The organism is Paraburkholderia sp. GAS348, from assembly GCF_050434205.1.
Classification (GTDB): domain Bacteria; phylum Pseudomonadota; class Gammaproteobacteria; order Burkholderiales; family Burkholderiaceae; genus Paraburkholderia.
On sequence record NZ_JBNPVT010000023.1, the window covers coordinates 1 to 57,671 of the forward strand.

Annotated in this window: 45 protein-coding genes and 1 pseudogene (1 of these 46 running past the window's edge); 28 read left to right on the top strand and 18 right to left on the bottom strand. The window is 62.5% G+C overall.

Going from position 1 to position 57,671, the window contains the following annotated elements; translation table 11 throughout:
* From P3T22_RS27350 to P3T22_RS27360, 3 genes and pseudogenes are all read right to left on the bottom strand, one after another.
* Positions 1 to 151, bottom strand: a pseudogene (locus P3T22_RS27350) (2-methylcitrate synthase); the annotation flags it as partial.
* Positions 152 to 314: 163 nt separating this feature from the next.
* Positions 315 to 1,328 (bottom strand): HpcH/HpaI aldolase/citrate lyase family protein, encoded by a 1,014-nt coding sequence (locus P3T22_RS27355; RefSeq protein WP_429326651.1) that lies wholly within the window; start codon positions 1,326 to 1,328, stop codon positions 315 to 317.
* 229 nt (positions 1,329 to 1,557) lie between these two features.
* The gene (locus P3T22_RS27360; RefSeq protein ID WP_063498404.1) at positions 1,558 to 2,541 is read right to left on the bottom strand and encodes a malate dehydrogenase; all 984 of its coding nucleotides are present in this window, start codon (positions 2,539 to 2,541) and stop codon (positions 1,558 to 1,560) included.
* Positions 2,542 to 3,056: 515 nt separating this feature from the next.
* On the opposite strand from P3T22_RS27360, the gene P3T22_RS27365 reads away from it, so the two are divergent.
* The 7 genes from P3T22_RS27365 (at position 3,057) to gltA (ending at position 9,032) form a co-directional block, all read left to right on the top strand.
* Positions 3,057 to 3,857: a GntR family transcriptional regulator gene (locus P3T22_RS27365; RefSeq protein WP_063500623.1), complete on the top strand. Its 801-nt coding sequence runs from the start codon at positions 3,057 to 3,059 to the stop codon at positions 3,855 to 3,857.
* Positions 3,858 to 3,980: 123 nt separating this feature from the next.
* Entirely contained in the window at positions 3,981 to 4,397 is a 417-nt protein-coding gene (sdhC, locus tag P3T22_RS27370) for a succinate dehydrogenase, cytochrome b556 subunit (protein ID WP_063498405.1), read from the top strand.
* Between the two features lie 3 nt (positions 4,398 to 4,400).
* The gene (sdhD, locus tag P3T22_RS27375) at positions 4,401 to 4,769 is read left to right on the top strand and encodes a succinate dehydrogenase, hydrophobic membrane anchor protein (RefSeq protein ID WP_063498406.1); all 369 of its coding nucleotides are present in this window, start codon (positions 4,401 to 4,403) and stop codon (positions 4,767 to 4,769) included.
* Between the two features lie 4 nt (positions 4,770 to 4,773).
* The gene (gene sdhA / locus P3T22_RS27380) at positions 4,774 to 6,549 is read left to right on the top strand and encodes a succinate dehydrogenase flavoprotein subunit (RefSeq protein WP_063498407.1); all 1,776 of its coding nucleotides are present in this window, start codon (positions 4,774 to 4,776) and stop codon (positions 6,547 to 6,549) included.
* A 24-nt stretch (positions 6,550 to 6,573) separates the two neighbouring features.
* A complete protein-coding gene (locus P3T22_RS27385; protein ID WP_054034792.1) occupies positions 6,574 to 7,278 on the top strand; it encodes a succinate dehydrogenase iron-sulfur subunit in 705 nt (234 codons plus the stop codon).
* An 84-nt stretch (positions 7,279 to 7,362) separates the two neighbouring features.
* Complete coding sequence (locus P3T22_RS27390) at positions 7,363 to 7,638, top strand: succinate dehydrogenase assembly factor 2 (RefSeq protein ID WP_063498408.1); 276 nt, start codon at positions 7,363 to 7,365, stop codon at positions 7,636 to 7,638.
* Positions 7,639 to 7,730: 92 nt separating this feature from the next.
* Positions 7,731 to 9,032 (top strand): citrate synthase, encoded by a 1,302-nt coding sequence (gene gltA, locus P3T22_RS27395; RefSeq protein ID WP_063498409.1) that lies wholly within the window; start codon positions 7,731 to 7,733, stop codon positions 9,030 to 9,032.
* A gap of 406 nt (positions 9,033 to 9,438) precedes the next feature.
* On the opposite strand, the gene P3T22_RS27400 is transcribed toward gltA, so the two are convergent.
* Positions 9,439 to 9,693 carry a hypothetical protein gene (locus P3T22_RS27400; RefSeq protein ID WP_429326652.1) on the bottom strand — a complete coding sequence of 85 codons (255 nt, stop codon included), beginning with the start codon at positions 9,691 to 9,693 and terminating at the stop codon, positions 9,439 to 9,441.
* Positions 9,694 to 9,812: 119 nt separating this feature from the next.
* Here P3T22_RS27400 and leuC point away from each other — a divergent pair, with 119 nt between their 5' ends.
* From leuC to P3T22_RS27485, 17 genes are all read left to right on the top strand, one after another.
* Complete coding sequence (gene leuC / locus P3T22_RS27405; RefSeq protein WP_063498411.1) at positions 9,813 to 11,222, top strand: 3-isopropylmalate dehydratase large subunit; 1,410 nt, start codon at positions 9,813 to 9,815, stop codon at positions 11,220 to 11,222.
* Positions 11,223 to 11,228: 6 nt separating this feature from the next.
* Positions 11,229 to 11,387 (top strand): entericidin A/B family lipoprotein, encoded by a 159-nt coding sequence (locus P3T22_RS27410; protein WP_028196115.1) that lies wholly within the window; start codon positions 11,229 to 11,231, stop codon positions 11,385 to 11,387.
* Between the two features lie 86 nt (positions 11,388 to 11,473).
* A complete protein-coding gene (gene leuD / locus P3T22_RS27415) occupies positions 11,474 to 12,127 on the top strand; it encodes a 3-isopropylmalate dehydratase small subunit (RefSeq protein WP_063498412.1) in 654 nt (217 codons plus the stop codon).
* 78 nt (positions 12,128 to 12,205) lie between these two features.
* A complete protein-coding gene (leuB, locus tag P3T22_RS27420) occupies positions 12,206 to 13,273 on the top strand; it encodes a 3-isopropylmalate dehydrogenase (protein WP_429326653.1) in 1,068 nt (355 codons plus the stop codon).
* Between the two features lie 383 nt (positions 13,274 to 13,656).
* A complete protein-coding gene (gene asd, locus P3T22_RS27425; protein WP_429326654.1) occupies positions 13,657 to 14,778 on the top strand; it encodes an aspartate-semialdehyde dehydrogenase in 1,122 nt (373 codons plus the stop codon).
* A 139-nt stretch (positions 14,779 to 14,917) separates the two neighbouring features.
* Positions 14,918 to 17,368 (top strand): FimV/HubP family polar landmark protein, encoded by a 2,451-nt coding sequence (locus P3T22_RS27430; RefSeq protein WP_429326655.1) that lies wholly within the window; start codon positions 14,918 to 14,920, stop codon positions 17,366 to 17,368.
* Positions 17,365 to 18,177, top strand: coding sequence for a tRNA pseudouridine(38-40) synthase TruA (gene truA / locus P3T22_RS27435; protein WP_063498415.1), 813 nt, complete (start codon positions 17,365 to 17,367; stop codon positions 18,175 to 18,177). Before P3T22_RS27430 ends, truA begins: the two co-directional genes overlap by 4 nt.
* Complete coding sequence (locus P3T22_RS27440; protein ID WP_063498416.1) at positions 18,174 to 18,887, top strand: phosphoribosylanthranilate isomerase; 714 nt, start codon at positions 18,174 to 18,176, stop codon at positions 18,885 to 18,887. The genes truA and P3T22_RS27440 overlap by 4 nt, the downstream gene beginning before the upstream one ends.
* A 60-nt stretch (positions 18,888 to 18,947) precedes the next feature.
* Positions 18,948 to 20,141 carry a tryptophan synthase subunit beta gene (trpB, locus tag P3T22_RS27445; RefSeq protein WP_429326656.1) on the top strand — a complete coding sequence of 398 codons (1,194 nt, stop codon included), beginning with the start codon at positions 18,948 to 18,950 and terminating at the stop codon, positions 20,139 to 20,141.
* Positions 20,142 to 20,152: 11 nt separating this feature from the next.
* Positions 20,153 to 21,070, top strand: a complete 918-nt coding sequence (locus P3T22_RS27450; protein ID WP_063498418.1) for a DNA-methyltransferase — start codon at positions 20,153 to 20,155, stop codon at positions 21,068 to 21,070.
* A 33-nt stretch (positions 21,071 to 21,103) separates the two neighbouring features.
* Complete coding sequence (trpA, locus tag P3T22_RS27455) at positions 21,104 to 21,916, top strand: tryptophan synthase subunit alpha (protein ID WP_429326657.1); 813 nt, start codon at positions 21,104 to 21,106, stop codon at positions 21,914 to 21,916.
* Between the two features lie 80 nt (positions 21,917 to 21,996).
* Entirely contained in the window at positions 21,997 to 22,869 is an 873-nt protein-coding gene (gene accD, locus P3T22_RS27460) for an acetyl-CoA carboxylase, carboxyltransferase subunit beta (RefSeq protein WP_063498420.1), read from the top strand.
* 149 nt (positions 22,870 to 23,018) lie between these two features.
* Complete coding sequence (folC, locus tag P3T22_RS27465; RefSeq protein ID WP_063498421.1) at positions 23,019 to 24,329, top strand: bifunctional tetrahydrofolate synthase/dihydrofolate synthase; 1,311 nt, start codon at positions 23,019 to 23,021, stop codon at positions 24,327 to 24,329.
* Between the two features lie 29 nt (positions 24,330 to 24,358).
* Positions 24,359 to 25,282: an SPOR domain-containing protein gene (locus P3T22_RS27470; RefSeq protein ID WP_063498422.1), complete on the top strand. Its 924-nt coding sequence runs from the start codon at positions 24,359 to 24,361 to the stop codon at positions 25,280 to 25,282.
* 7 nt (positions 25,283 to 25,289) lie between these two features.
* Positions 25,290 to 25,784, top strand: coding sequence for a CvpA family protein (locus P3T22_RS27475; RefSeq protein WP_063498423.1), 495 nt, complete (start codon positions 25,290 to 25,292; stop codon positions 25,782 to 25,784).
* Between the two features lie 146 nt (positions 25,785 to 25,930).
* A complete protein-coding gene (purF, locus tag P3T22_RS27480; RefSeq protein WP_063498424.1) occupies positions 25,931 to 27,478 on the top strand; it encodes an amidophosphoribosyltransferase in 1,548 nt (515 codons plus the stop codon).
* Positions 27,479 to 27,771: 293 nt separating this feature from the next.
* Positions 27,772 to 28,962 (top strand): O-succinylhomoserine sulfhydrylase, encoded by a 1,191-nt coding sequence (locus P3T22_RS27485; protein ID WP_429326658.1) that lies wholly within the window; start codon positions 27,772 to 27,774, stop codon positions 28,960 to 28,962.
* A 51-nt stretch (positions 28,963 to 29,013) separates the two neighbouring features.
* Here P3T22_RS27485 and P3T22_RS27490 read toward each other — a convergent pair whose 3' ends face one another.
* The 6 genes from P3T22_RS27490 to P3T22_RS27515 form a co-directional block, all read right to left on the bottom strand.
* A complete protein-coding gene (locus P3T22_RS27490; protein WP_429326659.1) occupies positions 29,014 to 30,483 on the bottom strand; it encodes an MFS transporter in 1,470 nt (489 codons plus the stop codon).
* Between the two features lie 11 nt (positions 30,484 to 30,494).
* Complete coding sequence (locus P3T22_RS27495; RefSeq protein WP_429326660.1) at positions 30,495 to 31,007, bottom strand: hypothetical protein; 513 nt, start codon at positions 31,005 to 31,007, stop codon at positions 30,495 to 30,497.
* 48 nt (positions 31,008 to 31,055) lie between these two features.
* Positions 31,056 to 32,291 carry a hypothetical protein gene (locus P3T22_RS27500; protein WP_429326661.1) on the bottom strand — a complete coding sequence of 412 codons (1,236 nt, stop codon included), beginning with the start codon at positions 32,289 to 32,291 and terminating at the stop codon, positions 31,056 to 31,058.
* 125 nt (positions 32,292 to 32,416) lie between these two features.
* Positions 32,417 to 32,599: a hypothetical protein gene (locus tag P3T22_RS27505; protein ID WP_429326662.1), complete on the bottom strand. Its 183-nt coding sequence runs from the start codon at positions 32,597 to 32,599 to the stop codon at positions 32,417 to 32,419.
* Between the two features lie 371 nt (positions 32,600 to 32,970).
* A complete protein-coding gene (locus P3T22_RS27510) occupies positions 32,971 to 33,762 on the bottom strand; it encodes an AraC family transcriptional regulator (protein WP_063498430.1) in 792 nt (263 codons plus the stop codon).
* A gap of 44 nt (positions 33,763 to 33,806) precedes the next feature.
* Positions 33,807 to 34,148, bottom strand: a complete 342-nt coding sequence (locus tag P3T22_RS27515; RefSeq protein WP_027803023.1) for an FKBP-type peptidyl-prolyl cis-trans isomerase — start codon at positions 34,146 to 34,148, stop codon at positions 33,807 to 33,809.
* A 189-nt stretch (positions 34,149 to 34,337) separates the two neighbouring features.
* Here P3T22_RS27515 and P3T22_RS27520 point away from each other — a divergent pair, with 189 nt between their 5' ends.
* Positions 34,338 to 35,144 (top strand): sensor histidine kinase, encoded by an 807-nt coding sequence (locus P3T22_RS27520; RefSeq protein WP_429326663.1) that lies wholly within the window; start codon positions 34,338 to 34,340, stop codon positions 35,142 to 35,144.
* Between the two features lie 94 nt (positions 35,145 to 35,238).
* Positions 35,239 to 36,582, top strand: coding sequence for a hemolysin family protein (locus tag P3T22_RS27525; protein ID WP_063498431.1), 1,344 nt, complete (start codon positions 35,239 to 35,241; stop codon positions 36,580 to 36,582).
* A gap of 94 nt (positions 36,583 to 36,676) precedes the next feature.
* Here P3T22_RS27525 and treY read toward each other — a convergent pair whose 3' ends face one another.
* From treY to P3T22_RS27565, 8 genes are all read right to left on the bottom strand, one after another.
* On the bottom strand, positions 36,677 to 39,538 hold the full coding sequence (gene treY, locus P3T22_RS27530; protein ID WP_429326664.1) for a malto-oligosyltrehalose synthase: 2,862 nt from the start codon (positions 39,536 to 39,538) through the stop codon (positions 36,677 to 36,679).
* Positions 39,535 to 41,739: a 4-alpha-glucanotransferase gene (gene malQ, locus P3T22_RS27535; RefSeq protein ID WP_429326665.1), complete on the bottom strand. Its 2,205-nt coding sequence runs from the start codon at positions 41,737 to 41,739 to the stop codon at positions 39,535 to 39,537. The genes treY and malQ overlap by 4 nt, the downstream gene beginning before the upstream one ends.
* Complete coding sequence (gene treZ / locus P3T22_RS27540) at positions 41,736 to 43,664, bottom strand: malto-oligosyltrehalose trehalohydrolase (protein ID WP_429326666.1); 1,929 nt, start codon at positions 43,662 to 43,664, stop codon at positions 41,736 to 41,738. The genes malQ and treZ overlap by 4 nt, the downstream gene beginning before the upstream one ends.
* A gap of 30 nt (positions 43,665 to 43,694) precedes the next feature.
* Positions 43,695 to 45,914, bottom strand: a complete 2,220-nt coding sequence (gene glgX, locus P3T22_RS27545) for a glycogen debranching protein GlgX (RefSeq protein WP_429326667.1) — start codon at positions 45,912 to 45,914, stop codon at positions 43,695 to 43,697.
* Positions 45,915 to 46,012: 98 nt separating this feature from the next.
* Positions 46,013 to 48,223, bottom strand: coding sequence for a 1,4-alpha-glucan branching protein GlgB (gene glgB, locus P3T22_RS27550; protein WP_429326668.1), 2,211 nt, complete (start codon positions 48,221 to 48,223; stop codon positions 46,013 to 46,015).
* On the bottom strand, positions 48,216 to 51,677 hold the full coding sequence (gene treS / locus P3T22_RS27555) for a maltose alpha-D-glucosyltransferase (protein WP_429326669.1): 3,462 nt from the start codon (positions 51,675 to 51,677) through the stop codon (positions 48,216 to 48,218). The genes glgB and treS overlap by 8 nt, the downstream gene beginning before the upstream one ends.
* Entirely contained in the window at positions 51,674 to 55,117 is a 3,444-nt protein-coding gene (locus P3T22_RS27560; RefSeq protein WP_429326670.1) for a maltotransferase domain-containing protein, read from the bottom strand. The genes treS and P3T22_RS27560 overlap by 4 nt, the downstream gene beginning before the upstream one ends.
* Positions 55,118 to 55,582: 465 nt before the next feature.
* Complete coding sequence (locus P3T22_RS27565; protein WP_063498438.1) at positions 55,583 to 56,245, bottom strand: DUF1345 domain-containing protein; 663 nt, start codon at positions 56,243 to 56,245, stop codon at positions 55,583 to 55,585.
* A 366-nt stretch (positions 56,246 to 56,611) separates the two neighbouring features.
* On the opposite strand from P3T22_RS27565, the gene P3T22_RS27570 reads away from it, so the two are divergent.
* Positions 56,612 to 57,271 (top strand): sugar dehydrogenase complex small subunit, encoded by a 660-nt coding sequence (locus P3T22_RS27570; RefSeq protein ID WP_063498439.1) that lies wholly within the window; start codon positions 56,612 to 56,614, stop codon positions 57,269 to 57,271.
* Positions 57,272 to 57,534: 263 nt separating this feature from the next.
* Positions 57,535 to 57,671, top strand: the 5' end (the start) of a protein-coding gene (locus tag P3T22_RS27575) for a GMC family oxidoreductase (protein WP_063498440.1). 1,465 nt of this gene lie beyond the right edge of the window; only the first 137 of its 1,602 coding nucleotides appear in the window; its start codon is at positions 57,535 to 57,537; the stop codon falls past the right edge of the window.

The window sequence follows — 57,671 nt, forward strand, 5'->3', positions numbered from 1 at the left end:
GGTAGTGCAGATCGTTGCCGGTCTTGCCGACCGTGCAAAGCGCGGTATTGCCAGCCGTCACGCCGGACAGCGCCACGGATTTCTTCGGTTTGAAGCCGCTTTTAGGATCGTTCTCGCCTTGTGCACCGGCGGTTTGCGTCGTCTCGCTCATCTCCCGCAATCTCCTTTGTGCCTGCTCGTTGCTTCTGGTTGAACCGCGCATTCGACGTCTGTTCCCCGCTGCGTGAAACGCTGCTGTGATTCGCTTGCACGGCTCCACGCGAGGGTGCCGTTCAGCGCCGCCACGCCGGCGGCTGCGTTGACCATCATGCTCATCATGCAGCTTGCCCGTTAGTGCCCACTTTCGTGAAGAGCGGCGCGGCGTCTTGCGGGACGGCGCGGCCAGTGGATTGAGCGCGACGCAGCACCGACCAGTAATAGCGATAGCTCGCCCGGTCGTGCAGCGTGTCGTGATGGCGCGTCGGTCCCCATTGCGCGGACTGCGCGGCCAGCAGAATTTCGGTAGCGGTGACGATTTCTTCGTCGCGCGCTGCAAACGCGGCCACGATCGCCTCGATCTGCGCCGGGTGGATGCTCCACATGCGCGTGTAGCCGAACTCGTTGCGGGCGCGGGCGGCGTCGTTCGCGACCACATTCATGTCGCGCACTTCTGTGCTGACGTTATGCGACGGCACCTTGCCATACGCATGGCAGGCCGCCGAAATCTCAAGCTTCGCGCGCCGTACGAGCGGGTGATCGAACTGACCGGGCGAGCGCATGGCGGTATCGGGAATCGCGCCATCGTGTGCGGAAACGAAGTCCATCAGGCCGAAGCTCAGCGCCTCGACGCCGGGGAGCGCCGCCAGATCGAACACGCGCGTCAGCGCGCCATGCGTTTCGACCAGCAATTGCACCGGCACCGGCTGCGCAATGCCGAGCTCGCAACGCGTCGCTTCGATGAACGCGACCATTTCGGCGGCGTCGGGGACGTTGCGGATCTTTGGGAGGGTGATGTAAGCAGGCGCTCGCTTTGCCGCGCGCAGAAGGAGGCGGACGTCGTCACGCCAGTGCGCGTGATCGAAGTCGTGAATCCGCACGCCGACGCGGCCGAAGCGGTCATGCTCGCTGCCAAGCAGCGACGCGACCAGCTCCGCATGTTCGGCTTCCCGACCGACCTGTGCGCCGTCTTCACAATCAAGCGTGATGTCGAACACCGGGCCAAGTTGCTGCTGCAATGCGAGTGATTTCAGCATCAGCTTCTCGCTGCCGGCGTAGTGATCGCAGGCAGGCAGCACAGCGGGCGGCACTTCGCCGTCAAACAGCACTTCGGCGGGTGTGAGGGCGCGCATCTTCGGCGTCAAGGGCGTGGGTGGTCGTTAGGGAAATCTGATGCGGATGCGCTCTGTTCGGCCATGGTCAGGCAGCCGCGCAAAACGCGTTCGAATCAGATGCGGATACTGGCACGACAAATTGCAGAGTGAACTGCAAAATGGAGCGCCGTATCTGCATTCGCACGTAAAAAACCGGAACCCGCTGCGATAAAGCTACGGAGTTCCGGTTCGTCTGCATCAAAGGTGCTTAGCCGAGCAGGTGTTGAACGCCGTCGCGTTCTTCCAGCAGCTCGTTCAGCGTGCCGTCCATCTTTTCGCGCGAGAACGCGTCGATTGCCAGACCTTCAACACGCTTGTACTCGCCGTTTTCGCACGTAACCGGCACACCGTAGATGATGTCTTCCGGAATGCCATACGAACCGTCCGACGGGATACCCATGGTGACCCACTTGCCGTTCGTGCCGAGCACCCAGTCACGCACGTGGTCGATCGCCGCGTTCGCTGCCGACGCTGCCGACGACAGGCCGCGTGCCTCGATGATCGCCGCACCGCGCTTGCCGACGGTCGGGATGAACGTGTTGCGGTTCCACTCTTCGTCGTTGATCAGCTTGGTCAGGTCCTGACCTTCTGCTGTTGCAACGCGGAAATCCGGGTACATGGTCGGCGAGTGGTTGCCCCACACAGCCAGTTTTTCGATCGAAGCGACCGGCTTGCCCGACTTGGCCGCCAGTTGCGACAGCGCGCGGTTGTGGTCGAGGCGCAGCATGGCGGTGAAGTTCTTCTTCGGCAGATCCGGCGCCGACTTCATCGCGATGTATGCGTTGGTGTTGGCCGGGTTGCCGACCACCAGCACCTTCACGTCGCGGCTGGCGACTTCGTTCAGCGCCTTGCCCTGAACCGTGAAGATTTCGGCGTTTGCCGACAGCAAATCCTTACGCTCCATGCCTTTCGAACGCGGACGTGCGCCGACCAGCAGGGCAACGTCTGCATCCTTGAATGCAACCTTCGGGTCGTCAGTGATCACGACACCCGACAGCAGCGGGAATGCGCAATCATCCAGTTCCATCACGACGCCTTTGACGGCGCCTTGCGCTTGCGGCAGGTCGAGCAGTTGCAGGATAACCGGCTGATCCTTACCGAGCAGGTCGCCATTGGCGATGCGGAACAGTAGGGAGTAAGCGATTTGACCTGCGGCGCCGGTGACGGCAACGCGCTTTGCGGGCTTAGCCATTGAGAAATCTCCAGGACGATGCGTTAGACGCTAGGGAAAACGCCATTCTATATGCGCCTTCAACGAAGCGTTGTGAAACACGGCGGAATTCACTGTTCGCGTACAGCCTCGGAATGTGCCGAGGCTGTACGGCGCGCTACGGCAAGACCGCCATGCCGGAAACCTGTACTGCTCTGCTTGAGAGAGCGGGGAGCGAGGCATGTTGGCGCCGGGTAGCCGCTGCACGGTGCGGGCTCCTGCAAACAGCGCGTTTCGGCAAGCGTCTGGCCAACGAATGGCGGCGAATCGAAACCTGGACTGCGTGGGAACAGCATGGTGCAGAGTGGCTGCCGGTGCGCTGCGGCGCTGCATTGCGTAGTGCAAAACAGTCGCCGGAAAACCCGCAAACCCTTGCTCGACAAGGAGTGTAGGAGCCGTTAGGCGCAAAGTCAACATTATCTTATGTCTTATATAAGACATATCTATTGCGGGGGAAACCCTAGACGCGGGCGGGCCCTTTATGATGAAATATGCGGATGACTTCGAACCAGGCGAACACCGCGAATCCGACCGGCCAGGTGGCCGCGGGCGAAGGTGTATCCGCTGCCATGCCCGCCACGTCGCCCACTTTCAGTCCTTTGTATCAGCAGATCAAGGGCTTGATTACGCAGAGCCTCGAAACCGGCGAGTGGAAACCTGGCGAGATCATTCCTAGTGAAGTCGAATTGGCGGCAAGATACAAGGTCAGTCAGGGAACAGTGCGCAAAGCGATCGACGAGCTTGCCGCCGACAACCTGCTGGTGCGCCGCCAGGGCAAGGGTACTTTTGTTGCAACGCACAACGAAGACCGCGCCCAATTTCGCTTCCTCAGATTGCTGGCCGATGACGGCGCGGAGCACCCGCACGTCAGCCGCCTGCTTGAATGCCGGCGCTTGCGCGCTTCGGCTGACATCGCCCGGCAACTCGATCTGAAGCCTGCCGATCCGGTGGTGCTGATCAAGCGCTTGCTGCAGTTCGACGGCGAAGTCACCGTACTCGACGAAATCTGGCTGCCCGGCGCGGTGTTCCGCGGACTCACGCTCGAGCGGCTGTCGGAGTATAAAGGTCCCCTCTACGCGATGTTCGAGACTGAATTCGGCACCCGCATGATTCGCGCAACGGAGAAGATCCGCGCGGTCGCGGCTGAGCCTTCAGTGGCTGACCTGTTGCATGTGCCGGCGGGTTTTCCACTTCTCTCGGTGGAGCGCGTCTCCTATACATATGGAGACCGGCCGGTTGAGGTGCGCCGTGGTTGGTATGTCACAACCGGGTATTACTATCAGAACGATTTGAGCTGAGTCGGATGAAGAAGGCGCCTTTATCGCGCACGCTGTAAAGGACCTGTGGTGGTTTTCGCTGCAGCGCGATATAAAAAGGCGCTAAAATTGCGGATTAGTGTGACTACATAGTAGGGGTCTAGCATGGCTGAAACCGTAAAAAAACCGAGGCCGGAATTCCGGAACATCGGTATCGGGCAGATTTTGACGGCATACCGTCTTCCGCTAGCGGGGCGAGTGTCGATCTTGCACCGCTTGAGCGGTGGTCTGCTTTTTGTTTTTCTTCCGTTCCTGCTGTACCTCTTTGATCAGAGCCTGACTTCCGAACTGAGTTTCGAAGTCTTCAAAGGTTTCCTTTCCAACATCATCGTCAAGCTCATCACGCTCGTTCTCGCGTGGGCCTTTCTGTTTCACTTCTGCGCCGGCATCCGTCACCTGGTGATGGACACCAACCACAGCGCGGTCACCAAGGAAAAGGGCAAGCAAACGTCGATCGTCGTTCTGGTCGTCTCGTCGCTTCTGACGATTGCTTTTGCGCTCAAACTCTTCGGAGCATTCTAAAAAATGGCAGCTAACAACCGAATCGGTCCGAAGCGTCTCGTCGTCGGCGCGCACTACGGTCTGCGCGACTGGCTCGCCCAGCGCATTACCGCCTGCATCATGGCGGTCTACACGGTGATCCTGCTCGCGTGGTTCTTCGGCGCGCGCGATTTCTCATATGACGGCTGGGCGTCGATCTTTGCGACGCAATGGATGAAGCTCGCCACGTTTGTCACGCTGCTGTCGCTGTTCTATCACGCGTGGGTGGGTATCCGCGACATCTGGATGGACTATGTGAAGCCCGTTGGCATGCGTCTGTTTCTTCAAGCGCTGACGATCGTCTGGCTGCTCGCCTGTGCGGGCTACGCTGCGCAGATTCTCTGGAGAGTGTAAAAGAATGGCTGCAATCAAAAATTCTCTGCCGCGTCGCAAGTTTGACGTGGTTATCGTCGGCGCAGGCGGCTCGGGGATGCGCGCTTCGCTGCAACTCGCGCGTGCCGGTCTGTCGGTTTGCGTGCTGTCCAAGGTGTTCCCGACGCGTTCGCACACGGTGGCTGCCCAAGGCGGCATCGGCGCATCGCTCGGCAACATGAGCGAAGACAACTGGCACTACCACTTCTACGACACGATCAAGGGTTCCGACTGGCTCGGCGACCAGGACGCGATCGAGTTCATGTGCCGTGAAGCACCGAATGCCGTGTACGAGCTCGAACACTTCGGCATGCCGTTCGACCGCAACGCTGATGGCACGATTTACCAACGCCCGTTCGGCGGCCACACCGCCAACTATGGCGAAAAGCCGGTGCAACGCGCTTGCGCGGCGGCTGACCGTACCGGTCACGCGCTGCTGCACACGCTGTATCAGCAAAACGTGGCTGCCAAGACGCAGTTCTTCGTCGAATGGATGGCGCTGGACCTGATCCGCGACGCCGACGGCGATGTGCTCGGCGTGACCGCGCTGGAAATGGAAACCGGCGACGTTTATATCCTCGAAGGCAAGACCACGCTGTTCGCTACGGGCGGCGCGGGCCGGATCTTCGCGGCATCCACGAACGCGTTCATCAACACCGGTGACGGCCTGGGCATGGCTGCGCGTTCGGGTATCGCACTGCAAGACATGGAATTCTGGCAATTCCACCCCACCGGCGTAGCCGGCGCGGGCGTGCTGATTACCGAAGGCGTGCGCGGCGAAGGCGGCATTCTGCGTAACTCGAACGGCGAGCGTTTCATGGAACGCTACGCGCCGACGCTGAAAGACCTGGCGCCGCGCGACTTCGTCTCGCGTTCGATGGACCAGGAAATCAAGGAAGGCCGTGGTGTGGGTCCGAACAAGGATCACGTGCTGCTCGACCTGTCGCACATTGGCGCCGAGACGATCATGAAGCGTCTGCCCTCGATCCGCGAAATCGCCATGAAGTTCGCGAACGTCGACTGTATTAAAGAGCCGATTCCGGTTGTGCCGACCATCCACTATCAGATGGGTGGTATCCCGACGAACATCAACGGCCAGGTCGTTGGCACGTCGCGGGATCACAAGGAAGTCGTCAACGGTTTCTACGCAGTGGGCGAATGCTCGTGCGTGTCGGTGCACGGCGCAAACCGTCTCGGCACGAACTCGCTGCTCGACCTGGTAGTGTTCGGCCGTGCGGCCGGCAACCACATCGTCAAGCACGTGAAGGACATCAAGGAGCACAAGCCGCTGCCGGCCGACGCGGGCGATTTCTCGCTGGCTCGTCTGAACAAGCTGGACAAATCCACGTCGGGCGAATACTCGCAAACCGTTGCGGCCGACATCCGTTCCACGATGCAGGCGCACGCCGGCGTGTTCCGCACGTCGAAGCTGCTGGCCGAAGGCGTCGAGCGGATTCGCGAAGTAGCTGCACGTGTGGACAACATCTACCTGAAAGACAAGTCGAAGGTGTTCAACACGGCACGTATTGAAGCGTTGGAAGTGGAGAACCTGATCGAAGTGGCACGCGCCACGATGGTTTCCGCCGAAGCGCGCAAGGAAAGCCGCGGCGCGCACGCGCAAGACGACTTCGAACATCGCGACGACGAAAACTGGCTGCGCCATACGCTGTGGTTTAGCGAAGGCGATCGCCTCGACTACAAGCCGGTTCAGATGCAACCGCTGACGGTCGAATCGGTACCGCCGAAAGCGCGTACCTTCTAAGGCACAAGTCAAAGGAATTCAGAAATGGCTAAGCGTACATTTGAAATTTACCGCTACGATCCGGATAAGGACGCGGCGCCGCGCATGCAAACGTACGAGATCGAAATCGACTCGCACGAACGGATGCTGCTCGACGCGCTGCTCAAGCTGAAGGCGATGGACGAAACCTTGTCGTTCCGCCGTTCGTGCCGCGAAGGCGTGTGCGGTTCGGACGCAATGAACATCAATGGCAAGAATGGTCTGGCCTGCTTGCAGAACATGAACGACCTGCCGCAAAAGATCGTGCTGCGTCCGTTGCCGGGCCTGCCCGTCGTGCGCGACCTGATCTGCGACTTCACGCAGTTCTTCAATCAGTATCACTCGATCAAGCCGTACCTGATCAACGATACGCCGCCGCCGGAAAAGGAACGTCTGCAGTCGCCGGAAGAACGCGACGAACTCGACGGCCTGTACGAATGTATCCTGTGCGCTAGCTGCTCCACGTCGTGCCCGAGCTTCTGGTGGAATCCGGACAAGTTCGTCGGCCCGGCTGGCCTGTTGCAAGCCTATCGTTTCATCGCGGACAGCCGTGACGAAGCGACGGGTGAGCGCCTCGACAACCTGGAAGATCCGTACCGTCTGTTCCGTTGCCATACCATCATGAATTGCGTCGACGTCTGCCCGAAGGGCCTGAACCCGACCAAGGCGATTGGCAAGATCAAGGAATTGATGGTTCGCCGCGCTGTTTGATATGAACCACCCCGCGCTCCCTATCGTTCGCTGCCCCCAAGGGGGGCGGTCAGTGCGCTTGGGAGCGGCCCGGCGCGTACTGACATGAACAACGAAACATCGCATCAGTCCGACCCTCTCCGCCGCGCGCGTCTTCGCTGGCGCGCGCGGCGGGGCCTGCTGGAAAACGATCTGATCTTTGAACGTTTTTTCGGCCGATATGAGCATGACCTCAGCGATGCCGATGTAGGCGCTCTCACGCGCCTGCTCGAGCTGAGCGATAACGACCTGATGGACTTGCTGCTCGCGCGCAAGGAACCGGAAGGCGACCTTGCCGACCCGGATGTGATCCGGGTGCTGGCGCTGTTGCGCAACGCTTGAGCGCCGCGAACTTTTTGGGCGCCGCTTGTCCGTTGTTCCCAGGCGTGCAAATTATCGAAACCCTGTTTCCATACTTCGATTGAGGATGTGCTATGACCCCGTCAGATGTTAAAGCCACGCTATCGTTCAGCGACAATTCGCCGAGCGTTGAAATGCCGATTTACAAGGGCACTCTCGGCCCGGACGTGATCGACATCCGCAAACTGTACGGCCAGACTGGCAAGTTCACGTACGACCCGGGCTTTATGTCGACGGCGGCGTGCAATTCGGCGATCACGTACATCGACGGTGACAAGGGCGAGCTGCTGTATCGCGGCTACCCGATCGACAACCTCGCGCAAAACGCCGACTTCCTCGAAACCTGCTATCTGCTGCTGAAGGGCGAACTGCCGAACGCGCAGCAGAAAGACGAGTTCGTGAACACCGTCACGAAGCACACGATGGTGCATGAGCAAATGCACTTCTTCTTCCGTGGCTTCCGTCGCGACGCGCACCCGATGGCGATTCTGGTCGCTGCAGTCGGCGCGCTGTCGGCGTTCTACCACGACTCGCTCGACATCAACAATCCGCGTCACCGTGAAGTGTCGGCCATTCGCATGATCGCGAAGCTGCCTACGCTCGTCGCGATGGCGTACAAGTACAGCATCGGCCAGCCGTTTGCGTACCCGAAGAACGACCTGTCGTACAGCGCGAACTTCATGCACATGATGTTCTCGAACCCGTGCGAAGAGTACAAGGTCAACGACGTGCTGGTGCGCGCGCTGGACCGTATCCTGATCCTGCACGCAGACCACGAACAGAATGCATCGACCTCGACGGTTCGTCTGGCGGGTTCGTCGGGCGCGAACCCGTTCGCGTGTATCGCGGCCGGTATCGCTTGCCTGTGGGGCCCGGCGCACGGTGGTGCGAACGAAGCCGCACTGAACATGCTGGAAGAAATCGGCTCGGTCGACAACATTCCTGAGTTCATCAAGCAGGTGAAGGACAAGAACTCGGGCGTGAAGCTGATGGGCTTTGGTCACCGCGTCTACAAGAACTACGATCCGCGTGCGAAGCTGATGCGCGAAACCTGCCACGAAGTGCTGGAAGAGCTGGGCCTGCACGACGACCCGCTGTTCAAGCTGGCCATGGCACTGGAAAAGATCGCGCTGGAAGACGAATACTTCGTGTCGCGCAAGCTGTACCCGAATGTCGACTTCTACTCGGGCATCGTGCAGCGCGCGCTGGGCATCCCGACCTCGATGTTCACGTGTATCTTCGCGATGGCACGTACGGTCGGCTGGATTGCACAGTGGAACGAAATGATCGCCGATCCGGAACAGAAGATTGGCCGTCCGCGTCAGCTGTTCGTCGGCGATACGCCGCGTGAAGCGAAGCCGATCGCGCAACGTTGATCGGGTTTGAGTCTGCGTGGTTCGCAGTGTGGTGATTGCTGCGAGCCAGTGCGGAATCAGCTGATAAGAAACGCCCCAACGGGTTCACTGTTGGGGCGTTTTGTCTTGCGGCGTTAGATCTCGAGCGCCAGGCGTTGAGGACGAAGCCCGCAAGCTGCGAACTAAGTGTTGTCTTGTGTCTCGTGGAAATATGCCCAGCTGAGCGCCCGGTCTTGCATTCCTGCTGGCAGTGACGCCATGAACTCGCGCGCGCGCGTGAGAACGTCTGACTCGAGGAGTTGAGTAATCGTTGGCGTGCGTGCGACCGTTGCGCAATAACGCATTGAACCAAGGCCGTTGAAGTCGACCGTGGCCGAAGATTTTTTTACGCTGAGGTGCTGCCGTCGCACTGGCGAAAATTTGTCGTTCAGGCGCAGTTCAACGTTTTTTTTGTATTCCAACAAGTTTTTTGTTCGAAATCCCTCTTTCTCGCAAATTTTTTTACCAGCTCGCGGTTGCTCTCGGAGAAGGCCAAACACACCGCGAATACAAAGGCTTGGCGAAGTTGAATCGCTTGTTCGCGGGTGCCAACGGTCAGAAATTCCCGGGCGAAGAGTCGCGTTTCACGCTTCGCATTGCTCCATTTATTCTTGCCGGGTAACACCCATACAGGTATCGTCACTACCACCCAACTCCCTGTTTTTTATCGGTTTTCTCCGTGATTGAAGGACCCCGGGCGGGATTCTGCGTGGCATAATCGACCGACACAGTCAGCCCGCAGTCATTACTACCCCGCATACCATGGCACAGACTCTCTACGACAAATTGTGGAACACACACGTGGTCCATACGGAAGAAGACGGCACGACGATTCTCTATATCGACCGTCACCTGCTGCACGAAGTCACCAGCCCTCAAGCGTTCGAAGGCCTGAAACTGGCTGAGCGTCCGGTGTGGCGTATCAGCGCGAATCTGGCGGTGTCGGATCACAACGTCCCCACCACGGATCGCAGCCACGGCATTGCCGATCCAGTCTCCAAGCTGCAAGTCGACACGCTCGACTCGAACTGCGACGCCTACGGCATCACGCAGTTCAAGATGAACGACCTGCGCCAGGGCATCGTGCACATCATCGGGCCGGAACAGGGCGCTACGCTGCCGGGCATGACCATCGTCTGCGGCGACTCGCACACGTCCACGCACGGCGCGTTCGGCGCGCTGGCGCACGGCATCGGCACGTCGGAAGTCGAACACGTGCTGGCTACGCAAACGCTCTTGCAGAAGAAGAGCGAGAACATGCTGGTGAAGGTCGAAGGTCCGTTGCCGCGCGGTTGTACCGCGAAAGACATCGTGCTCGCGATCATCGGCAAGATCGGCACGGCGGGCGGCACCGGCTACGCGATCGAATTCGGCGGTTCGACGATTCGCGCGCTGTCCATGGAAGGCCGCATGACGGTTTGCAACATGGCGATCGAAGCAGGCGCGCGCGCCGGCATGGTCGCCGTGGACGACACCACTATCGAATATTTGAAAGGCCGTCCCTTCTCGCCGTCAGGCGTCGAGTGGGATCACGCGGTCGAGTACTGGAAGCAGTTCAAGTCGGACGAAGGCGCGCAATTCGACCGCGTGGTCGAGTTGAACGCCGCGGAAATCGTGCCGCAAGTCACGTGGGGCACGTCGCCGGAAATGGTCACGGCCGTAGACGGCCGCGTGCCGGATCCGGAACGCGAAAAAGACCCGGTCAAGCGCGATGCAATGGAACGCGCGCTGAAGTACATGGCGCTCGAACCGAATGCACCGATCGAATCCATCAAGCCGGATAAAATATTCATCGGGTCGTGCACCAACGCGCGCATTGAAGACATTCGCGCTGCGGCATACGTCGTGAAGAAGCTTGGCCGCCGCGTCGCACCGAACATCCGTCTGGCCATGGTCGTGCCGGGTTCGGGTCTGGTGAAGGCGCAAGCGGAACGCGAAGGCCTCGACAAGGTCTTTACCGATGCCGGTTTCGAATGGCGTGAGCCCGGTTGCTCGATGTGTCTCGCCATGAACGCCGACCGGTTGGATCCGGGCGAGCGTTGCGCGTCCACGTCGAATCGTAATTTCGAAGGTCGTCAGGGCGCCGGTGGCCGTACCCACCTCGTGAGCCCCGCGATGGCTGCCGCCGCGGCTATCGAAGGGCATTTCGTCGATATTCGCAAGCTTGGATAAATACGCATGATGAAGAACATGAATCGCACCACTCTATTGCGCCGCTTCGCACTCGGGACCCTGGCCGGGCTATTGCTCGGTCTGGCCGGCTGCAATACGGTGCACGGATTCGGCGAGGACATGTCGCACCTCGGCAATTCGATCAGCAATCACGCTGACAAATGAGCGGTTTTTGATTTTTGCCGGCGATGCGGCGAGCGGCTTTCCGGCCGCCACGCGCATCGCCCGGTCTTGAAACAGGCGCAAGCGTCATGGATAAATTCATCGTACACACCGGCGTCGTGGCGCCGCTCGATCGCGAGAACGTCGACACGGACGCGATTATTCCGAAGCAATTTCTGAAGTCGATCAAGCGCACGGGCTTCGGTCCGAACGCGTTCGACGAATGGCGTTACCTCGACCACGGCGAGCCGGGCCAGGACAACTCGAAGCGTCCGCTGAATCCGGATTTCGTGCTGAATCAGCCGCGCTATCAGGGCGCGTCGGTGCTGTTGGCGCGCAAGAACTTCGGTTGCGGCAGCTCGCGTGAGCATGCACCGTGGGCGCTGCAGCAATATGGCTTCCGCGCGATCATTGCGTCGAGCTTCGCTGATATCTTCTACAACAACTGCTTCAAGAACGGCCTGCTGCCGATCGTGCTGACCGAACAGCAAGTCGATCACCTGTTCAACGAAACCTACGCGTTCAACGGCTTCAAGCTGACCATCGACCTTGAGGCGCAAGTCGTGCGCACGTCGGACGGCGGCGCTGAGTATCCGTTTGAAGTCGCGGGCTTCCGCAAGTACTGCCTGCTGAATGGCTTCGACGATATCGGCCTCACCCTGCGTCACGCTGACAAGATTCGCCAGTTCGAAGCCGAGCGGATCGCGAAGCAGCCGTGGTTGAATCACCGCATCGTCGGGTAAGGGCTTACAGGCCCACGAGCCCGGTGGCTCGTTGATTCACGCTCAAAAGTCTCGAAGAAAATCATCAAGGAAATTCGCATGAAGATCGCAGTCTTGCCGGGCGATGGCATCGGTCCCGAAATCGTCAAGGAAGCCGTGAAGGTCCTGAACGTGCTCGGCGAAAAGTTCGAACTGGAACAAGCGCCGGTTGGCGGCGCGGGCTACGAAGCAAAGGGCCATCCGCTGCCCGATTCGACGCTGGCGCTGGCGAAAGAAGCCGATGCGATCCTGTTCGGTGCTGTTGGCGACTGGAAGTACGACTCGCTCGAACGCGCACTGCGCCCGGAGCAGGCCATTCTCGGTCTGCGCAAGCACCTGCAATTGTTCGCGAACTTCCGCCCGGCAATCTGCTATCCGCAACTGACGGGCGCTTCGTCGTTAAAGGAAGAAATCGTTTCGGGTCTCGACATCCTGATCGTTCGCGAACTGAACGGCGACATCTACTTCGGCGCGCCGCGCGGCGTGCGTTCGTCGCCGGATGGGCTGTTCGAAGGCGCGAAGGAAGGCTTCGACACGATGCGTTATTCGGAACCCGAAGTGCGCCGTATTGCGCATGTCGCGTTTCAGGCTGCGCAAAAGCGCCAGAAGAAGCTGACGAGCGTGGACAAGGCCAATGTGCTCGAAACGTCGCAGTTCTGGCGCGACGTGATGATCGACGTCTCGAAGGAATACGCGGACGTCGAGCTGTCGCACATGTACGTGGACAACGCGGCGATGCAGCTGGTGAAGGCGCCGAAGTCGTTCGACGTGATCGTGACCGGCAACATGTTCGGCGACATTCTCTCCGACGAAGCCGCCATGCTGACGGGTTCGATCGGCATGCTGCCGTCGGCCTCGCTCGACAAGAACAACAAGGGCTTGTACGAGCCGTCGCACGGTTCGGCGCCGGATATCGCCGGCAAGGGCGTGGCGAATCCGCTGGCCACGATCCTGTCGGCCGCGATGATGCTGCGCTATTCGCTGAACAAGGCGGAACAGGCGGATCGCATTGAAAGCGCGGTAAAGAAGGTGCTGGAACAAGGCTTCCGCACGGGCGACATTCTGACGCCGGGTTGCAAGCAGGTCGGTACCGTGGCGATGGGCGACGCAGTGGTCGCCGCGCTGTAAGGCGCTTGGAAGTCGGTAATCGTGCAGGTGGCAGTTAGGTCGCCAAGCAGTCGTCAAAGCGGCCTTTAAAACGCGAATTGGCCTTCAAACAGGCCGATTCGCGCGTAATACGGGCGACAAGCGGCGGATCTTGACGTCGCCGGATTCCGGTTTTCGTGTATATTGTAGCGATGGTGCACACAGCTCAAATCTCCTCGATTTCGAAACTGCACGGCAAAACGGCCCGTGTGGTTGAGCTCGCCATTACCACCAAAACGCTCGTTAAAGCGATTACCCCGAAAACGATCACGAAACGCTGATCGTCCGTCGTGCCCGCCCATCTTCCCCGCGCGGTCACTGCGGGCAAAGATGCGGGGAAGTTTCCACTCGAAGGGTATGAAGTCATGAACGTAGGTCTCGTAGGTTGGCGCGGTATGGTCGGCAGCGTCCTGATGCAACGCATGCAGCAGGAAGGTGATTTCGACTTGATCGAACCGGTGTTTTTCAGCACCAGCAACGCGGGCGGTAACGCGCCGTCGTTCGCCAAAAACGAGACCAAGCTCAAAGATGCGGCAAGCATCGAAGACTTGAAGAAGTGCGAAGCGATCATCTCCTGCCAAGGCGGCGATTACACGAACGAAGTGTTCCCGAAGCTGCGCGCAGCGGGCTGGAACGGCTACTGGATCGACGCGGCTTCGTCGCTGCGTATGAAAGACGACGCGGTCATCATTCTCGATCCGGTCAACCTCGACGTGATCAAGAATGCGCTGGTCAAGGGCCAGAAGAATTTCATCGGCGGCAACTGCACGGTCAGCCTGATGCTGATGGCGCTGGGCGGCCTGTTCCGCGAAAACCTCGTCGACTGGATGACGGCCATGACGTATCAGGCCGCTTCGGGCGCGGGCGCGCAAAACATGCGCGAACTGCTGCAGCAAATGGGCACGCTGTACGGCGCGGCCAAGGAAGACCTGGCTGATCCGTCGTCGGCGATTCTCGACATCGACCGTCGCGTGCTGAGCGCGATGAACAGCGACCGTATGCCGACCGATAACTTCGGCGTGCCGCTCGCCGGCTCGCTGATTCCGTGGATCGACAAGGATCTCGGCAACGGCATGTCGAAAGAAGAGTGGAAGGGCGGCGCGGAAACCAACAAGATCCTCGGCAAGCCGGCCATGGGCACGCCGGGTTCGATCCCGGTAGATGGCCTCTGCGTGCGGATCGGCGCAATGCGCTGCCACTCGCAGGCGCTGACCATCAAGCTGAACAAGGACGTGCCGCTGGACGAAGTGAACAGCATCCTCGCGTCGGGCAACGACTGGGTCAAGGTCGTGCCGAACGAGCGCGAAGCGTCGATGCGCGATCTGTCTCCGGCAGTGGTGACGGGCACGTTGACCGTGCCGGTCGGCCGTGTGCGCAAACTGGCGATGGGCGGCGAATATCTGTCGGCCTTCACGGTCGGCGATCAGCTGCTGTGGGGCGCGGCAGAACCGCTGCGTCGCATGCTTCGCATTGTGCTCGACAAGTAAAGTAAACTACGCGCTCACGACGCGTAGAAAACTCAAGAAGCGTCGCGCTTGTGCGGCGCTTTTTTCATTGTGTGCTCCGAATATCTTGTCTCTTTCCAACCGCAAAAAAGGGCTGCGCGCTGATGCGCCAGGAGTCCCGATGAACCTTCGACTCTCTTCCCTTCGGGCTATGTCTATGCATCAAGGTACGAGCCGGCTGACGGCCGCGGCCGCTTTGGCGCTCGCGCTGTCCGGCGTCGGCGTGGGTAGCGCAGTGGCAGCGCCGGGCGACGCCGCGAGCGCGCCGGAGGGTGCCTCCGTTTCGCACGCCGCCGGCAGTCAATATACGGTGAAGTCCGGGCAATCGTTGAACGACGTGGCGATTGCCGTCACGCAATCGCACGACCGGGGGACGCTCGCACGCGCTTCGCGCGCGCTGTTCGATGCGAATCCGAATGCCTTCATGAATCATGACCCGAGCCGGATGCGTGTAGGCGCGCTGTTGACGGTCCCGGCGCTGGATGCGTCGGGCGCTCTGGCGGCTTCGGCGCCGGGTGCGGGGTCTGCGTCAGCTGCACTATCGGCCGCTACGGCTGCGCCTGCTGCCACGCCGAGTGCGGCGGCGGCCGGTGCTGCTGTCGGTGCCGCAAGCGGTGCGGCGCAGGTGAATGCCGCTGCAGCGAGCGCGGCAAGTGCCGCGGCTCGCGCTGCAGCGCCGGCCACGTCTGCGGTTTCAGGGGCGGCTAGCTCAACGGCTGAAGCAAGCTCGGCGACGCCAGGTAGCTCGACAGCGGCAGGCGCGGTCCCGGCGGCGCCCGTAGCGGGCTCACAGGCCGCAGGCGCGTTGCCGGACAGTGGCGCGCATGTCTGGTCAGGCGCGATCCAGCCCTCGGCCAGCGAGACTGCCGAAGGCGCGTCGGCGGTCGCCACAGCACAGCCGGCATCGCAACCGCGCGCGCAGGTGTCCAGCTTGCAGCAATTGCTTGCGCTGAAAAACCGCGTGCTGATGGAGTTGCAGAAACATGGCATCGGCGGTTCGCCGGCCGCGACTGTCAAGCCTTCGACGAACGGTGTGCAGCCGGCTGCCGGCGTTTCGTCTGCGGCGGCCGTTTCTGGTCACGGCGGCGCCGCGATTTCCGCGTCGAACGACGCCGGCATCTCGCAGACGAATTTGAGCGTGGCGGCGGCGATCGGCGCGGCATTGGTCGTGCTGCTGGCGGCTTTGCGTATGCGCCGCAGGAAGCGCGCCGCTGTTGCCGCGGCTGAAGGTTCGTTGGCGGCGGACGCAGCCGCGGCTGCCGGTCGCGCGGCTGGGCCGCAGGACATCCCTTTCACAGGCGAAGAGATTCCGGCGCGCGAAGCGCCGGCCGTGAGCGACGAAGTGGCCGCGCCGCACAGGGCGGCACTGGCGGAGCGCGAAACCGCGGAGCGCGCAGCAGCCGAAGGCGCTGCATCAGCGCGCGCTGTGTCAGAAAACGCAGCAGCGCCGCAAGTTGCTGCCGAGCGTGTGCAAGCAGAACCTTCAACGGTAGACGAAGCAGCGCCGGAGTCCACGGCTGCGGAACCCGCCGCCGAACGCACTGTGGAACAACGCGAAGCCGCCGAGCATCCGCCGCACACGGCCCTGCCCGTACTCGACCTCGACGCGCCCCAACACGCCTCGCACGAAGGTCACGCGCCGGCATCTTTCGAACCTGCGCAACCGATCGCGGACACCCTAACGGCTACCCAACCCGAGTTCGCGTCGGAACCTCTTCCCGCCGCTCATCACGAAAACTTCGACGGAGCCACCACGGCGGCGAGCCTTGCAGCCGCCGCGGAACTCGGGGCCGACGCGTTGCCGCTGACGTCGCTTGAACCGGTCGATGAGACCCTCCAGCAAGAGGTGCCGCCGCACCGTCTGCAATGGGACGACGAACCGGAGCCGATCGCGGCTGCCGAACCGCCGGCGCAGCAAGACACAACCCACGTTGAACCGGCGCATCAGCCGTCCGATGAGCTGCAGCCACAACCGGAATCACATCAGCAAGCCGACACCGCTATGCCAGATGCCGCATCGGAATTCGAGCTGCCCCCGGTCGCGCCAACTCAGCCCGCGCTGTCCGTTCCGACCGAGTTCCCGCGCGACGCCGTCGATGCATTCAGCAGTCTCAACATGCCCTTGCCGCCGCGCATCGAATCGACCGACGCAGACGCGGCCGTGAGCGCACCCGCGTCGTTGTCGACACAGCCGGTCGCGTCCGCGGAAACCGCCGCGCAGCAAGCCGTGGCGTCGCACGATCCGGATGACGCTGCGCACATCGCCGATGAAATTTCCGCCGGCACCGCGGGCCATGCAGCCGTCGCGGGCCTGGGCGCGGCCGGCTTCGGCGCGCTGAAGCTCGATTTCGACCTCGAGCTGCCGCCGAGCCCGGCTCAGCCGTTGCCCGCTTTCACGCAGGCCGATCTGACCCGCATCGCCCGCAACAAGCTCGATCTGGCCGCCGAATACATCGACCTCGGCGATCTGTCCGGCGCGCGCATGCTCATCAACGAAGTGATCGAAGCGAACGATCCGGCCACGCGGACCGAGGCCCGCGCGCTGCTCTCGACGCTCGCACCGTTGTCGTGAAGCGGATTGCGCTAGGCGTCCAGTACGACGGGTCGGCATTCTGCGGCTGGCAGTCGCAGCCGCACGGCAAGACCGTGCAGGACGAACTCGAACGGGCGTTGCGCGAGTTCGCGCAAACGCCCGTGCAAACCGTTGTGGCGGGCCGCACGGATACGGGCGTGCACGGCCTCGGCCAAGTCGTGCACTTCGACACGGAACTCGATCGCACAGATTTTTCGTGGATTCGCGGCACCAACGCCTTCCTGCCGAAGACGATCGCCGTGCAGTGGGCCAAGCCGATGCCCGACGAATTCCACGCGCGGTTTTCTGCGTTCGAGCGGACTTATTACTATGTGTTGTATGTCCATCCGTTCCGCTCGCCGATGCAGGCTACGCGGGCCGGCTGGGTGCACACGCAGCTCGACGTCGACGCCATGCGGGCCGCCACCGTCCACCTGATCGGCGAGTACGATTTTTCGGCGTTCCGTTCGTCGCAATGCCAGGCGAAAACACCGGTCAAGCATCTGTATCAGATCGACATACTGCAACAGGGCGACTTCGTTCATTTCCGCTTTCGGGCGAACGCGTTCCTGCACCATATGGTGCGCAACCTGATGGGATGTCTCGTTGACATCGGCCGGGGGCGCCATCCGGCCGAATGGATGGCCGAGGTTCTCGCCAGCCGCGATCGCGACTGTGCCGCGCCGACTTTCATGCCTGATGGCCTGTACCTGGCGCAGGTGGGCTATCCTGATCAATTCGCCGTGCCCGCGCCGCAAACAGGCGCCGTGCCGTGGAGTACCGTATGGACCGAGCAAGCGCAAACATGAAATCAACCGAAAACCTGGCTGTCGAAGTTCACGCAGACGCATCGCGGCACGCCGCGCCGCATCGCACGCGTATCAAGCTGTGCGGCCTGTCGAAGCCGGAAGACGTGAGGCAGGCGATCGATCTCGGCGCCGACGCGATCGGCCTCGTGTTCTATCCGCCGAGCCCGCGCTCGGTGAGCGTCGCGCAGGCCGTCGAGCTGGTCCATGACGTGCCGCCGTTCGTGTCGGTAGTCGGCTTGTTCGTGAACGCAACGCCGGACTGGATTCGCGAAGTCGCCAGCAATGTCGGGCTCACGCTGCTGCAGTTCCACGGCGACGAAACCGCGGAGCAGTGCGAATCCCTCGCCGGTGTTGCGGGTTTGCCTTGGTTGCGCGCCTTGCGAGTCGCGGCGGATACTCAACCGGCAGATTTGGTAAAATCAGCGCTTAACTATTCAGCAGCCAGCGCCCTTCTGTTCGACACCCATGTCGAAGGCTATGGCGGCGGCGGGAAGGTTTTCGATTGGTCACTTATTCCAGCAGAGCTCGCGCGTCGGGCCGTTTTGAGTGGTGGGTTGAACGCGCAAAACGTCAGTGATGCGATCCATCGCGTGCGCCCGTACGCGGTCGATGTCTCGAGCGGCATCGAAGTGCCGGGCGCCAGAGGCGTGAAAGATCACGCCCGGATGGCGGCGTTCGTACGCGCGGTGCGCGCAGCCGACGCTGAATGATTCAGGCGGCACGGTTTTCTCATATGAAAACCGTGCGCCACACTGAGAAGAGTGATCACCATGTATAACTTGCCAGACGAAAGAGGCCATTTCGGCCAGTATGGCGGCGTGTTCGTCGCTGAAACGCTGGTTCACGCACTCGACGAGCTGCGTGCCGCGTACGAGAAATATCAGAAAGATCCGGAATTCGTCGCCGAATACGAGCGTGAACTGAAGCATTTCGTGGGTCGTCCGTCCCCGATTTATCACGCACAGCGCTGGAGCGAAATGCTCGGCGGCGCGCAGGTTTTCCTCAAGCGTGAAGACTTGAATCACACCGGCGCTCACAAGATCAACAACGTGATCGGCCAGGCGCTGCTCGCGAAGCGCATGGGCAAGCCGCGCGTGATCGCGGAAACCGGCGCGGGGCAGCACGGCGTGGCGACCGCGACCATCGCGGCGCGCTTCGGCATGGAATGCGTGGTCTACATGGGCGAGGAAGACGTGCGCCGCCAGGCTGCCAACGTGTACCGGATGAAGCTGCTCGGCGCGACCGTCGTGCCCGTGGCGTCCGGCTCGCGCACGCTGAAGGACGCGCTCAATGAAGCAATGCGCGACTGGGTGACCAACGTCGAAAACACTTTCTACATCATCGGCACGGTGGCCGGACCGCATCCGTATCCGATGATGGTGCGCGATTTCCAGCGCGTGATCGGCGACGAGTGCAAGGTGCAGATGCCTGAAATGGTCGGTCGCCAGCCGGATGCCGTGATTGCGTGCGTTGGCGGCGGTTCGAATGCAATGGGTATCTTTTACCCGTATATCGACGACGCTTCGGTGCAGCTGATCGGCGTCGAAGCAGCGGGTGATGGGATCGAATCCGGCCGTCACGCGGCGTCGCTAATCGGCGGCAGCCCGGGCGTGCTGCACGGAAACCGTACGTATCTCCTGCAAGACGACAACGGTCAGATCATCGAGACGCATTCGGTCTCGGCCGGTCTGGACTACCCGGGCGTCGGTCCCGAGCATGCGTGGCTAAAAGACACCAATCGCGCGCAATATGTCGGCATCACCGACGAAGAGGCGCTCAAGGCGTTCCACGATTGCTGTCGCATCGAAGGCATTATTCCGGCGCTGGAATCCAGCCACGCGCTGGCCTATGCCGCGAAACTCGCGCCGACGCTGCCTAAGGACAAGGTCCTTCTGGTCAATCTGTCGGGCCGCGGCGACAAGGACATGCATACGGTCGCTGAGCGATCGGGTATCCAGTTCTGAGCGCCGCGACGATGCGCGACGAGTTCGACGAGCCGCAACCGGCGCTTGAAACCGCCCCGGTCGCCGAGGTAGCGGCGGCCGAGGCGCCTGCACCCCTGTTACCGCAGGTGCCCGCCAGCATCCGGCTGTTGAACCGCGATTTTTTGTCCGATGTGGCGAACATCCCCGACGGGTCGATCGACCTGATCCTTTGCGATCCGCCCTATGGGCTCGGCAAGGATTATGGCAACGACTCCGACATGCGCTCCGGCGAGGATTTCCTCGCCTGGACCCGTGGCTGGCTCGAACTGGCTATTCCGAAGCTCAAGCCGTCGGGTTCGCTGTATATCTTCTGCACGTGGCAGTACGCGCCGGAAATCTTCAGCTTCCTGAAGACAAAACTCACGATGATCAACGAAATCATCTGGGACCGGCGCGTGCCGAGCATGGGCGGAACGGTTCGCCGTTTCACCTCGGTGCACGACAACATCGGCTTTTTCGCGGTATCGAAAGATTATTTTTTCGATCTCGATCCCGTCCGCATTCCGTACGATGCCGTCACGAAGAAGGCGCGTTCGCGTAAATTGTTCGAAGGCAGTAAGTGGCTGGAGCTTGGCTATAATCCGAAGGACGTCTGGTCGGTGTCGCGGCTGCATCGGCAACACGCCGAGCGTGTCGATCATCCGACCCAGAAGCCTCTGGAAATTGTCGAGCGGATGGTGCTGGCAAGTTGTCCGAAGGGCGGGCGCGTACTCGACCCGTTCATGGGCAGCGGCACCACCGCAGTCGCTTGCGCTCGGCAGCAGCGCGAATTCGTCGGCTATGAGATCAATGAAAGTTACTGCGCGATAGCGCGCGAACGCGTTAGCGCGGCCGCGGCCGCGCCCACCGCCGCTCGCAAAACCCGCAAGAATGCGGCCAAAGCTGTGCGGCAAACCGAGGCGCAATAAGCGCGCAGTAGCTTAAGAATCCGAGAATATTCCATGTCCCGTATCAAGAACACGTTTGCCGCGTTGTCCGCCCAGGGTAAGAAAGGCCTGATTCCGTTCATGACGGCCGGCGACCCGGATCCGGCGCGGACGGTCGAATTCATGCACGCGCTCGCCGCCGGCGGCGCCGATGTGATCGAACTCGGCGTACCGTTTTCCGACCCGATGGCCGACGGCCCGGTGATCCAGCAATCGTCCGAACGCGCGTTGGCGCATGGCGTGTCGCTGCGCCACGTGCTGGCCGACGTGAAGCGCTTCCGCGAAACCGACGACAAGACGCCGGTGGTGCTGATGGGCTACGCCAATCCGATCGAGCGCATGGGCACCGAGGCGTTCGCCAAGGCGGCGAAGGAAGCCGGGGTGGACGGCGTGCTGGTTGTCGACTACCCGCCGGAAGAGTGTGTCAACTTCGCTGAACAGATGCGATCCGCCGGCATCGATCCGATTTTTTTGCTGGCGCCCACCTCCACGGATGAGCGCATCGCTGAAGTCGGCAAAATCGCCAGCGGCTACGTCTATTATGTGTCGCTGAAAGGCGTGACCGGCGCGGCAAATCTGGACGTTTCCAGCATCGCGAGTAAAATCCCCGCCATCAAGTCGCGCGTACCCCTGCCGGTGGGCGTCGGTTTCGGCATCCGTGACGCGCAAACGGCGCGTTCGGTGGCCGAAGTGTCCGATGCCGTCGTGATTGGCAGCCGTATCGTGCAATTGCTCGAGCAAGCGGCCCCCGAAACCGCCGCCGAGACGCTTACGCGCTTCATTGCTGAAGTGCGCGAGGCGCTCGATAGCGCTGCGACTGCCCGATAACAGTTATTTTTGTCGTCTGTAGTGTGAACGGCGGGTTCGTCCCGCCGTTTGCGCAACCGTTGACCCCTGAAGGATTCAATATGAGCTGGCTCGATAAGCTGCTGCCGCCGAAAATCAAACAAACCGACCCGAAGAACCGCAAGGGGATTCCGGAAGGCCTGTGGATCAAGTGCCCGTCGTGCGAAGCCGTGCTGTACCGCAATGACGTCGAGGCCAATCTGCACGTTTGCCCGAAGTGCGACCATCACATGCGCATCGGCGCGCGTGAGCGGCTCGACGGCCTGCTCGACCCGGAAGGCCGCTACGAAATCGGCCAGGAAATCGTGCCGGTCGACGCGCTCAAGTTCAAAGACAGCCGCAAGTACCCGGATCGCCTGAAAGAGGCGATGGACGACACCGACGAAACCGACGCGATGGTTGTGATGGGCGGTGCCATCCACACGCTGCCGGTGGTGGTTGCGTGTTTCGAGTTCTCGTTCATGGGCGGCTCGATGGGTTCGGTGGTCGGCGAACGTTTCGTGCGCGGTGCGCAGAATGCGCTCGAACAGAAAGTGCCGTTTATCTGCTTCACCGCTTCGGGCGGCGCGCGGATGCAGGAAAGCTTGTTGTCGCTGATGCAGATGGCGAAAACCACGGCCATGCTGACCAGGCTCGCCGAAGCCAAGCTGCCGTTCATTTCCGTGCTGACCGATCCGACCATGGGCGGGGTGTCGGCGAGTTTCGCGTTCCTGGGCGACGTGGTGATCGCCGAACCGAAGGCGCTGATCGGGTTCGCCGGTCCGCGCGTGATCGAACAAACCGTGCGTGAAAAGCTGCCGGAAGGCTTCCAGCGCGCCGAGTTTCTGCTGACGAAGGGCGCGGTCGACATGATCGTCGACCGTCGCAAGCTGCGCGAAGAAATCGCGCAATTGATGGCGCTGTTGAGCCATCAGCCGGCTGACGCAGTCGCGTAAGCTTTCGTGTCGATGCCGCGGCGTGCCCGTTCAGGCGCGGTGGTCATCAGAAAAGCAGTCTAAAAAATCGCGCGCCGCGAGAGTCATCAAGCGGCGCGCTGTCATTTCCGGGATAATCACGGTCTCGCAACGCAGCACAGATTCACTCGATGACCACATTCTCCACCCTCGACGCGTGGCTCACGCACCTTGAATCCGCGCATCCCGTCGGCATCGACATGGGTTTGGGCCGTATCACGCAAGTACGCGACGCGATGCAGTTGTCGTTCGCGTGCCCGATCATCACGGTCGGCGGCACGAACGGCAAAGGTTCGACCTGTGCGATCCTCGAATCGATTTTGCTGCGCGCGGGCTTCACGGTCGGTTGCCACACGTCGCCGCATCTGCTGTCGTTCAACGAACGGGCGCGCGTGAACGGCGAAATGGCGAGCGACGCAGACCTGCTGCCGCACTTCGAAGCCGTGGAAGCCGCGCGCCTGAGCCTCGCCGAACCAATCACGCTGACCTACTTCGAATTCACGACGCTGGCGATCATGAGCCTGTTCGCCTCGCGCGGACTGGACGCTGTGATCTTCGAAGTCGGCTTGGGCGGCCGCCTCGACGCGGTCAACATCCTTGACGCGGACTGCGCGATCATCACCAGCATCGATATCGATCACACCGAGTATCTCGGCGACACGCGCGAGAAAATCGGCTTCGAAAAAGCCGGCATTTTCCGTCCGGGCAAGCCGGCGATTTGCGCCGATCCGGTGCCGCCGCAAACCCTGATCGATCACGCCGAAAAGATCGGCGCCGGACTGTGGCTATTCGGCCGCGATTTCCGCTACGAAGGGCAGGCAGGCAGCGAGCGCCAGCAATGGAGCTACGTGGGCCCGACGATGCGCCGCTCTGCGCTCGCCTATCCGGCATTGCGCGGTGCGAATCAGTTGATCAACACCTCGGCGGCGCTTGCCGGTCTTGAAGCGCTGCGCGACCGTTTGCCGGTGTCGGCGCAGGATATCCGGCTCGGCCTCGCCAATGTCGAATTGCCGGGGCGTTTCCAGGTGCTGCCTGGCAAGCCGGCCATCGTGCTCGACGTCGGCCATAACCCGCACGCCGCGGCGGTGTTGACGCAAAACCTCGGCAATATGGGCTTTTTCCCTTACACGTACGCCGTGTTCGGCGCGATGCGCGACAAGGACATTGCCGGCGTACTGGCGCACCTGAAAGGCGAAATCGACCATTGGTGCGTGACCGATCTGCCGACCCCGCGTGCGGCTTCGGCGGAAGAACTCGAAGCGGCTTTGCGCGAGCAAGGCGTAAGCGATAGCAATGACAGCAGCGTGACGCGCTACGGAACACCGGCAGAGGCATTCCAAGACGCGCTAAAACGAGCGTCAGAGAATGATAGAATTGTGGTTTTCGGCAGTTTCTATACGGTAGCAGGCGTAATGGCCTACCGTAAATCGCAGCAACACTGAACGGGCGCCAGGCTCGAACCAAGCGATTCATGGGAATTTTCTCGTTCGGCAAGAAAGACGACGCGCCCACCCGGCGCGGCGCAAACACCAGTTCCACTCGGGCCGCCGGTGGCGAGCGCGTGGAGCGGCGAACCCGCCGCGCGGAGCGCACCGTGGATGCCGATGCAATGCTGCTCGACCCTACGTTGCCTGAAAAGCAGCGTGCGCGGCGCAGACTCGTCGGCGCGATTGCGCTGGTCGTCGCAGCGGTGGTGATCCTGCCCATGGTGCTGGATTCGCATCCGAAGCCCGTGACTGACGACATCTCCATCGACATTCCAAGCCGTCCCGCACCGAAGGTCGCCAAGACCGACGAAGACACGCAGGCCGGCGTGGCACCGGATAACCCGGCGCCTGACGCGGCACTCGCCGCTTCCGGCCTGGCACCGACAACGGCAGCCACGCAAGGCCAGTCCGGCGCAGCTAAACAGCAGAGCGCGGCGACGAGCACACCGTCCGCAGCCAAGCCCGCTGTGAAGCCGCAGGCGCCCACGGTCGCCACTAATGCGGCACCGGCCGCGCCCGCAGCGCAAGCGCCCGCCAAACCGGCCAAGCCGACCAATGCGCCCGCCACGCAAAGCGCGGCGAACATTGCGGCACCGAGCGACGACAGCGCGAATACTCCCGCGGCAAGCGCGGACGCCAATTCCGGCACGCCGGCATCGCCGCCGGGCAGCCGTTTCGCCGTCCAGCTCGGCGCATTTGCGAACGACGCCAACGCGCGTAATTGGGCCGCCAAGTTGAAAGCGGCCGGAGTGCCTGCATATACCGAACATCGGAAGCAGGCAGACGGCTCCACACTCACGCTATTGCGCGCCGGTCCGTTCGCCGACCGTGCAGCGGCAACCGCCGCGATTGCGAAGGTTCGCGAGGCCGGCTTGACGTCGGGCGCGAACAGCGGCGCTGCACAGTAAGCGAGCGATGTTCACTGCCTTCGACTACGCTGTAATGGCGGTGATCGGTTTGTCGGCCTTGCGCGGCACATGGCGCGGCTTTTTGTCTGAGATATTCGGGCTGATCGGCTGGATCGCGGCGTTTTTCATTGCTTGCCGCTTTGTCGGTTATGTCGTGCCGTTTATCCCTGCCACATGGCCGGGCGGCGCGCTGACCCAGTGGCTTCTGGCGTTCGCGCTGGTGGCGATCGGCGTGGTGCTGGTCGCAAGCGTGCTGAATGCCCTGCTGAGCCGCATCGTGCAGGCGACCGGCTTGAGCGGCGTGGACCGCTCGCTCGGTTTGATGTTTGGCCTCGTGCGCGGGGTCGTTCTGGTGCTGGTTCTGGTCGCCCTCGCAGGCTTGACCGAACTGCCCCAACAGGAATTCTGGCGCAACGCCTTGCTTCGGCCCTATGCGGTCGAGGGCGTGCACGTAATGAAACCGCTGCTTCCCGAGACGCTCGCTGCCTACGTCCGCGTGTGACGATCAGGTGAACGGTTAAAGGAACGCAGCAGGACTCCGGCGTAATCCGGTTGCCTCTATGCACCGTCGCGTACCCTCACGTACCCTCGCGCAGCATCTTTGGCACCGGCCGCCGTTACGAATTTCGTACCTTTGAAGGACATGCCATGTGCGGCATCGTAGGCGTAGTTTCCCACTCTCCGGTCAATCAGCTGATCTATGACAGCCTGCTGCTTCTGCAGCACCGCGGTCAGGACGCCGCCGGCATCGCGACAGCGAACGGCAGCAACTTCCATATGCACAAGGCCAACGGCATGGTGCGCGACGTGTTCCGCACGCGCAACATGCGCAGCCTGCCCGGCACCACCGGTATCGGCCAGGTCCGCTACCCGACCGCCGGTTCTGCATCGAGCGAAGAAGAAGCCCAGCCGTTCTACGTGAACGCGCCGTTCGGCATCATCCTCGCGCACAACGGCAATCTGACCAACTGGCAGCAGCTGAAAGATGAGATGTTCCGCATCGATCGCCGCCATATCAACACGAACTCCGACACCGAAGTGATGCTCAACGTGCTCGCGCACGAATTGCAGCTGTCCAGTTCGAGCCTGCAACTCGATCCGGCCGCGCTGTTCAAGGCGGTGTCGGGCGTGCATCGCCGGGTGCGGGGTTCGTACGCGATCGTGTCGCTGATTGCCGGCTACGGCATGCTTGGCTTCCGTGACCCGTTCGGCATTCGCCCGCTGTGCCTCGGCAAGCAGGAAACGCCGGAAGGCGTCGAGTGGATCCTGGCGTCGGAATCGGTTGCAATCGAAGGTGTCGGTTTCGAATTTGTGCGCGACATCGCGCCGGGCGAAGCGATTTTCATCGACCTCGAAGGCAATTTGCACTCGCAGCAATGCGCCACGAATCCTAGCCTGAACCCGTGCATTTTCGAACTCGTGTATCTCGCGCGTCCGGACTCGGTACTCGACGGCGTCCCGGTCTACAACGTGCGTCTGCGCATGGGCGATTACCTCGCCGAGAAGATCAAGCGCGAATTGCCCGACGTCGCGATCGACGTCGTGATGCCGATTCCCGATTCGTCCCGTCCGGCTGCGATGCAGGTCGCGAAGAAACTGGGCGTGGAGTATCGCGAAGGCTTCTTCAAGAACCGTTACGTAGGCCGCACCTTCATCATGCCGGGCCAGGCGATGCGCAAGAAGTCGGTGCGCCAGAAGCTGAACGCAATGGGTATCGAGTTCAAGGGCAAGAACGTGCTGATCGTCGACGATTCGATCGTGCGCGGCACCACTTCGCACGAAATCGTGCAGATGGCACGCGATGCCGGCGCGAACAAGGTGATCTTCGCTTCGGCGGCGCCGCCGGTGAAGTACCCGAACGTCTACGGTATCGATATGCCGACACGCGGTGAACTCGTCGCCCATGGCCGCACGGACGATGAAGTCGCGCGCATGATCGGCGCGGACTATCTCGTTTATCAGGACGTCGACGCCCTGAAGCAGGCGGTGCGCGATATCAACCCGGCGCTGAAGGAATTCGAAGCCTCGTGCTTCGACGGCAACTACGTCACGGGTGATGTCACCAGCGAATACCTCGACCGCATCGAAACCGCGCGCCTCGCGCCGTCCTCGCAATCGGACCGCGACGCCGCGAGCGAAGCGGCCGACGGCGGCCCGGCGCGTTCGCAACTGCACTTGCAATTGTCGGTCGGTTGAGTGATGGCGCTCGCGGCGTGGCCCGCTGCACGCCACGCCGCGAGCGTGTTAGCATGACGGCTTGCGTCGATTTGATCTCAGCTTGCGGACGCGGGGCAACCCAAAACAGCTAAAGCGAAGGGTGGAAAAGCCGCACTCATCCGCCTCCGCTCCAGCTTTCCCCCGCACATGAAGCCCGCTTATGCCGACGCAAAAGCGGGCTTTTTTGTTGCTGACGTTTGGCGTTAGGCGCTCCTCTCGCGTGGGCCGTCGACGCCGAACCCAGCCATGGAACATTGGAAACCAGAACTGACATGGACGACTCCCTGAACTTCGATACGCTGGCAGTCCGCTCGGGCACAGTGCGCAGCGACTTCAACGAACATTCGGAAGCGATTTTCCTGACCTCGAGCTTCGTCTTCGCGAGTGCCGCGGACGCCGCCGAAAAATTCAAGAATTCCGAAGACAATTACACCTATTCGCGCTTCACGAATCCGACCGTCACGATGTTCCAGGACCGCCTGGCCGCGCTCGAAGGCGGCGAAGCGTGCATGGCCACGGCTTCGGGGATGGCCGCGATCATGTCGGTCGTGATGTCGGCATTGCAGGCTGGCGACCATCTGGTCAGCTCGCAGGCGCTGTTCGGTTCGACGCTCGGCATGTTCTCGCAGATTTTCAGCAAGTTCGGCATCACGACGACCTTTGTCGATCCGACCGATCTGGACGCGTGGAAAAACGCCGTGCGCCCGGAGACGAAGATGTTCTTCCTCGAAACGCCGTCGAACCCGCTGACCGAAGTCGCCGATATCGAAGCGATCAGCAAGATCGCGAAGGCAGCCAACGCGCTGTTCGTGGTCGACAACTGCTTCTGCAGCCCGGCGTTGCAACAGCCGCTGAAGCTCGGCGCGGATGTCGTGATGCATTCGGCCACCAAGTTCCTCGACGGCCAGGGGCGTGTGCTCGGCGGCGCGCTGGTCGGCTCCAGGCAGTTCATCATGGAAAAGGTGTTTCCGTTCGTGCGTAGCGCCGGGCCGACGCTGTCCGCGTTCAACGCATGGGTGCTGCTCAAGGGTATGGAAACGCTGTCGCTGCGCGTCGAAAAGCAGTCGGCGAATGCGCTCGAAATCGCGCGCTGGCTGGAAACGCATCCGGCCGTGAACCGCGTGTTCTACCCGGGACTCGAATCGCATCCGCAGCACGCGCTGGCCATGCGTCAGCAGAAGGCGGGCGGCGCGATCCTTTCGTTCGAACTGAAGGGCGATACGCCTGAGCAGATGCGCGCGAATGCCTGGCGCGTGATCGACAGTTCGAAGATTTGCTCGATCACTGGCAATCTCGGCGATACGCGTACCACCATCACGCATCCGGCGACGACCACGCATGCTCGCGTAACGCCGGAAGCGCGTGCCGCGGCGGGTATCAGCGAAGGCTTGATCCGTCTCGCGGTTGGCCTGGAAAACGCCGGCGATATCCGCGGCGATCTGGAGCGCGGTCTGGCGGGTTAAACCGTAGAGGGGCGGCGGCCCGGTCCGGGGCTACCCCTGCCGCCCGGTCGCCTATGCCGCTGGCAGCGTGCGCGGGCTGCTCATCGTGACGAGCACGATGAGCAGCGCTAACACGAAGAACACCGCAGACGTGCCAGCCGAAACTGACAGGGCATGGGTGAGTTCGGTTTTGGCCCCCAGTTCCAAAGTCGAACCGAGTGGCCCACGCGTCAAAGCGATACGGTTAAACGTCAGATCGGCAATGAAGACGACGACCGCCGTGCCCATTGCGCCGCCGATATAGTGCGTCGCATTGATCAAACCGGAAGCCGCACCAGCATGACGCGGCGCCACGCCGGCAATGCCGGCCGTCGTAAGCGGCACCAGGGCTGCGCCGGTTCCGATTCCCAACATGACGATCGGCAATGCCAGATCGGCAAAAAACTCCGTGTCGGCACCCACTCGGCTCAAGCACACCATGCCGCCCGCCGCGATCAGCAGTCCTCCCGTCAGCAGACCTTTGCGGCCCAGCCGCGGTATGAGCCACGGCACGCCGACCATCACCATCAGAAATTGCGTTGCCGCCAGCGGCAGGAAGGCGAGGCCCGCGCGGAACGCGCTGAACTCAAGAACCTCCTGCACGTATTGGGTCAGGAAGAAGAACGTTCCCAGCATGCCGCCTATCAATAGCATCCTGCCGGCATAGGCGCCTGAACGTTGCGCGCTGGCGAAGAGCGAGAGCGGGGTAATCGGGTGCCTCGCCCGCTTCTCGACGAGAACGAAGGCGATGAGCAATAGTCCTGCTGAGATGAGCGACACCACGACGCCTGGGTGTGCCGCTCCGTCCGGCACGCAACGTACGAGCCCGTACACCAGGAGGCTCGTGCCGAGGGTGACGGTCAACGCACCCATGACATCGAAGTGTCTGCGGTTACGCGGCGCCTCAGGCAGGCATCGTGGCCCCAGCACCAGCAACAGTGCGCCGATAGGCACATTGATGAACAGTACCCAGCGCCAGGAGGCGAAATCGGTCAGTACGCCGCCGAGCACCAGCCCGGCCGCACTCCCACCGCCGGAGACCGCTGTGTAGAGCGTGATCGCACGCATACGCGCCGCGCCCTCCGGGAAAAGCAGCATCAGCAGCGCGAGCGCGGATGGCGCGGCAAAGGCACCGGCGATGCCTTGCAAGCCGCGCGCGAGGAGCAGCCCATGGAGGGATTGCGCGAGCCCGCCAGCAGACGACGCCAGGACAAACGCCGCGCTGGCGGCCAGGAACACACGACGGTGTCCCAGGATGTCGCCGGTGCGGGCGCCCAGCAGCATGAACCCGCCGAAAGTCAGCATATAGGCGTTTTGCACCCAGGACAGGTCCGCGCGCGCAAGTCGGAGGTCTGCCCGAAGATGAGGCAATGCCGCGTATATCACGGTGCCGTCGATGACCACCATCAACTGGCAGGCCAGGATAACGACAAGAGCAAGTGTGCTGGCGGACAGTCGATTACGCCCGCCCGGAAGGCGCCGGGAGGCTCGGTAGTCTGTCATGGCGTCTGCCTTCAGGCAGCCTCGCGGGCTTCGAGCTGCGCAATGTCTGCCAGCGAGAGGCCCATTTCGTCGCGCAGAAAACGAGGCATGGTCCAATGCGGCAGCGCACCCTCATCGAACGGGCCAAAGGATTCCCGATACAACGGCAGCCAGCGAAGTGATTGCTCGATTAGTTGCTCGCGGCTCGGCGCTTGCTGATAGGTCGCGTAAGGGCAACTGCGGTGCTCGATAAAGAAACCGCCGGGCAAGCGTTCCTCACAAAGCGTCCGGTATTCGCGTGTCTGGAGAATGAGGTAATGCCAGATCTCGTCGATCTGCTGCTCGACCGGCAGAAAAAGACCACTCAGTTGCTCCCGGTGCTTCGAGACCAGATAGAGGTACCGCAAACATTCCACCAATTGCCGTTCTACGTAGTCCGAGGACGCGCCGGTGCGATTGGTGAAATAGAGGATTACTTCCGAATACAGTTCGTGACCGAGCAATGCCTTTGCGTCGACCGCCGGAGCAGAATACAGGGAGTGCATGCGATTTCCTCTTTGCAGTGAGAGTAGTTGGAACCTGCCGGCAGACCCTTAATCTCTCGGGAGCCACGCATATTTTCCCGATTTGCCGATGGCGATATGGGCGCGGTGTGAGATGGTGCAATCCATCCCTGTCGCTTCCCGAATGCGCGCTTGCAAATCAGCAACTTCCCGCGGCAGGAGCGGGGCGCCATCGAACGTCGTGTAATGCAGGCAGGCTTGCGATTGCTCAACCGTGCGTAATTGATAAACGAAGATTGTGGGCGAAGCGGCGCAGATGAGATCGTCGAAATCGGCTTGCGACACCATGCCGTGCGAAGCGCGCAGCATCTCTTTTTCGCGGCCGCAAATCCTGACAATTTGCGCGGGGTTTGCCGAGCCGTCGGCCGTCTGGACGCAATCGCCGGAGCGGTAACGGATTAGCGGCATATACGGATTACGCACGCTCGACACGATCAGGCTGAAGATTGAGTCGCTCGTCGCGAACGGCACGAGTTCCAGGCGCATTTTGTCGAGATACGGCGAGTAGCGGCCGTGTCGATCGCTGTAGTAGAGATAGCCGAGTTCGGTGCTGCCGAAGAGGTCGACGAGCGGGCAACTGAAATTTTCCAGCAGGAACCGCCTGACGTTTGCCGGGGTGTATTCGTAAGCGTGGACGATGCTGGCAGGTTGGGGGAAGCGTTCCTTTAGTCCGTATTCTGAGACCTTCAGTACGAAATGGGCCAGATGGCAGCTGGAACAATCCAGATGATAAAACCCCTGAGGATGAGAACGCCTGGCAGCCTCGATATCGTCCAGCATGCACTCGATATCGGCGCGTTCCCACAGTGCAGGGTCGAGTTTCTGGTTGAGATACGAAGTGCGCGCATCGAGCCGCCTCATCGCCGATGAGGCGATTCCAGCGATGTGCGTGTCATATTTGCGGACGTTTACTCGCGCCACGTGTTCGGTTGCCAGCACCGTAGTGAGCGATACGCGCTGACATTGTTGCTGCCATGTGAACCGAATGTCGGGGTGATCGCTCCACAGCTGATAGTACGAGTTCAATAGAAAGTAAGGCGGGCGGATGATCTGCATCCTTGCGTGATGGGTGCCGGTCGAAAGAACGAACTCGGCTTCGCCGGCCTCGAGCGCGGCTGCAAGTCGCGGCGTCATCCAGTTGTTGGGAAAGTCCAGCGCGATAGCGGGTTTTTCCAGAATCGGGAAAAAGTTGTCCGCTATCGACTGTCGATAGATGGGGATGTCTTTGATCTGCTCGATCACATCGGCTGTCGGCTGGCTTTTCATGCGGACTCCAAAGCCTGGTTGCGATGTCGAGGGAAGCTGATCCTTGCACCTTGCAAGGATCAGCTTGATGAGCGCGCCAGGTTGCGTTTCGCCATTACCGGTCGCTCAAGTTCGACGTAGGGCGATTAGCTGATGCAGCCTTTCTTCGGAGGCGGCGTTGCTCTGGCGATTGAAATACAGCCTGCCCTTGCGGCTGAAATGCAACCTTCCTTGCTGCCCGATATGCAGCCGTCTGTTTGATCCGAGTTGGCGGCGACCCACTTATTCCATACGGAGTTCTGAGTAATTTGCTGAATGAGCTTTTCCATCGAATACCTCCAGCGGTATAGAGAGTTGCGGATTGGGGTGTGTCAGTTAAACATCGAAAATATTACGCACCCCGTATCTCTGTCTTTGTTTTGGAAGGTGGGTTCAATTTTATTTGTGACCTTCGACAACGCGATTGGGCCGTCGCACATCTGTATGCCGGCTCGACGTCTACGGCGAGATTGGGGCGTCGTTTGCCAAAGGCCTTGATGGAGCGGGCCGGCAGCGGTAGCGGAGGGGGTGAAGTGATGACTGGCAGTCGCGAAGACACTGCGCGCTTTTGCTTGACGCGCGTGGCGCAATGACGCATCTGACTCGTACTGCTTTGTTTGCCAGATTTAACTGTTGGTCACAGTGCGTCGCGGATCGAGGTTCAAGCGTGACTGCGGTTCCGTGTCGCGCGCCATTGACCGGGCGCCAGCCCGAAACGCCGTGTGAATGCGTGCGTGTAGGCGCTCTGATCGCCAAAGCCGATTTCCAACGCGATATCGCTGAGAGATAAGCGTGGATCGGACAACAAACCAAGAGACGTATCGAGCCGCAAACGCTGCAAGTAGCGATGTGGCGTTTCGCCGAAGGCGTCGATAAAAAGCTGATGAAAGCGCCGCATGCCGAAGCCGCAGTGCGCGGCAAGGTCGGCGATACGCAGCGGCTCCGACAGATGCGCGCGCAGCCAACGGTCGATGCGCGCGAAGTCGAGGCCGGCGCCATAGGCCTGAGCCCCGGCCACCGTACCGGTGTCGGCCACCAACGCGGCGCCCAAGCGCGCGGCTGCATCCCATTGAAAACGCCGGGTGTCCAGGTCGTCGGCTTGCGCGCCGCCTGTGGCGTGCGCCGCAATCCGATGCACGAGTTGCGTGAGCGAGACATCCACCGTCACCGCCCGCGCGCGGTCGAACAGACGTTCCGGCACGGCTAGCGAGGTGGCCGGCAGATCCAGCACCAATTGCCGGTTCTCGCCGATGCCCGCGTAATCGTGCCGCGCCCCGGCCGGGATGAGCCAGGCGGAGCGGGCGTCGATCTGATGCGCGACGCCGTCTACCGCCATCACCATCGCGCCGTCGAGTCCGAGCACGACCTGGTGAAAGTCGTGCACGTCCGACGCCTCGACCACGCCGTAACGGCGCAGCGAAACGCTAGGTGCGGTGACGGCGGGGTGACTCATTGGCGAAGCCCACTTGCACAATACAAAACAGCGCAGCGAAAAACTTAGACGCCGAGCAGTTCGACTTCGAACACGAGCGTTGCATTCGGCGGAATCACGCCGCCGGCGCCACGCACGCCGTAGCCGAGTTGCGGCGGAATCGTCAGCTTGCGCGTGCCGCCGACCTTCATGCCTTGCACGCCTTCGTCCCAGCCCTTGATAACCATGCCGCCACCCAGCACGAACGCGAACGGGTCGTTGCGGTCCTTGCTCGAGTCGAACTTCTGGCCGTCAGTCAGCCAGCCCGTGTAGTGCACGCTGACGGTCTTGCCGGCCACCGCTTCGGCGCCGGTGCCTTCAACGATGTCTTCGTATTTCAGGCCGGATTCGGTAGTCACAGTCGACATATGTCGCTCCTTAGGTCAAAAACGTAAAAACCGACATTGTAGGCGTGTTGGCGCTGCATCGCCGAGGATTAGGGCGTGGCATGCGGTTTGCGTCCATGCTGGCCATCCGGCCAGGCTGGCCGCGCCGGGCGGCATGCCTATAATGGGACGTCTTTTAACATTTTATGCACCGCCTGAGAGGACTCGATCGTGACAACGTCTTCCACCGGGACCGCCGGCGCAGACCCGGTTCTTTCCGGCTTTGCCGTATCCGAACGCACCGCACGTCTGCGCGCGGAGACCGCGCTATTCATGCGCGACCACGTGCTGTCGCTGCTGTCGCATGACCTGCGTGGTCCGCTGAACGCCATCCATAGCTGGGCCTACGTGCTCGAGCGCAAGCTCGATGCCAACGACCCTAATTCGCAGCGCGCCGTCACCGGGATTCGTAACGGCGTGGACCAGCAGGTGAGGTTGCTGGAGACGATTGTCGATGCCACGCGCGGCGAGACCAAATCGCTGGCGCTTGCTATTGCTCCGTTTCCGCTGCATCCGCTAATCGATGAAACGGTGGAAGAAGTCCGTTCCGGGTTGGCTCGCGCGCGCGGTGTCAAGATCGCGGTCGAATCGCGACTCGCTACCGAGCAGCTCAACGGCGACCGTGAGCGCCTCGCCGCCGCGCTGTGGGTGATGCTCACGTTTGCGGTCGAAGCGAGCACGCAGGGCGCCGCAGTCACGCTGGCCGCACACGCGGACGCCGCCAGGTGGCACGCCACCGTCACCTTCAATCAAAGTGCCGCTGCGCTGGACGATCCTTCGGTGCCTCATTTGCTGGAAGCTTTTGCCCGCAAACAGGCACGCGAACCGCGCGAAGCCAAACGGATCGCGTGGGTGTTCGCGCTGTGCAAGCGCGTCGCGGAAGCGCACGGCGGCAGTTTCGAGCAAAGCGACGCGCCTGAGAGCGAAACGGCTACGCTCGCGCTGCATGTGCCGCTGAGTGCGCCGACACCAACGTGAGCGGCGGCTGTCGGCGCACGTTCCTGTACGCGATTAACTTTCAGCTTGCTTTCGCCCTCTATACTGACAACTTTTGTTGCCGGAGCCCTTCGCTTTGATCCAGGTTGTCGCCCTTATCGGTGCATTGTTTCTCGTTGCCCTCAACGGTTTTTTCGTCGCCGCCGAATTCGGTCTGGTGAAGCTGCGCCAGACGCGCGTGCGGAGCCTCGCGGCCAAGCACGGCATGCGTGGGCGTTTGCTGGCGAAGGTGCACGGACGGCTCGACGCGTATCTGTCCGCCTGTCAGCTCGGCATTACGCTGGCGTCGCTCGGGCTCGGCTGGATCGGTGAGCCGGCGTTCGCGGAACTGCTCACGCCGGTTTTCAGCCTGCTTGGCGTGGAATCGGAGAAGCTGATCCACGGCATCTCGCTGTTCTTCGCGTTCTCGTGCATTTCGTTCCTGCACATCGTGGTGGGCGAGCTGGCGCCGAAATCGCTGGCGATTCGCGAGGCGGAAAAGGTTTCGTTGTGGGCCGCCACGCCGCTATACGGTTTCTACTGGGCGATGTATCCGGGGATCTGGGTGCTCAACACGAGCGCCAACGCGGTGTTGAAGCTCGCGGGCCTCGACGCGGACCACGGCCACGATTCGCATTACTCCACCGAGGAACTCAAGCTGATTCTGCGCGGCCGCCACGCCAACGTCGCGACTGAACTTGGTTCGCTGGATGGCGCCTATAGCCAGGACGAATGGAACACGATTGCGCATTCGCTGGACTTTTCGCGCATGACCGTCTCGGATCTGATGCGCCCGTCCCATGAAATGGTCGGCCTGCGGCGCGATTTGCCTTTGCGAGAAAACATGCAGATGGTGGCGCGGCACCGCTTCAGCCGCTATCCGTTGTTGGAAGACGCGTCCGGCGAGCGCGTGGCCGGCATGATCCATTTGAAGGATTTGCTGCTGGCGCGGCACGCTGGCAGCACGCTCGACGACCTCTCCAAATATGTGCGGCCCGTGCAGTATGTCAAGCCGGACATGCCGGCGCTCGAACTGTTTCGCCGCTTCCGACAGGGTGCGCCGCACTTCGCGCTGGTTGGCCGCAAGAATTCGAAGCCGATCGGCTTTCTGACGCTGGACAATCTGCTCGGCGCACTGGTCGGGCAGATCCACGACGAATTCCGCCAGGGCGATGCCGACTGGACGCGTATGGACGACGGCACGTTGATGGGCAAGGGCAGCTTGCCGGTGGTGTCGTTGGAACGCGCGCTCGGGATCGACATCGACGAGGGTAGGGCTGAATCGGTCGGCGGCCTCGTGATTCAGGCGCTCAACGACCTGCCTGCCGAAGGGCAGCGCGTTGAGTTCGATTGCTTCGATGTGGTGGTCAAGAAGATGAAGGGGCCGCGCATCGTGCTCGTGCGCGTTTATCCGAAGATCTTCGACGACGAAGGCGGTTGAGCGGCTTATTTGCGGGCTGCTGTTGCCCGGCTCTTATCGGTAGTCAGCGCGTCGCCCATGCTTTCACCGCCTCCAACCTTCTAAAAGTCGCAGATCAACTGTGTGGCACGCCATCCTCCACCAACACTGCGATAGGCATTGCGCCCAACGCATCGCGCAGATAAAGCAAACCGTTTTCATCGACTTTAGGCGCCGCCGGACTCAACCAGTCGAACAGCGCCCGCGCGGCCAGATCCGCGGGCATCTCGATTGCCGTATCGCCCCATTTGGCTGGATCGGCCAGCGGAAAATCGCCGTCTTCGCCTAGCAACCCGGCAGCCAGTCGGCTCGCCACCACCACAGCCCATGCGTTCCCATGCCGGCGTGCAAAGGCGATCACATTCGACGCATGCGCACCGCGCACCTCGAGCGGAAGATACGTACTCTGACTTAGCAACTCCGGCAAATGCGCGCGCAACGCCAGCACGCGTTGCACCACCGCGAGCTTCACCCGGCCATCGCGCCAGTTCGCCAGAAACGCCGAAGGCGGTGTCTGTGCCAGCCACGCCTCACGTTTGGCAAAATCGACGGGCCGGCGATTGTCCGGATCGACCAGACTGAAGTCCCACAACTCAGTGCCCTGGTAAAGATCGGGAATCCCAGGCGATGCCAGCCGCAACACCGTTTGCTGCAAACTATTGAGCGCACCAGCGCGTCCAATCCGTGCGACGAGCGCGGACAACTCGCGCAAGAACCCGTCGCGCCGCTGCGGCGCCAGAATATCGAACAGGAACTCGCGGCAGCCGGCCTCATAGGCTTCGTCGGGGGAGAGCCAGTTGGTCTGCAGCTTCGCCTCCCGCAGCGCCTTCAACTGCCATTGTGCGACGCGCTCGGCCAGTGCCTTGACGCCGGCTTCATCGTCCGGTTTTAGATCCGGTGGCCAGCAGCCCGCCAGGGTCTGATACAGCATCGCTTCGGCGGCGGGGCCCGGCGCCCAATCGTAGCTTGTGTCGTGGCTGACGCTGCGAATCCTCGTACCGTCGACGGCGCGGCGATGCGGTGCATTCAATGTCGACCATGCGCGCAACTTGGCGCTCCATTCATCCGCGATTTCACTCAACACCGCGAGCCGCGCGCGCACGTCTTCGCCACGCTTGTGGTCGTGCGTTGCCGTGGCGAGCATCGCGTGAGGAAAGCGCTGCGAACGCTCCAGATTCGCCGCGTGGAACTGGTCCACCGATAACGAAAGCTCGCTCGGGTCCGAGCCGACTTCGTTGCGCGACAGCAAACGTCCATAGCGATAGCACGCTGTATCTTCAATCGCCTTCGCGGCGACCGGCGCGGTCAATTGCGAAAACAGCGTCTGCGCGGTGCGCCTTGCGGAACCGGTATGACTCGGCGGTACGCCATTCGGACCCTGCTGCTGTGATTGCACATTGCCGCGTGCATTCGGCACCTCTTCTGCGCTGCCGCCCAACCACGCGTTCACGCGGTCGAGCACTACATAGTCCGCGCGCGAAAGCGTTTGTCTCGCGCCTGCCAGCGCCTGCTCGAAATACACGTTATCGATGGCGCCGCGCAGCCCGTTCTGTGGATAGATCCGATACACCGGAAAATGCACGGCCAGTTCGGTCAGCACGCGTCGCAACGCGGTGAAGGTGAAATCGCGGGTCGTCAGCGAATCGCGGGCGATCCGATGCAACGCACGCGCTGCGCGGTCCAGTTCCGCCGCGAGGTTCTCCACGAGAATCTTGCGTCGCGCGGCCAAGGCTTCGTCGGCGAAGCGCGGGCTGCGGCCGGTGAGTTCGGCCCATGTCTGCGCGAGCGGCTCGGCGCCGGCCGGATCGTGCAGTAGCGCGCCCACGTCGTTCATGAAATCGTAGCCGGTCGTGCCGTCCACGGGCCAATCGTCGCGCAGTGGTTCGCCGCGGCCGAGAATTTTTTCGACGACCACATACGGTGCGGTGTCGCGCAATTCGGTGAGGCGCTGCCGCAGACGCTGACAGTACTCACGTGGTTCAGCGAGACCGTCCACGTGGTCGATCCGCAAACCGTCCACCACGCCTTCCTGATACAAGCGGAAAATCAGCGCGTGCACGGCCTCGAACACTTCGGGCCGCTCCACACGCACGCCGGCCAGCGTCGAGATGTCGAAGAAACGCCGCCAGTTCACTTCGTCCGAAGCAGTGCGCCACCATGCGAGGCGGAAGTGCTGCCGTTCGATCAGCCGATGCAGACGGTCACGCGTCGCCGGATCTGCGGGCGCATACGCTTCTAGCACCAATTCGATCGCCGCGGCGCCGTTTTGCGCGACGAACTCGCGCAGCATGTCGCGTCCTTCGGCGGCGCGCGGCTGATCGGTCGGCTGCGTCGTCAGGCCCTGGAAACGTTCGGCCAGTGCACTGAGATCGGTGCGGTCGGCGCTTTGCAGAATCGCCGCGTAATCGGTTGGGCACACCGGAAACACATGCGGCCCGTAGCCGATATAAAAGCGGCCGCTATCAGCCGCAAAATGCAGCGCAATCCGGCCTGCTGCGAGCTCCTCGCCGTACGCGGCGCCGAGTGTCGGCGCCAGCACCTTGCCGCGCAAGGCTGGATCGGGCGAATGCCAGTCGATATCGAAATGGCGAGCGTACGCGCTGTGCCGGCCCCATTCGAGGATATCGAGCCACCACGCGTTGCTCGAACCGCCGACGCCCATATGGTTCGGCACCACATCGGCGATCAGCCCCATGTTGTGCGCGTGCAGCTTATCGACCAGGCGTTTCAAGCCCGCCTCGCCGCCGCATTCGGCGTTGACCTGGGTGTGGTCGACGGTATCGTAGCCGTGCATCGAGCCCGGCTCGGCGGTGGTGATGGGCGACGCGTACACGTGGCTGATGCCGAGCGCGGCGAAGTAGTCGACATGCTTCGCGGCATCGTCGAAGGTAAAGCCTCGATGGAACTGGAGGCGAAGCGTGGAGCGCGGGACGGTCATGGCGTATCAGGCTCCGAAGAGGCGTTGGAGGCAGAAGCAGGAACGGTTGCGCCGCCGCGCGCGCGGTCGACGGCCAGCAGGCGATCGCTGAAGGTGTCGTCGTCGAACAATGCGTCGATGGGCAAGCTCACGCGGCGGCGCCAGTTCGGATGCTCGTCGATCGAGCCGGGCAGATTCGGTTGCTCGACCAGCGCGAGCAAATCTTCGAGCGGGAAAGTGACGAGTGGCCCGGGTGTCGCGGCGACGAAGGCGAGCGCTTCATCCACGGGCGCCTCGTCGGGCGGTGGCGCTTCCACGTCCGGCACGGCGACGCCGGCTTGCTGGAACGCGCGCCATAGCAGAGCGCGATCGGCGGCGCGTTCTTCCTGCGCCACTTTCTCCGCGTCGCGGCCGTCGGCGCGCGCCATCGTTTGACCGATCCGGTTGCGCCACGTAATGTCGCTGCCGCGCCACCAGCCTGCCACGGTCGGCAGATCATGGGTCGTGGTGGTGCCGACAGCGTTGCGGTCCCACGCGTGCGGCGGCCTGAAGCCCTTGCCGCCTTCCGCGCCTTCGAACCACAGCACGCGAATGCCGGCGAGACCGTGCTCGTCGAGCCGCTCGCGAAAGCCGGGCGGCACGGTGCCGAGATCTTCGCCGATTACGATCGCGCGATGCCGCCACGATTCGAGCGCGATCAGCCGCAGCAGGTCTTCGAGCGGATAGCGCAGATAGGCGCCATTACGCGCGCTTTCGCCTTCGGGCACGAGCCATAGGCGCCGCAAGCCGAGAATGTGGTCGATGCGGACGCCGCCCGCGTGCGCGAACGCCGCGCGCAGCATGTCGATGAACGCGGAGAAGCCCTGCGTGCGCATTGCGCGCGGCGAGAAGGTGGTGAGCCCCCATGCCTGGCCGGCCTGGTTGAACAGATCGGGCGGCGCGCCCACTGAAATGCCTTGCAGCATGTCGTCACGGTACGACCATGCATGGCTGCCGGCACTATCGCATCCAACGGCCAAGTCGGCGATCAGGCCGACGGCCATGCCGGCATCGGTCGCCGCATGCTGCGCGTGCGACAGACCCTTGGCGGCGAGCCATTGCAGAAACAGATGAAAATCGACTTCATGCCGATGCGTTTCGGCAAAGGCGTCAACTTCCGGGCTGCGCGGGTCGCGTAACGCATCAGGCCAATTGCGCCAGTGGCCATTGCCGGCCTCCTGAGCCAACTGCACCGCTTGCAGCGCTTCGAAACGCGCGTGATCTTCGAGCGCACGGCCGGCACGTTCGCAGAAGCCATGAAATTCGAGAGCGCGCGGCGTATCGTGCGCGCGTTCCTGGGTGCAAAAGTTCTCGTACAGCACGCGCAAAACCTTCAGCTTCAGCACAACTGCGTTCGGCCAATCGATCAGCGGCAAGTCTTCGAGTGCCGACCAGGCGTCGGTGGCCTGCGCGGCCTCGAGTGCGGCGCGCGCGGCGTCCGCGCCGAACACCGCGGCGGGATCGATATGCGTGACGTTCAGCCACAAACGCGACGACGGCGAATACGGACTGAACCGGTTCGGCTCGGCGCTGAACATCGCGTGCGTCGGACTGACGGCGAGCGCATGGGCGCCGCGCTTCGCGCTTTCAATAGCCATCTGCGCGAGAGCCGTATAGTCGCCGATGCCGCCGTCGCCCGTGCGGCGCAAGCCATACAACTGCGCGGCAATGCCCCAGAGCGGCGGCGTTTGCGCCGTGGCGCCGTCGTGCAGCGTGCGCCATGCATCCGCGACGGTATAGCAGCGTGACGGCGCAACGGCCAATGTCATGCGTTGATCGTTGATCACCAGCGTGTGATAGCCCGGCTCGTCGATTGGTGCGAGCAATGCTTCCTCGCCTTTAGGCGCCGTGAAGCGGCCGTCGATGATCGAGCCGCTTTCGAGCTCGATCCGGTAGTGGCTGCCGGATTTGATCGCCGCGGCAGGCAGCGCGATGCCGCGCTCGATCTCCGCGGTCATCAATGGCGGCAGTTTGCGGCCGGACAGTTCGGCTTCGAGCGCCGCCGCGCTGTGCCGGATTTGCGTGGCGTTAGCGCATGGCAAGCCCATTCGTTCGAGCAGCACGGCGAGCGTGCTCTCCGGCACATGCTGCGTCGTATGGTGCGCGTCCCGCCACTCGACCTCGAAGCCGACGCGAGTGGCAAGGGTAACGATCGTATCGTTTGAACGGCGGGTAGCACTCACGCGTGGCGCTCCTGTTGGCTCACGATGCGAGCATCGTGGCCGATGGCATATTCGCTGACGTCGCCGGTCACCCACGCGACAAACGCATACGAGGGCAACACCTTGGCATCGACTTGCTCGCGCACGCGCGGCGGCGTTTCGAAAATCACTTTGCCGGCGGGCAAATCGGGGAACGCCACATTCTCCTTCGAGAGATTCAACGCGATCGACAAGGTTTCGCCGTCGCAAAGTTTCCAGCGGGCGATCAGCGCATTGGCGTCGCCGCCGTTTGCGGCGCTCAGCACGGTCGAGCCGAGCGCTTTGGAATGTTTCAGACGCGGTGTGATCAGCTTCGCCCGCACGGCGAGCGCGGATTTGTAGAAGTGCATCCAGTCGAGACGGTCTTTCGCGTTGTCATCTTGTGCGGAGCCTTGACCTTGAACGGGGGGCTCAGGCGGTGACGAGACAGCAAAGGTCTTCGCGTCGTTCGGATCGGGAATCTGCGCACGACGCTTTTCATCGCTGAACGCCGAAAAGCGTGCGAATTCGCGGCGCCGTCCTTCGCGCACGGCATCGGCGAGCGCGCCGGTGTAGTCGGTGAAAAACAGGAACGGCTGGGTCGAGCCGTATTCCTCGTCCATGAACAGCAGGGGGATTTGCGGCGACAGCAGCAGCAAACCGGTCGCGGCGCGCAAAGCATCGTCCGACGTCAGCGTGCGCAAGCGCTCGCCGAATGCGCGATTGCCAATCTGGTCGTGATTCTGCAAGAACATCACGAATGAGGTAGTCGGCAGATGCTGGCTCGATTCACCACGCGGCGCGCCGTCGTGAATCGGCGACGGGTCGCCCTGATACGCGAAGCCTTCCGACAGCACGCGCGCGAGACGGCGGATCGGCTGGTCTTCGTACGCGTGGTAATAGCCTTCGGTTTCGCCCGTCAGCAGAACATGCAGCGCGTTGTGCGCGTCGTCGTTCCATTGCGCGTCGAAATGCGTTTCCAGCAGGCTCGCGCTGTTGTGTTCGTTTTCCAGCACCAGATGCACGTGCCGCCCGTGCTGCACTTTCGCGCGGATATGGTCGGACAATTCGCGCAGCCACGCATGGTTGCCGATGGCATGCACCGCATCGAAACGCAGGCCGTCGATGCGATATTCGTTGATCCAGTAGACGGCGTTGTCGGTGAAGAAGTCGCTCACTTCACTGCGGTCGAAATCGATCGCGGGGCCCCACGGCGTGTGCGTGCCTTCGCGGAAAAACGCGCGGGCGTATTCGTGCAGATAGTTGCCGTCCGGGCCGAAGTGGTTGTAGACCACGTCGAGAAACACCATCAGGCCAAGGCCGTGCGCGGTGTCGATCAGCGCCTTCAATTCTTCGGGGCGGCCGTACGCGGAATCGGGCGCATACGGCAGCACGCCGTCGTAGCCCCAATTGTGCTTGCCGGGAAAGTCGTTCAACGGCATCAATTCGATCGCCGTTACGCCGAGTGCGGCGAGCGCGGGCAGACGTTTCTGCACGCCCGCATAACCGCCCACGGCGCCGACGTGCAACTCGTACAACACCGTTTCTTCCCACGGGCGACCGTGCCAGTTCGTATGTTCCCAGCGATACGCACGCGGATCGATCACTTCGCTCGGGCCGTGCACGTCTTGCGGCTGGAAGCGCGACGCAGGATCGGGCACCGCACGCTCGCCATCGAGCCGGAAGCGATACAGCGTACCGGTGCCGCTATCGACGGTTGTTTCGAACCAGCCGTTGCCGGTGGACGTCATGTCGTGCGCGCCTTGGGCCGGTCCATTTTCGATGTCCACCTGGACCGTCTTGCACGAAGGCGCCCAGAAGCGGAACCGGGTGCGCGGCTTCGCGCCCATAGCGCCCAGCAGCTGCGCGCTGAACGGCAGGCAATGCGCGTGATGATGCGCGTGAGGATCAATCGGACTTTCGGACATGATTCATCACCATTCGATGTTGCTTTTCGCCTACGTGGTCGGCGACGTATCGCCGCTTGGCGGATGCGCACCCGGATCGGGCGGCAGGGCGGTCAACAGCCGCGGCCCATGCTGCGCGCCGGCCTTCCAGCCCGCCTGCCAATCCGCTTCGCCGACGGGTTGTGCGGCCAGCATCACGAGGCTATGCGCGGCCACTTCGACCTCTGGCACCGCCAACCGGTGCGGCGCGCTCGCCGGCTCAGCAGTATCTAGCAGCACATGCCATTCCAAGTGTGGCGCGGGTGGCACGAAACGCAGCGTTTCCGCCGCGGCGTTGAGCATCATCAACAATACTTCCGTTTCGCCATTCAAGCCCGGACCCGCGCGCCGCAGCGTGAACGCGCGGCCTTCGGGGTCCTGCCAGGCTTCGATGGTAAGCGGATCGCCGTGTTCATCGAACCAGCCGACATCGAACAGGCCTGGCAACACTTCACGGTCGCCGAACAGAAAACGCGTTTCGCGTAGCAGCGGATGCTGTTTGCGCAGCGCGATCACGCGTGCGACGAACGCAGTCATCTGGCGGCCGTCGGGCGACTCCGCGCGCTCCCAGTCGAGCCATGATAGTTCGTTATCCTGGCAGTACGCATTGTTGTTGCCATTCTGCGTACGCAGCGATTCGTCGCCTGCCAGCACCATGGGCGTGCCGAGCGCCATCAGCAGCGTGGCGATCAGCGAGCGGGCCACGCGCTTGCGGGTTTCGAGGATGACCGGATCGTCGGTCGGGCCTTCTACGCCCCAATTGCGACTGCAGTTTTCATTGTGACCGTCATTGTTGTCTTCTTGATTGGCGTCGTTGTGCTTGTGTTCGTACGCGGTGACATCGGCGAGCGTAAAGCCGTCATGCGACGTGACAAAGTTGACCGATGCCCATGGTTTCCGGAAACGCCGGTTGAACAGATCGGCGGAGCCGGTCAGACGCGCGGCGAGATCGGGGCGCAGGCCCGCGTCACCGCGCCAGAAGCGGCGCACCGTGTCGCGGAAACGGTCGTTCCATTCCGCGAATCCCGGCGGATGATTGCCAAGTTGGTAACCGCCGGGGCCGATGTCCCATGGCTCGGAAATCAGCTTGCGCTGCGACAGGATTGGGTCCTGCCGCAAGGCGTCGAAGAAACCGGAGCCGGGATCGAAACCATGCTGCTCGCGGCCGAGCGTCACGCCGAGATCGAAACGGAAGCCGTCGATATTGAACTTCGCCGACCAGTAGCGCAGCGAATCCGTCACCATCTGCAGCACACGCGGATGCGGCAGGTTCACGGTATTGCCGCAGCCGGTGTCGTTGATATGGTGGCGTTCGTCGCCGGGAATCAGGCGGTAGTAGCTCGCATTGTCGAGGCCGCGCCATGAGACAGTCGGCCCCATTTCGTTGCCTTCGCAGGTGTGGTTGTAGACCACGTCGAGAATCACTTCGATGCCGGCCGCGTGCAACTGGCGCACGGCGATGCGCATTTCATCGAGCCGGTGCGTGCTCAGATACGACGGCTCCGGTGCAAAAAATGCCGCGCTGTTGTAACCCCAGTAATTGCGCAGGCCGCGCTCCACCAGAAAGCGGTCGTTCAGAAACGCATTCACGGGCAGCAATTCGACAGCGGTCACGCCGAGCTTCAGCAAATGCGCGATGAATTCCGGCGAAGCCAGCGCGGCGAACGTGCCGCGTTCGTGCTGGCGCAAATCGGGGCGCAACATCGACACGCCGCGCACATGCGCCTCGTAGACGATGGTCTCGCCCCACGGCACATTCGGGCGCTTGTCGTGTGACCAGTCGAAGGCTTCGTCGATCACGACGCACTTCGGCATGGCCGGCGCCGAATCGCGGCGATCGATCGAAAGATCGGCGCGATTCGAATGCACACGATAGCCGAACAGCGCGTCGGACCAGCGAAACTGCCCAACCAGTTTGCGTGCATACGGATCGAGCAATAGTTTGTGCGGATTGAAGCGATGCCCATGTTGCGGCTGATACGGCCCATGGGCGCGAAAGCCGTACGCCGTGCCGGGGTGTGCATTGGGCAAATAGCCGTGCCAGACTTCATCGGTGCATTCGGGCAGCGTGAAGCGTCTCATCTCCTTGCGACCGGTGGGATCGAACAGGCAAAGCTCGATTTTTTGCGCATTCGCCGAGAACACCGCAAAGTTGACGCCGAGGCCATCCCAGCTGGCGCCGAGCGGATAGGGCGAGCCGGGCAGAAGCCGGTCGGGCAGTGCGTGCGACATGATTCCCCTTCCTTGTTCTGTTTTATGAACGCTATCGTGGGACTTCATGCAACGAGCGCGTGGCCTGGCCGCCGCGCGCTCGCCTTACAACACATCCATCAATCCGCGCGCAACACGATCGTCGCCAAAGGCGGCAGCGTCAGCGCAGCGGAATGCGGCCAGCCGTGGCTCGAGACATTGTCGGTATGGAGCAGGCCGCCGTTGCCCATGTTCGAGCCGCCGTACACGCCAGCATCTGTATTCAGCACTTCCACCCAGCGGCCGCTGCGCGGCATGCCGATCCGGTACCCGACCCGCGGCACCGGCGTCATGTTGCACACGACGACAAGTTCGCGGCCCTCGCCATCGGTGCGGCGGTAGGCGTACACGCTGTTGCCGCTGTCGTCGCCGACCAGCCATTGGAAGCCGCCCGGCTCGCTGTCGAGCCGATGCAGCGCAGGCTCTTCGCTGTACAGACGGTTCAGGTCGCGCACGAGCTTCTGCACGCCGTGATGGTTCGGATCGTCGAGCAGATGCCAGTGCGGCGACGTGTCGTGGTTGAATTCGGCCATCTGGCCGAATTCGCCGCCCATGAACAGCAGCTTCTTGCCCGGATGCGTCCACATGAATCCGAAGTACGCGCGCAGGTTGGCGAACTTCTGCCAACGGTCGCCGGGCATCTTGCCGAGCAGCGAGCCTTTGCCGTGCACCACCTCGTCGTGCGAGAGCGGTAGCACGAAGCGCTCGGAATACGCATACACCATCCCGAACGTCATCATGTGGTGATGGTATTGGCGGTAGATCGGATTCTCTTCCATGTAGTGCAGCGTGTCGTGCATCCAGCCCATGTTCCACTTGAACTGGAAGCCGAGGCCGCCGTCTTCGACGCGCGCCGTCACACCCGGCCACGCGGTCGACTCCTCGGCGATCGTGATCGCGCCCGGTACGCCCGGCACATAGCCGACTTCATGATTCAGCCGCTTCAGAAACGCGATCGATTCGAGGTTTTCGCGCCCGCCGTGGATATTCGGCACCCACTCGCCAGGCTCGCGCGAGTAGTCGCGATACAGCATCGAGGCGACCGCATCAACGCGCAGGCCGTCGACGTGATAGCGCTTCAGCCAAGCGAGGCCCGATGCCACCAGGAACGCGCTCACCTCGTTGCGGCCGAGGTTGTAGATCATCGTGTTCCAGTCCTGGTGATAGCCTTCGCGCGGATCGGCGTGCTCGTAGAGCGGCGTGCCATCGAAGTCGATGAGGCCGTGGGCGTCGTTCGGAAAGTGCGCCGGCACCCAGTCGAGAATCACGCCGAGGCCGGCCTCGTGCGCCTTGTCGACGAATAGGGCGAACTGCTCGGGCTTGCCGAAGCGCGCGGACGGCGCGAACTGTCCCAGCGGCTGATAGCCCCACGAACCGCCGAACGGATGCTCGGCAATCGGCATGAACTCCACGTGCGTGAAGCCCATGCTTTTCACGTAAGGAATCAGCCGCTCGGCGAGTTCTTCCCAGGTGAGGCCGCGCTGGCCTTCTTCGGCGACGCGCAGCCACGATTCGGCATGCACTTCGTAGATCGAGATCGGTGCGCGCGGGGTTTGTCTGGCGGCGCGCGACTGAATCCAGTCCTGGTCGGTCCACGCAAACTGCTCGATCTCGTCGACATGCGCGACCACCGATGCGGTGCCAGGCGGCTTTTCCGTTTGCATGGCGCACGGATCGGCTTTCAGTGGCAACGGATGGCCGTCACGGGCGAGCAATTCGTACTTGTAGCGCGCGCCCGGGCCGACGCGCGGCACGAACAATTCCCATACACCGGCCTGATGACGCAAGCGCATCGGATGACGGCGCCCATCCCACGAATTGAAGTCGCCGACCACCGACACGCGCCGCGCGTTCGGCGCCCATACGGCAAAGCGCACGCCCGGCACGCCGGCCACTTCCATCGGACGCGAGCCGAGGCATTCGAGCACCGCGTACGGGTCGCCGCCAGCGAGACGCCCCAACGGCTCGTCGCCGAGAACCGGGCCGAACGAATACGTGTCCTCGATTTCCTGCACGGTGCCGTGCCAGTCGATGCGCAGGCGATAGGGTGCCCCCGACGTGACTCGACCGGAAAACAGCCCGGGCCTGAGTTGCTCGAGTTCGCCGAGTGTCGAGCCATCGGCGCGCGAGATCACTATGACATGCGAGGCGTTGGGCAACAGCGCGCGCACCACCGGACCCGCGTCCGTCTGATGCATGCCGAGTTGCGCGAAAGGATCGGGGTGACGCGCTTCGACGAGCGCGTCGATATCGAGTGGTTGGAGGCCTGCGGCCGGATCATGCTCACTCATAGTCGCCCTCGGCCGGAGTAGGCGGTGTGGCGGCGCCTGGCGCCTGAGTTAATGGATCGTGCTGCGAATGGCTGGTGTCGCCGAGCAAGCGGCTGGTGAGCGCGGCGAGGCCGCGTACCGGCAAACTGAGCCACGTCGGACGATTGGCCGCTTCGTAACGGATTTCGTACGCGGCTTTCTCGATCAGGAACAGATCGAGCAAGGCCTGTTCGGCTTCGGGCGCCACCAGCGGCGTCGGCGAATCCGCGACAGCGGTGCGGTATGCCTTCAGGAATGCTTCGGTGGCGTGCGCGCGGAAACGCTCGAAGAGCGTGCGCTTGCGATCGGCGGTCTGCTGCGGCGCGCTTTCCATCGTGGACTGCGCCGCGGCGCTCGCATAGGACAGTGAGCGCATCAAGCCGGCCACGTCGCGCAACGGGCTCGACTTCTGGCGCCGCTCCTCCAACGTACGCGCGGGCTCGCCTTCGAAGTCGATCAGATACGCGTCGCCCTGCGCGACCAGCACCTGGCCCAGATGGAAGTCGCCGTGAATGCGCGTGCGCAACGCACCCGCATTGCCCGAGACCAGCTTGTTGACGGCTTTGACGAGCGCGGCGCGGCGATCGATCAGGCTTTGCGCCAATGCCTTGATGTCCGCGTCGCTCATCTGCTCGATGCGCGGCGCGAGCAGATCGAGCGCGCTGGCGAGCATGGCTTGCGTACCGTCGACCCACGCCTTCACCTGGTCGGCGCTGGCCGGTTCCGGCGCGAACGCTGGGTCGTCGGCAGGCGAAGCGAGCGCCACATGCAATTCACCCAGCCGCTTGCCGATGACGCCCGCCAGCGCGCTGTAGCCTTCCATGAGAATCGCTTCGTTATCGCGGTCCGCCGCTTGCGCTTCCGTATCCACGGCGATGGCGAGTTCGTCCACCGAGCGGCGCAGGTAATCGAGCGACCAGTTCCAGGCGTCGCCCTGATTGTCGATAAAGCCTTGCAAAATCGCGAGCGTATGCGGCACGCCTTCGGGATCGACGCGCACCACTTCACCATACAGCGGCGCGGTGTTCGCGTAGCCGAGTTGGGTCAGATAGCGGCTGATTTCCGCTTCCGGATGAATGCCGCTCACCAGACGCCGCACCAGTTTCAGCACCGCAGCATCGGCGATGATCAGCGAGCTGTTGCTTTGCTCGGCCGCCAGCCAGCGGATCTCGGGCCGCTCGCCGAGTTCGCTGAGTTCGTCGAAGCGTTCGGTTGGAATGAACTTGATCTCGCTCTTCTGCACGGTCGGCACGACCGCGCGTTCGCGCAGTTTGCGCAGCACGCCATGTGCGAAGATCGGCAGCGCGAACGCGTCCGTCAGATGGCCGACGTTGCGGCCGCGGCGCACGCGCGCGAGTGCCAGTTGCATGAATAGCGGCGTCGTGGTTTCGCCGCCCCACGTGATGGCGATTGGCACGACGTACCGTTCAGTATGGTCGCCCACGTCCGCTTCGATTTCGGTGAACGCGAAGCCGCCGTTGGGGATCGTCGTCAACGCGGCGAGGCGTACCGCATGCATCTTCAGATCCTTCGAGGCAAACCAGCGGCGCCGGCTCAACCACGACGGCAGCACCTCGGATTCGAGCAGGCGCACGTTCTCTGGTGTGGGGCCGATCTGGCCCTCGCGGATCACGATCGTGACAAATTCGGGCAGCGGCTCCGAATGCGCCTGCGCCCATGTTGGACGCTGGCCGCCCGAACACAGCATGAACCACAGGAAACCGTACGGCGGGAAGGTCAGCAGATAGGTGAGTTGACCGATCGCAGGGAACACGGAATCCGCGGTCATTTCGACCGGCACCGCGCCGTTGAACTCGGATAGATCGAGTTCAACCGCTTGCGGCGCGCGCGACAGATTCGCCACGCACAGGATCGGCGGCTGGTCCGGCATTTCGCGCAGATACGCAAGAATCTTGCGGTTTTCCGGCTTGAGGAAACGGATCGTGCCACGTCCGAAGGTTTGCTTCGCGCGCCGGGTGGCGAGCATGCGCCGGGTCCAGTTCAACAGCGAATGCGGGTCGCGGCTTTGCGCTTCGACGTTGACGGCGTCGAAGCCGTACAACGAACCCATCACCGGCGGCAGCACCAGTTGTTCAGGGTCGGCGCGCGAGAATCCGCCGTTGCGATCCGACGACCATTGCATCGGCGTGCGTACGCCATCGCGGTCGCCGAGGTGGATGTTATCGCCCATGCCGAGCTCGTCGCCGTAATAGATAACGGGCGTGCCTGGCATCGACAGCAGCAGCGAATTGATCAGCTCGATGCGGCGGCGGTCGCGCTCCATCAGTGGTGCGAGGCGGCGCCGAATGCCGAGATTCAGGCGCGCGCGGCGATCGCTCGCATAGGTGTTCCAGAGATAATCGCGCTCGGAATCCGTCACCATTTCGAGCGTCAGTTCGTCGTGATTGCGCAGGAAAATTGCCCACTGGTTCGTTTCCGCGAGGTCCGGCGTTTGCCGCATGATGTCGGTGATCGGAAAGCGATCCTCGCTCGCAATCGACATATAGATGCGCGGCATCAGCGGGAAGTGGAACGCCATGTGGCATTCGTCTTCGTCGCCGAAATATTCCTTCACGTCTTCCGGCCACTGGTTCGCTTCGGCGAGCAGCATGCGATTCGGATACTCGGCGTCGATGGTTGCGCGGATCTTCTTCAGCACCGCGTGCGTTTCCGGCAGGTTCTCGTTGTTGGTGCCTTCGCGTTCGACCAGATACGGCACCGCGTCGAGCCGCAGCCCGTCGATGCCCATGTCGAGCCAGAAGCGCATCACTTGCAGCACTTCCTTCAGCACAGCCGGATTGTCGAAGTTCAGATCGGGCTGATGCGAATAGAAGCGGTGCCAGAAGTAAGCGCCCGCGACCGGGTCATGCGTCCAGTTAGACGGCTCCGAATCGATAAAGATGATCCGCGTTTCCTGGTACTTCTGATCGGTATCGGACCACACATAGTAGTTGCGATGATTCGACCCCGGCTTGGCGCGGCGGGCGCGCTGAAACCACGGGTGCTGATCCGACGTGTGGTTGATCACCAGTTCCGTAATCACGCGGATGCCGCGTGCGTGCGCTTCCTGAATGAAGCGCTTCACGTCGGCAATCTGGCCGTAGTCGGGATGCACATTGCGATAGTCGGCGATGTCGTAGCCGTCGTCGCGGCGCGGCGACGGGTAGAACGGCAGCAGCCAGATCGCATTCACGCCGAGTTCGGCAATGTAATCGAGCTTCGCGATCAAGCCGGGAAAATCCCCCACGCCGTCGTTGTTCGCGTCGAAGAACGACTTGATGTGAACCTGATAAATGATCGCGTCTTTGTACCAGAGCGGATCGTCGCTGAGCGCGGCGGGTTTGCCGCGCCGTGCCGTCCGCGCTTTCGCCGCGCCGCCGGCGGTTGTGCTCGCGTGGGCCTGCGACGTGCTTTGGGCTGGATCGTCACGCTTCATGTCGCACCTTCCAAAAAGGTTAGGTTGCCAGCGTCGTCTGCGTGATCGTCGCTGTCGGCATCATCTGGGCGCTCAGCAGGTAAGCCGCCGAGCGGCGCGATGCGCCAGATCGAAAACGGCTGGCCCGACCCGAGCCGGATGTGCTGCCAGCGGCCGTGCCATTCGAAACGCGCACCGGTCATCTGATCGGTCACTTCCAGCGCGCCATGGTCGTGCAGATTCCATCGCTGGAAAGTGTCCCACGACAATTCGATATCCGCGCCCTGTTCGTTGAACGGGTCGAGATTGATCGCCACCAGGATGACGTTGTCGCGTGCTTCGGTCGCTTTTTCGAAGAACAGCACATGGTCATTGTGCGCCGGCAGGAACGTTAAGCCGAGATGCGTTTGCAATGCCGGGTTCGCGCGGCGAATCCGGTTCAACGCACTGATCTCGCCGACGATGTTGCCGGGCCGGTGCCAGTCCCACGCGCGCAGTTGATACTTTTCGGAGTCGAGATATTCCTCGCTGTTCGGCAGCGCGGCGGCTTCGCACAATTCGAAACCGCTATATACGCCCCATAAACCTGCGAGTGTGGAGGCGAGCGCCGCTCGAATCAGAAAGCCCGACCGCCCCGACGACTGCAAATGCCGCGGGTTGATGTCCGGCGTATTGACAAAGAAATTCGGCCGATAGAAATCACGCGCGCTGGTTTGCGTGAGTTCGGTCAGGTACTCGATGAAATCGCGCTTCGACTCGCGCCACGTGAAATATGTGTACGACTGCGAGAAGCCGATCTTGCCGAGGCGGTTCATCATGCGTGGCCGTGTGAACGCTTCGGCGAGGAAGATCGTGTCGGGATAGCGCGAGCGCACGTCGTCGATCACCCATTCCCAGAACGGCAGCGGCTTGGTGTGCGGATTGTCCACACGGAAAATGTGCACGCCGGCTTCGATCCAGAACAGGAATACGTCGCGCAGCGCCAGCCACAAATCGGGCTTGGCGTCGTGCGCATAGAAGTCGGGATTGACGATGTCCTGATACTTCTTCGGCGGATTTTCCGCGTACCGCAGCGTGCCGTCGGGGCGCCAGGCGAACCACGTCGGATGCGCGTTCAGCCACGGGTGGTCCGGCGAGCACTGGATCGCGAAGTCGAGCGCGATTTCCAGGCCGTGCGCGTGCGCGGCGGCCAGCATCTGCTTGAAGTCGTCGAGCGTGCCGAGTTCGGGATGCACAGCGGTATGGCCGCCTTCGACCCCGCCGATCGCGTATGGGCTGCCGACATCCCCCGGTTGCGCATTCAGCGTGTTGTTGCGGCCTTTGCGGTTCGCGATGCCGATCGGGTGGATCGGCGGGAAGTACAGCACGTCGAAGCCCATGTCGCGAATGCGCGGCAGTTTCGTGACCACGTCAGCGAAGGTGCCGTGACGCGATTCGTCGTCGCTCATCGAACGCGGGAAGATCTCGTACCAGCTCGCGAAACGCGCGGCGGTCCGTTCGGCGTCGATCTTGTAGACGATCGGATCGCGGCTCAGGAACGGGCGGTGGCGCGCGGCGGTCATCGCACTCGCGGTGGCCGGCTCGAGCAGCAGCGCGAGCTTCGTCTCGGCGTCGGCCTTGGTGAAGCGCTTGACGATATGGTCGAGCGGCCCGGTCATCGCGCCGTCCGCGGTTTCCACTTCGGCGAGCACCAGCGCGAACAGATGCGCAGCTTCGTCGAGTTCGAGTTCGACGGTTTGGCCCGCTTTCAGCTTCTTCTGGATATGCTCGACTAGCGACGCGAAGTCGTCGCGCCATGCAATGACCGTGAATTCGTGACGGCCGAGGCGCTCCAGCGGAATGCGCGCCTTCCAGATATCGAGGCCAACCGGCTGGGCCGGACTCATCGGCACTTCGTGCCAGGCGGTCTCGTCGGCGGCGCGCCAGACAACGGCGGCTGCGATCTTGTCGTGACCCTCCGCAAAGATCGCGGCAGTGATTTCGGCGCGCTCGCCCACCACGCGCTTGGCGGCAAAGCGTCCGTTATCGACCGAGGGCGTGACGCTCTCGATCGCCACGCGCGGCGCGCTGATCGCTTCGAGCACGGTCTTGTGGCCGCTGCGCTTGCTGGTCGCCTTGTCGATCGGCGGCGCGAGACGGATCGGTTTATCGGCGGTCCCGCGGAACAAACGGACCGCGCCGGGTGCCAGCGTGAACGGCGTCAACGCGGCGGGCGTGGCATGCCCTGGCGCGTCGAGCGGGACGAAGCGCGTGAAGTTGCCCGGTACGCCCGGGAGGAAGCGGGCAGGATCGACACGCACAGGCGTACCGAGTTCCGGATTGATGGCGATCAGGATCGCTTCGCCGGCGTTGCGCAGATCGGGTGTGTCGGCGCGCAGCAACACCGCGAAGGGCACGTCGGGCCCGCTTAGCGGGCGCAATTCGCCGTTGGCGTGGAGCGTCCTCGTATTGCGCACCACGTCGTTCGCATGGCTGATCCGTTCCGAGAGGTCGAATGGCTTCGACTGGCAGGCGAGGGCGAACTGCGCAGCGTCGCCGCGTGTTTGCGACATCGGCTCGGCGATGCCGTATTCGAAGCCCATCGGCATCATCCAGCCGGCGCCGGTCGAGGCCGACGCGAACAGCGCGCGCCGGTAGGCCCGCTCGACGATGGCGGCGTCGTGCGCGTCGCTCAGATCGGCGGCGAGGCGGGTGCCGTAAGGCGCTTCGGGAAAGGCGATGGGTGCGGCGATGCGGGCGAGCGCGGCATGCTCTTCCACCATCCAGCTGGCGCGGAAGTCCCACCAGCGCACCGACGAGAACACGCTGTCGAAACCCGCGCCTTCGAGGCCGAGCAGATCGCCGCGGGCGAGACCCGGCGTCGCGGCAAGGAAACGCATCTCAGGATGATTCGCGCGAACCGCGTCGCCGAGTTGCCGCCAAACGGCGGCCGGCACGCGATGCGGCGAATCGAACCGGAAGCCGCCGACCCCCGCATCGGCTAGCGCCAGCAGTTGCTGCGTCCACCAGCCAAGTAGTGCATCGCGGCTGGCGTCGTCGCTGAAGTTGGCATACGCGACGTTGTCCTCGTGATGCACGTGGCGCGGGTCGAGCCGCGCCTCTTCAGACTCGAATGGGTGGAACCAGCCGGCATGTTCGGCGTACAGCGCACCATCGGCGGCCATCCGGTCGATCACCAGATCGACCAGCAAGGTCAGACCGTTCTGGCGGGCGGCGTGCGCGAGCGTGCGGATCGCCTCCGTGGCCGATTGCCCGGTCTCGAACACCGGATGCAGCCGGCCGTGGTTGCCGACCACCTGTGCGTGACCCGCCCGGCCCGGCTCGAAAATGCCGCCGATCAGCGCGTGATCGAAGCCCAGTCCGGCTGCGTGAGCGAACTGCGCAGGCCATGCGTCGAGCGGCCCGACGAGAAGTGAATGGAAAAAGTAAATCCGCGGCGCGTACCCGTTTGGAGATTCCATCGGTCTTTTCCAGATTCGTCCTGCTGCGGTGTGGATGCAATTGGCATGCGATCACAGCGCTCATTGGGCTTCCAGAGCCGGATACCGCGCGAGGCGTGAAGCGAGGGCGCGTACTGGTCAATGTAGTGCAAAGATCGTCACGCCGCTGGCCAGTTAGGAATGTTTTGACGCCAGGCGTCGATGGCACGTGGCCGGCCAGAACTATTCGCAAGACGCAGCAAACGGTGTGCCAGTGCGTTTTGGACGGAAGCGAAGCGGGCGGGAGCGCGCGCCCTATTGGGAGGCGCGGCTGACGGCCGGAAGCGGCGGAGGCGTGTTGGCGGACAGCCCGCGTGTAAAACGGACGGGCGTCGTCCGGGTTTTACACGGGGTGGAGCGAGACGCGCGCCGGGGCCGCAAAAGGCGAAGCGGCGGCCGGCGGCGCAAGCGTTGCGAGGGAAAAGACCGTCACGGAAGAAGGGCGGCTCAAGAGCCGACCAGGCCCGCGGCGATGTTCACGCACAAGCCCAGCACGGCGACGTTGAAGTAGAACGACAGAATCGACTGCGCGAGCGCGGCGCGGCGAATCGTGCGGGAGCGCAGTACGACGTCCGAGGTTTGCGAGGCCACGGCGATGGTGAACGAGAAGTACAGGAAGTCCCAGTAGTCTGGCTGGAGCTTGTGGTCGGGAAACAGCAGGGCGGTCTCCGGCGCATCCGCGTCGTAGTAAATTCGCGCATAGTGCGACGTGAAAATGGTCGGGATCATGAACCATGCGCCGATCATCGTAAGGCCGGTCAACAGGTAGTGCCATGCAGTCGAGGCGCCGGCCGTGCCCTTCGCCGAAGCCAGTTCGAGCACGATCGCGGCAATGCTGGCGATCGTCGCGACGCAGATCACCACCAGCACCACCCCCGCGTTTTCATCGTCGCGCCGCGCGAATTCGCGGACATGGCTTTCGTCGGCGAAGGCCATGTGCACCCAGATCAGCACGAGATAGGTCCACACTGCGGCATCCCAGCCGGCCAGAACACGCACCATGGGGCGTGTGTGCTCGGGAACCGCCAGCGCGGCGACGAGGCCAGCGACGAGGCCGATCAGCATGCGTGGTCGATTGCGAAGAACCTGCGGATAATATTTTGTGAGCATGAGGTCAAGAGTGGAGGGCCGTCTGTGTCGCGGATTCTACTCGCGCTTCGGGCACCATTTGTCGAATGGGGGAATCACAGGCTATAGTCTTTCGCAACGGCCTTGCGCGCCGCTTTCAGTTGAAAGGCGATTGGCAGGCGGCACGCTTTTCGCGTTGCACGCCGCGCACTGAAGCCATTTCACAAGGCTGTCATCAGCACAACGTAATGCGGCTCGCTTCGGCATCATGCAGCCACACAAGACCGCTTAAGCGGCGCCAGACCAGGTTTGGGATAGAGAAATCGACGTAATGCGTGGGCGGCATCGCGCCACGGCCGCGTTTTCCGTCGAGAACGACTCATGATCGACTCACCATCTGGAGCCCCCATGACAGATGTTCCTGAGAAAAAAGATGCGCACCGCGAAGTGACGCATTTGGCCGGGTTTTCGTCGTCAACTTCGTCTTCGTTGCCTTCTTCGCGAAGGTCTTCGCCGTTGCCTTCGCTGCATGCCTCGCGTTCGTTTTCGTTCTCGGCCTCACGCAGGATATGGGTGCTGGGCGCATGCGCCACTGCCGCCGCGCTCGCGTTTGCCGGCGCGGGCCAACCGCTCTCGTGGATCGCCCCGGCGTTTGCCGATGCGCCCGCCGGCGGCGGGCTCGATGCGTTCCTTGCGCTCTCGCAGCGTCTTACCGGTCGCTCGGGCTTCGACGCCGTGCTCGGCAAACGTGTCTACGACGCCCTCGCCAAATCCGACAGCCAGTTCGCCCAGAACGTCGCCGCGCTCAACACGTGGCTGCAGGGTCATGGCGGTGTGCCGTCCGATACCGTCACGCAGGCATTACAGGCCGATCAGCCCGCGCTCGCCAAGTCTGTAGGCGCGATCATGCGCGCGTGGTATCTCGGTCTCGTGGGCGACATGCCGCATGTGGACGTGGTCGCTTATGAAAAAGCGCTGATGTTCGAGCCGGTCAAGGACGTGCTGACGATTCCGTCCTATTGCCGCGACGTGCCGTTCTACTGGACGCAGAAGCCAGTGAGCGCCTGAACGGCGTTCCTCTCGCGCGTGCCTTGCCGTCGTATCGCCTGATTGAGCCGTTTGACGAGACGTCGGCACGCGAGACCCGCAAGCAACGATAAGCCGGCACAGTCGTGCATGGGACCAGAGTAAGAGCTTTGCATGGGACCAGAGTAAGAGCTTTGCATGGGACCAGAGTAAGCGCTAAAGCGCCAACTCTGGCCGACAGCTAAAGCGCCAACTCTGGTCGACAGCTAAAGCGCTAACTCTGGCCGACAAAGAAGAGGGCAACAATGGCAAACTCAAATTCCGCCGACATCGTCGTGGTCGGGTCGGGCGTGGCAGGTGGGCTGGTTGCGCATCAGATGGCGTTGGCCGGTGCATCGGTGATCCTGCTCGAAGCCGGGCCGCGCATCCCGCGCTGGCAGAT

What these genes read in the sequence shown, in the direction of transcription:
- accD (WP_063498420.1), top strand. Translation starts at nt 21,997, where the DNA reads ATGAGCTGGCTCGATAAGCTGCTGCCGCCGAAAATCAAACAAACCGAC.
- glgX (WP_429326667.1), bottom strand. Translation starts at nt 45,914, where the DNA reads ATGTCGCACGCACTGCCCGACCGGCTTCTGCCCGGCTCGCCCTATCCG.
- P3T22_RS27390 (WP_063498408.1), top strand. Translation starts at nt 7,363, where the DNA reads ATGAACAACGAAACATCGCATCAGTCCGACCCTCTCCGCCGCGCGCGT.
- sdhC (WP_063498405.1), top strand. Translation starts at nt 3,981, where the DNA reads ATGGCTGAAACCGTAAAAAAACCGAGGCCGGAATTCCGGAACATCGGT.
- P3T22_RS27450 (WP_063498418.1), top strand. Translation starts at nt 20,153, where the DNA reads ATGCGCGACGAGTTCGACGAGCCGCAACCGGCGCTTGAAACCGCCCCG.
- P3T22_RS27385 (WP_054034792.1), top strand. Translation starts at nt 6,574, where the DNA reads ATGGCTAAGCGTACATTTGAAATTTACCGCTACGATCCGGATAAGGAC.
- P3T22_RS27360 (WP_063498404.1), bottom strand. Translation starts at nt 2,541, where the DNA reads ATGGCTAAGCCCGCAAAGCGCGTTGCCGTCACCGGCGCCGCAGGTCAA.
- leuB (WP_429326653.1), top strand. Translation starts at nt 12,206, where the DNA reads ATGAAGATCGCAGTCTTGCCGGGCGATGGCATCGGTCCCGAAATCGTC.
- P3T22_RS27495 (WP_429326660.1), bottom strand. Translation starts at nt 31,007, where the DNA reads ATGCACTCCCTGTATTCTGCTCCGGCGGTCGACGCAAAGGCATTGCTC.
- P3T22_RS27410 (WP_028196115.1), top strand. Translation starts at nt 11,229, where the DNA reads ATGATGAAGAACATGAATCGCACCACTCTATTGCGCCGCTTCGCACTC.
- P3T22_RS27505 (WP_429326662.1), bottom strand. Translation starts at nt 32,599, where the DNA reads ATGGAAAAGCTCATTCAGCAAATTACTCAGAACTCCGTATGGAATAAG.
- folC (WP_063498421.1), top strand. Translation starts at nt 23,019, where the DNA reads ATGACCACATTCTCCACCCTCGACGCGTGGCTCACGCACCTTGAATCC.
- P3T22_RS27500 (WP_429326661.1), bottom strand. Translation starts at nt 32,291, where the DNA reads ATGAAAAGCCAGCCGACAGCCGATGTGATCGAGCAGATCAAAGACATC.
- P3T22_RS27470 (WP_063498422.1), top strand. Translation starts at nt 24,359, where the DNA reads ATGGGAATTTTCTCGTTCGGCAAGAAAGACGACGCGCCCACCCGGCGC.
- sdhD (WP_063498406.1), top strand. Translation starts at nt 4,401, where the DNA reads ATGGCAGCTAACAACCGAATCGGTCCGAAGCGTCTCGTCGTCGGCGCG.
- treS (WP_429326669.1), bottom strand. Translation starts at nt 51,677, where the DNA reads ATGAAGCGTGACGATCCAGCCCAAAGCACGTCGCAGGCCCACGCGAGC.
- P3T22_RS27475 (WP_063498423.1), top strand. Translation starts at nt 25,290, where the DNA reads ATGTTCACTGCCTTCGACTACGCTGTAATGGCGGTGATCGGTTTGTCG.
- P3T22_RS27430 (WP_429326655.1), top strand. Translation starts at nt 14,918, where the DNA reads ATGAACCTTCGACTCTCTTCCCTTCGGGCTATGTCTATGCATCAAGGT.
- P3T22_RS27485 (WP_429326658.1), top strand. Translation starts at nt 27,772, where the DNA reads ATGGACGACTCCCTGAACTTCGATACGCTGGCAGTCCGCTCGGGCACA.
- P3T22_RS27355 (WP_429326651.1), bottom strand. Translation starts at nt 1,328, where the DNA reads ATGCGCGCCCTCACACCCGCCGAAGTGCTGTTTGACGGCGAAGTGCCG.
- treZ (WP_429326666.1), bottom strand. Translation starts at nt 43,664, where the DNA reads ATGTCCGAAAGTCCGATTGATCCTCACGCGCATCATCACGCGCATTGC.
- gltA (WP_063498409.1), top strand. Translation starts at nt 7,731, where the DNA reads ATGACCCCGTCAGATGTTAAAGCCACGCTATCGTTCAGCGACAATTCG.
- P3T22_RS27510 (WP_063498430.1), bottom strand. Translation starts at nt 33,762, where the DNA reads ATGAGTCACCCCGCCGTCACCGCACCTAGCGTTTCGCTGCGCCGTTAC.
- asd (WP_429326654.1), top strand. Translation starts at nt 13,657, where the DNA reads ATGAACGTAGGTCTCGTAGGTTGGCGCGGTATGGTCGGCAGCGTCCTG.
- purF (WP_063498424.1), top strand. Translation starts at nt 25,931, where the DNA reads ATGTGCGGCATCGTAGGCGTAGTTTCCCACTCTCCGGTCAATCAGCTG.
- P3T22_RS27570 (WP_063498439.1), top strand. Translation starts at nt 56,612, where the DNA reads ATGACAGATGTTCCTGAGAAAAAAGATGCGCACCGCGAAGTGACGCAT.
- P3T22_RS27515 (WP_027803023.1), bottom strand. Translation starts at nt 34,148, where the DNA reads ATGTCGACTGTGACTACCGAATCCGGCCTGAAATACGAAGACATCGTT.
- P3T22_RS27565 (WP_063498438.1), bottom strand. Translation starts at nt 56,245, where the DNA reads ATGCTCACAAAATATTATCCGCAGGTTCTTCGCAATCGACCACGCATG.
- sdhA (WP_063498407.1), top strand. Translation starts at nt 4,774, where the DNA reads ATGGCTGCAATCAAAAATTCTCTGCCGCGTCGCAAGTTTGACGTGGTT.
- trpA (WP_429326657.1), top strand. Translation starts at nt 21,104, where the DNA reads ATGTCCCGTATCAAGAACACGTTTGCCGCGTTGTCCGCCCAGGGTAAG.
- P3T22_RS27490 (WP_429326659.1), bottom strand. Translation starts at nt 30,483, where the DNA reads ATGACAGACTACCGAGCCTCCCGGCGCCTTCCGGGCGGGCGTAATCGA.
- P3T22_RS27440 (WP_063498416.1), top strand. Translation starts at nt 18,174, where the DNA reads ATGAAATCAACCGAAAACCTGGCTGTCGAAGTTCACGCAGACGCATCG.
- glgB (WP_429326668.1), bottom strand. Translation starts at nt 48,223, where the DNA reads ATGAGTGAGCATGATCCGGCCGCAGGCCTCCAACCACTCGATATCGAC.
- leuC (WP_063498411.1), top strand. Translation starts at nt 9,813, where the DNA reads ATGGCACAGACTCTCTACGACAAATTGTGGAACACACACGTGGTCCAT.
- P3T22_RS27365 (WP_063500623.1), top strand. Translation starts at nt 3,057, where the DNA reads ATGACTTCGAACCAGGCGAACACCGCGAATCCGACCGGCCAGGTGGCC.
- treY (WP_429326664.1), bottom strand. Translation starts at nt 39,538, where the DNA reads ATGACCGTCCCGCGCTCCACGCTTCGCCTCCAGTTCCATCGAGGCTTT.
- trpB (WP_429326656.1), top strand. Translation starts at nt 18,948, where the DNA reads ATGTATAACTTGCCAGACGAAAGAGGCCATTTCGGCCAGTATGGCGGC.
- P3T22_RS27560 (WP_429326670.1), bottom strand. Translation starts at nt 55,117, where the DNA reads ATGGAATCTCCAAACGGGTACGCGCCGCGGATTTACTTTTTCCATTCA.
- leuD (WP_063498412.1), top strand. Translation starts at nt 11,474, where the DNA reads ATGGATAAATTCATCGTACACACCGGCGTCGTGGCGCCGCTCGATCGC.